The sequence below is a fragment of the uncultured Aliivibrio sp. genome (assembly GCF_946479765.1).
In the GTDB taxonomy this organism is placed as follows: Bacteria; Pseudomonadota; Gammaproteobacteria; order Enterobacterales; family Vibrionaceae; genus Aliivibrio.
Genome location: NZ_CAMLHO010000004.1, coordinates 1 through 57,671, shown reverse-complemented (window position 1 = coordinate 57,671; position 57,671 = coordinate 1). Strand labels below are relative to the sequence as shown.

General features: G+C 39.7%; 56 protein-coding genes and 1 tRNA gene (1 of these 57 running past the window's edge). 28 read left to right on the top strand and 29 right to left on the bottom strand.

The features are described 5' to 3' along the window. From fkpB to murJ, 5 genes are all read right to left on the bottom strand, one after another. Positions 1-158, bottom strand: the 5' portion of a protein-coding gene (gene fkpB, locus Q1K78_RS03470) for an FKBP-type peptidyl-prolyl cis-trans isomerase (protein ID WP_300174486.1). It extends 274 nt beyond the left edge of the window; 158 of the gene's 432 nt are visible here — the first part of the coding sequence; the start codon lies at positions 156-158; its stop codon lies beyond the left edge, outside the window. 92 nt (positions 159-250) lie between these two features. After that, positions 251-766: a signal peptidase II gene (lspA, locus tag Q1K78_RS03465; protein ID WP_300174484.1), complete on the bottom strand. Its 516-nt coding sequence runs from the start codon at positions 764-766 to the stop codon at positions 251-253. Beyond that, positions 766-3,630: an isoleucine--tRNA ligase gene (gene ileS, locus Q1K78_RS03460; RefSeq protein ID WP_300174482.1), complete on the bottom strand. Its 2,865-nt coding sequence runs from the start codon at positions 3,628-3,630 to the stop codon at positions 766-768. The genes lspA and ileS overlap by 1 nt, the downstream gene beginning before the upstream one ends. 36 nt (positions 3,631-3,666) lie before the next feature. Continuing rightward, a complete protein-coding gene (ribF, locus tag Q1K78_RS03455; protein ID WP_300174480.1) occupies positions 3,667-4,599 on the bottom strand; it encodes a bifunctional riboflavin kinase/FAD synthetase in 933 nt (310 codons plus the stop codon). Positions 4,600-4,688: 89 nt separating this feature from the next. Next, positions 4,689-6,248 carry a murein biosynthesis integral membrane protein MurJ gene (gene murJ / locus Q1K78_RS03450; protein ID WP_300174478.1) on the bottom strand — a complete coding sequence of 520 codons (1,560 nt, stop codon included), beginning with the start codon at positions 6,246-6,248 and terminating at the stop codon, positions 4,689-4,691. Positions 6,249-6,469: 221 nt separating this feature from the next. Here murJ and rpsT point away from each other — a divergent pair, with 221 nt between their 5' ends. Beyond that, entirely contained in the window at positions 6,470-6,730 is a 261-nt protein-coding gene (gene rpsT, locus Q1K78_RS03445; protein WP_065594268.1) for a 30S ribosomal protein S20, read from the top strand. A 110-nt stretch (positions 6,731-6,840) separates the two neighbouring features. On the opposite strand, the gene Q1K78_RS03440 is transcribed toward rpsT, so the two are convergent. Next, on the bottom strand, positions 6,841-7,137 hold the full coding sequence (locus tag Q1K78_RS03440) for a metalloregulator ArsR/SmtB family transcription factor (protein WP_300174474.1): 297 nt from the start codon (positions 7,135-7,137) through the stop codon (positions 6,841-6,843). A gap of 48 nt (positions 7,138-7,185) precedes the next feature. Further along, positions 7,186-8,085 (bottom strand): transcriptional activator NhaR, encoded by a 900-nt coding sequence (gene nhaR / locus Q1K78_RS03435; protein WP_300174472.1) that lies wholly within the window; start codon positions 8,083-8,085, stop codon positions 7,186-7,188. Positions 8,086-8,499: 414 nt separating this feature from the next. On the opposite strand from nhaR, the gene Q1K78_RS03430 reads away from it, so the two are divergent. Continuing rightward, positions 8,500-9,645 carry a Na/Pi symporter gene (locus Q1K78_RS03430; RefSeq protein WP_300174470.1) on the top strand — a complete coding sequence of 382 codons (1,146 nt, stop codon included), beginning with the start codon at positions 8,500-8,502 and terminating at the stop codon, positions 9,643-9,645. Positions 9,646-9,914: 269 nt separating this feature from the next. Here the strand turns inward: Q1K78_RS03430 and Q1K78_RS03425 are convergent, their stop codons facing one another. Together Q1K78_RS03425 and Q1K78_RS03420 are read right to left on the bottom strand one after the other, a co-directional pair. Beyond that, complete coding sequence (locus tag Q1K78_RS03425; protein WP_300174468.1) at positions 9,915-10,931, bottom strand: curlin associated precursor, CsgA like protein; 1,017 nt, start codon at positions 10,929-10,931, stop codon at positions 9,915-9,917. 22 nt (positions 10,932-10,953) lie between these two features. After that, entirely contained in the window at positions 10,954-11,523 is a 570-nt protein-coding gene (locus Q1K78_RS03420; RefSeq protein WP_300174466.1) for a curlin subunit CsgB, read from the bottom strand. Positions 11,524-11,785: 262 nt separating this feature from the next. Between Q1K78_RS03420 and Q1K78_RS03415 the strand changes: the two genes are divergently transcribed. From Q1K78_RS03415 to Q1K78_RS03400, 4 genes are read left to right on the top strand one after another with little or no spacing between them, the layout of a single operon-like run. After that, positions 11,786-12,430, top strand: a complete 645-nt coding sequence (locus Q1K78_RS03415; RefSeq protein ID WP_300174464.1) for a LuxR C-terminal-related transcriptional regulator — start codon at positions 11,786-11,788, stop codon at positions 12,428-12,430. Beyond that, the gene (locus Q1K78_RS03410) at positions 12,427-12,888 is read left to right on the top strand and encodes a curli production assembly/transport protein CsgE (protein ID WP_300174462.1); all 462 of its coding nucleotides are present in this window, start codon (positions 12,427-12,429) and stop codon (positions 12,886-12,888) included. The genes Q1K78_RS03415 and Q1K78_RS03410 overlap by 4 nt, the downstream gene beginning before the upstream one ends. A gap of 9 nt (positions 12,889-12,897) precedes the next feature. Continuing rightward, positions 12,898-13,299 carry a curli assembly protein CsgF gene (locus Q1K78_RS03405; protein WP_300174460.1) on the top strand — a complete coding sequence of 134 codons (402 nt, stop codon included), beginning with the start codon at positions 12,898-12,900 and terminating at the stop codon, positions 13,297-13,299. A gap of 22 nt (positions 13,300-13,321) precedes the next feature. Then, entirely contained in the window at positions 13,322-14,158 is an 837-nt protein-coding gene (locus Q1K78_RS03400; protein ID WP_300174458.1) for a CsgG/HfaB family protein, read from the top strand. A gap of 213 nt (positions 14,159-14,371) precedes the next feature. Here Q1K78_RS03400 and Q1K78_RS03395 read toward each other — a convergent pair whose 3' ends face one another. The 5 genes from Q1K78_RS03395 to rppH all read right to left on the bottom strand — a co-directional run bounded on the left by Q1K78_RS03395 (position 14,372) and on the right by rppH (position 19,801). Further along, positions 14,372-15,223: a thymidylate synthase gene (locus Q1K78_RS03395; RefSeq protein ID WP_300174456.1), complete on the bottom strand. Its 852-nt coding sequence runs from the start codon at positions 15,221-15,223 to the stop codon at positions 14,372-14,374. Between the two features lie 101 nt (positions 15,224-15,324). After that, positions 15,325-16,176 carry a prolipoprotein diacylglyceryl transferase gene (lgt, locus tag Q1K78_RS03390; protein WP_300174454.1) on the bottom strand — a complete coding sequence of 284 codons (852 nt, stop codon included), beginning with the start codon at positions 16,174-16,176 and terminating at the stop codon, positions 15,325-15,327. Between the two features lie 10 nt (positions 16,177-16,186). Continuing rightward, the gene (locus Q1K78_RS03385) at positions 16,187-16,990 is read right to left on the bottom strand and encodes a sulfite exporter TauE/SafE family protein (protein ID WP_300174452.1); all 804 of its coding nucleotides are present in this window, start codon (positions 16,988-16,990) and stop codon (positions 16,187-16,189) included. Next, positions 16,991-19,252: a phosphoenolpyruvate--protein phosphotransferase gene (gene ptsP / locus Q1K78_RS03380; RefSeq protein WP_300174450.1), complete on the bottom strand. Its 2,262-nt coding sequence runs from the start codon at positions 19,250-19,252 to the stop codon at positions 16,991-16,993. A 36-nt stretch (positions 19,253-19,288) separates the two neighbouring features. Beyond that, positions 19,289-19,801 (bottom strand): RNA pyrophosphohydrolase, encoded by a 513-nt coding sequence (gene rppH / locus Q1K78_RS03375; protein ID WP_005417607.1) that lies wholly within the window; start codon positions 19,799-19,801, stop codon positions 19,289-19,291. A 597-nt stretch (positions 19,802-20,398) separates the two neighbouring features. Between rppH and mutH the strand changes: the two genes are divergently transcribed. Next, positions 20,399-21,067 (top strand): DNA mismatch repair endonuclease MutH, encoded by a 669-nt coding sequence (mutH, locus tag Q1K78_RS03370; RefSeq protein WP_300174437.1) that lies wholly within the window; start codon positions 20,399-20,401, stop codon positions 21,065-21,067. Between the two features lie 60 nt (positions 21,068-21,127). On the opposite strand, the gene Q1K78_RS03365 is transcribed toward mutH, so the two are convergent. From Q1K78_RS03365 to xerD, 6 genes are all read right to left on the bottom strand, one after another. Next, positions 21,128-22,465 (bottom strand): sigma-54 dependent transcriptional regulator, encoded by a 1,338-nt coding sequence (locus Q1K78_RS03365; RefSeq protein WP_300174435.1) that lies wholly within the window; start codon positions 22,463-22,465, stop codon positions 21,128-21,130. A 399-nt stretch (positions 22,466-22,864) separates the two neighbouring features. Continuing rightward, on the bottom strand, positions 22,865-24,370 hold the full coding sequence (gene lysS, locus Q1K78_RS03360) for a lysine--tRNA ligase (RefSeq protein ID WP_300174433.1): 1,506 nt from the start codon (positions 24,368-24,370) through the stop codon (positions 22,865-22,867). Between the two features lie 13 nt (positions 24,371-24,383). Further along, positions 24,384-25,482 (bottom strand): peptide chain release factor 2 gene (gene prfB, locus Q1K78_RS03355; protein WP_300174431.1). Its coding sequence is split into 2 segments (ribosomal slippage): positions 24,384-25,406 and positions 25,408-25,482, totalling 1,098 coding nucleotides; the frame shifts between segments, so codons are not numbered across the junction. A gap of 281 nt (positions 25,483-25,763) precedes the next feature. Further along, positions 25,764-27,503, bottom strand: a complete 1,740-nt coding sequence (gene recJ, locus Q1K78_RS03350; RefSeq protein ID WP_300174429.1) for a single-stranded-DNA-specific exonuclease RecJ — start codon at positions 27,501-27,503, stop codon at positions 25,764-25,766. Between the two features lie 99 nt (positions 27,504-27,602). Beyond that, the gene (dsbC, locus tag Q1K78_RS03345; protein WP_300174427.1) at positions 27,603-28,379 is read right to left on the bottom strand and encodes a bifunctional protein-disulfide isomerase/oxidoreductase DsbC; all 777 of its coding nucleotides are present in this window, start codon (positions 28,377-28,379) and stop codon (positions 27,603-27,605) included. A gap of 76 nt (positions 28,380-28,455) precedes the next feature. Further along, positions 28,456-29,364 (bottom strand): site-specific tyrosine recombinase XerD, encoded by a 909-nt coding sequence (xerD, locus tag Q1K78_RS03340; protein ID WP_300174425.1) that lies wholly within the window; start codon positions 29,362-29,364, stop codon positions 28,456-28,458. A gap of 130 nt (positions 29,365-29,494) precedes the next feature. Between xerD and fldB the strand changes: the two genes are divergently transcribed. After that, a complete protein-coding gene (fldB, locus tag Q1K78_RS03335; protein ID WP_300174423.1) occupies positions 29,495-30,013 on the top strand; it encodes a flavodoxin FldB in 519 nt (172 codons plus the stop codon). A 108-nt stretch (positions 30,014-30,121) separates the two neighbouring features. Here fldB and brnQ read toward each other — a convergent pair whose 3' ends face one another. Beyond that, a complete protein-coding gene (gene brnQ / locus Q1K78_RS03330) occupies positions 30,122-31,435 on the bottom strand; it encodes a branched-chain amino acid transport system II carrier protein (RefSeq protein WP_300174421.1) in 1,314 nt (437 codons plus the stop codon). Positions 31,436-31,722: 287 nt separating this feature from the next. Between brnQ and Q1K78_RS03325 the strand changes: the two genes are divergently transcribed. After that, positions 31,723-32,427 carry a methyltransferase gene (locus Q1K78_RS03325; RefSeq protein WP_300174419.1) on the top strand — a complete coding sequence of 235 codons (705 nt, stop codon included), beginning with the start codon at positions 31,723-31,725 and terminating at the stop codon, positions 32,425-32,427. Positions 32,428-32,515: 88 nt separating this feature from the next. Beyond that, entirely contained in the window at positions 32,516-33,763 is a 1,248-nt protein-coding gene (gene srmB, locus Q1K78_RS03320; protein WP_300174417.1) for an ATP-dependent RNA helicase SrmB, read from the top strand. 207 nt (positions 33,764-33,970) lie between these two features. On the opposite strand, the gene fbaA is transcribed toward srmB, so the two are convergent. From fbaA to tkt, 4 genes are all read right to left on the bottom strand, one after another. Next, positions 33,971-35,047: a class II fructose-bisphosphate aldolase gene (gene fbaA, locus Q1K78_RS03315; RefSeq protein WP_300174415.1), complete on the bottom strand. Its 1,077-nt coding sequence runs from the start codon at positions 35,045-35,047 to the stop codon at positions 33,971-33,973. A 153-nt stretch (positions 35,048-35,200) separates the two neighbouring features. Next, complete coding sequence (locus tag Q1K78_RS03310) at positions 35,201-36,364, bottom strand: phosphoglycerate kinase (RefSeq protein WP_300174413.1); 1,164 nt, start codon at positions 36,362-36,364, stop codon at positions 35,201-35,203. Positions 36,365-36,529: 165 nt separating this feature from the next. Then, a complete protein-coding gene (gene epd, locus Q1K78_RS03305; RefSeq protein WP_300174411.1) occupies positions 36,530-37,549 on the bottom strand; it encodes an erythrose-4-phosphate dehydrogenase in 1,020 nt (339 codons plus the stop codon). 140 nt (positions 37,550-37,689) lie between these two features. Then, positions 37,690-39,684 (bottom strand): transketolase, encoded by a 1,995-nt coding sequence (tkt, locus tag Q1K78_RS03300; RefSeq protein ID WP_300174410.1) that lies wholly within the window; start codon positions 39,682-39,684, stop codon positions 37,690-37,692. Positions 39,685-40,081: 397 nt separating this feature from the next. Here tkt and metK point away from each other — a divergent pair, with 397 nt between their 5' ends. The 7 genes from metK (at position 40,082) to ruvX (ending at position 45,502) form a co-directional block, all read left to right on the top strand. After that, complete coding sequence (gene metK / locus Q1K78_RS03295; protein ID WP_300174408.1) at positions 40,082-41,236, top strand: methionine adenosyltransferase; 1,155 nt, start codon at positions 40,082-40,084, stop codon at positions 41,234-41,236. Positions 41,237-41,348: 112 nt separating this feature from the next. Next, positions 41,349-41,843: a SprT family zinc-dependent metalloprotease gene (locus Q1K78_RS03290; RefSeq protein WP_300174406.1), complete on the top strand. Its 495-nt coding sequence runs from the start codon at positions 41,349-41,351 to the stop codon at positions 41,841-41,843. A 131-nt stretch (positions 41,844-41,974) separates the two neighbouring features. Next, on the top strand, positions 41,975-42,679 hold the full coding sequence (endA, locus tag Q1K78_RS03285; RefSeq protein ID WP_300174404.1) for a deoxyribonuclease I: 705 nt from the start codon (positions 41,975-41,977) through the stop codon (positions 42,677-42,679). Positions 42,680-42,757: 78 nt separating this feature from the next. Further along, a complete protein-coding gene (gene rsmE, locus Q1K78_RS03280; RefSeq protein ID WP_300174402.1) occupies positions 42,758-43,489 on the top strand; it encodes a 16S rRNA (uracil(1498)-N(3))-methyltransferase in 732 nt (243 codons plus the stop codon). Between the two features lie 13 nt (positions 43,490-43,502). After that, complete coding sequence (gene gshB, locus Q1K78_RS03275; RefSeq protein WP_300174400.1) at positions 43,503-44,450, top strand: glutathione synthase; 948 nt, start codon at positions 43,503-43,505, stop codon at positions 44,448-44,450. Between the two features lie 66 nt (positions 44,451-44,516). After that, the gene (locus tag Q1K78_RS03270; RefSeq protein ID WP_300174398.1) at positions 44,517-45,080 is read left to right on the top strand and encodes a YqgE/AlgH family protein; all 564 of its coding nucleotides are present in this window, start codon (positions 44,517-44,519) and stop codon (positions 45,078-45,080) included. Next, on the top strand, positions 45,077-45,502 hold the full coding sequence (ruvX, locus tag Q1K78_RS03265) for a Holliday junction resolvase RuvX (protein ID WP_300174396.1): 426 nt from the start codon (positions 45,077-45,079) through the stop codon (positions 45,500-45,502). The genes Q1K78_RS03270 and ruvX overlap by 4 nt, the downstream gene beginning before the upstream one ends. A gap of 90 nt (positions 45,503-45,592) precedes the next feature. On the opposite strand, the gene Q1K78_RS03260 is transcribed toward ruvX, so the two are convergent. Continuing rightward, positions 45,593-46,699 (bottom strand): PilT/PilU family type 4a pilus ATPase, encoded by a 1,107-nt coding sequence (locus tag Q1K78_RS03260; RefSeq protein WP_300174394.1) that lies wholly within the window; start codon positions 46,697-46,699, stop codon positions 45,593-45,595. Between the two features lie 2 nt (positions 46,700-46,701). Beyond that, entirely contained in the window at positions 46,702-47,739 is a 1,038-nt protein-coding gene (locus Q1K78_RS03255; RefSeq protein WP_300174392.1) for a type IV pilus twitching motility protein PilT, read from the bottom strand. A 23-nt stretch (positions 47,740-47,762) separates the two neighbouring features. Here Q1K78_RS03255 and Q1K78_RS03250 point away from each other — a divergent pair, with 23 nt between their 5' ends. From Q1K78_RS03250 to hemW, 7 genes are all read left to right on the top strand, one after another. Next, positions 47,763-48,458, top strand: a complete 696-nt coding sequence (locus Q1K78_RS03250; RefSeq protein ID WP_300174390.1) for a YggS family pyridoxal phosphate-dependent enzyme — start codon at positions 47,763-47,765, stop codon at positions 48,456-48,458. A 97-nt stretch (positions 48,459-48,555) separates the two neighbouring features. Beyond that, positions 48,556-49,374 carry a pyrroline-5-carboxylate reductase gene (proC, locus tag Q1K78_RS03245; RefSeq protein ID WP_300174388.1) on the top strand — a complete coding sequence of 273 codons (819 nt, stop codon included), beginning with the start codon at positions 48,556-48,558 and terminating at the stop codon, positions 49,372-49,374. A 65-nt stretch (positions 49,375-49,439) separates the two neighbouring features. Then, on the top strand, positions 49,440-49,994 hold the full coding sequence (locus tag Q1K78_RS03240; RefSeq protein WP_300174386.1) for a YggT family protein: 555 nt from the start codon (positions 49,440-49,442) through the stop codon (positions 49,992-49,994). 7 nt (positions 49,995-50,001) lie between these two features. Further along, positions 50,002-50,292: a DUF167 family protein YggU gene (gene yggU, locus Q1K78_RS03235; protein ID WP_300174559.1), complete on the top strand. Its 291-nt coding sequence runs from the start codon at positions 50,002-50,004 to the stop codon at positions 50,290-50,292. A 62-nt stretch (positions 50,293-50,354) separates the two neighbouring features. Then, a complete protein-coding gene (locus Q1K78_RS03230; protein WP_300174384.1) occupies positions 50,355-50,786 on the top strand; it encodes a DUF4426 domain-containing protein in 432 nt (143 codons plus the stop codon). A 10-nt stretch (positions 50,787-50,796) separates the two neighbouring features. Next, complete coding sequence (locus Q1K78_RS03225) at positions 50,797-51,393, top strand: XTP/dITP diphosphatase (protein ID WP_300174382.1); 597 nt, start codon at positions 50,797-50,799, stop codon at positions 51,391-51,393. 3 nt (positions 51,394-51,396) lie between these two features. Continuing rightward, complete coding sequence (gene hemW / locus Q1K78_RS03220) at positions 51,397-52,557, top strand: radical SAM family heme chaperone HemW (RefSeq protein WP_300174380.1); 1,161 nt, start codon at positions 51,397-51,399, stop codon at positions 52,555-52,557. 297 nt (positions 52,558-52,854) lie between these two features. On the opposite strand, the gene glsB is transcribed toward hemW, so the two are convergent. Together glsB and trmB are read right to left on the bottom strand one after the other, a co-directional pair. Further along, complete coding sequence (gene glsB, locus Q1K78_RS03215; protein WP_300174378.1) at positions 52,855-53,775, bottom strand: glutaminase B; 921 nt, start codon at positions 53,773-53,775, stop codon at positions 52,855-52,857. An 86-nt stretch (positions 53,776-53,861) separates the two neighbouring features. Continuing rightward, positions 53,862-54,578, bottom strand: coding sequence for a tRNA (guanosine(46)-N7)-methyltransferase TrmB (gene trmB, locus Q1K78_RS03210; RefSeq protein WP_300174376.1), 717 nt, complete (start codon positions 54,576-54,578; stop codon positions 53,862-53,864). A gap of 220 nt (positions 54,579-54,798) precedes the next feature. Here trmB and mutY point away from each other — a divergent pair, with 220 nt between their 5' ends. The 4 genes from mutY to Q1K78_RS03190 all read left to right on the top strand — a co-directional run bounded on the left by mutY (position 54,799) and on the right by Q1K78_RS03190 (position 57,547). Beyond that, a complete protein-coding gene (gene mutY / locus Q1K78_RS03205; protein WP_300174374.1) occupies positions 54,799-55,851 on the top strand; it encodes an A/G-specific adenine glycosylase in 1,053 nt (350 codons plus the stop codon). 2 nt (positions 55,852-55,853) lie between these two features. After that, positions 55,854-56,126, top strand: coding sequence for an oxidative damage protection protein (locus Q1K78_RS03200; protein ID WP_300174372.1), 273 nt, complete (start codon positions 55,854-55,856; stop codon positions 56,124-56,126). Positions 56,127-56,225: 99 nt separating this feature from the next. Further along, complete coding sequence (gene mltC / locus Q1K78_RS03195; RefSeq protein ID WP_300174370.1) at positions 56,226-57,362, top strand: membrane-bound lytic murein transglycosylase MltC; 1,137 nt, start codon at positions 56,226-56,228, stop codon at positions 57,360-57,362. A gap of 109 nt (positions 57,363-57,471) precedes the next feature. Then, positions 57,472-57,547, top strand: a tRNA-Phe gene (locus Q1K78_RS03190). Positions 57,548-57,671 lie beyond the last annotated feature (124 nt).

Genomic DNA, 57,671 nt, shown 5'->3' with positions numbered 1-57,671 from the left:
CCCAATAAACATTTTTCAAAGTTTTCACTAAGGCTGCCATCACCCATAGTAAATTTTGCTGCTTTACCCGAACTATGAGTGCTATCAGCAACCGAACCATCTTTTAACTTAATGGTGAAATGTAAGGTTACTTCACTGTTATTTTCGATTTTAGACATCTTCTTCCCTTAGATAATACTAATTTTAAAATATCGAATTAAAAAAAACGCCACCTCGAATTCACGGGCAGCGCTAATTTACTTTCTTTTGCTTATTGTTCTTTTTTATTAGTACGGAAACCATCTAAGATGATAAGTCCCGCACCAATACAGATTGCAGCATCCGCCAAATTGAAAGCGGGCCAGTGGTAATTACCCCAATAAAAATCAAGATAATCCACGACAAATCCATGAACTATACGATCAAACACATTACCAATTGCACCACCAATGATCAGTGCATAAGCCATGTTGTTTAGTTTGTCAGTTTGTGGGGCTTTACGCATCCAATATCCTAACAAACCACACACAGCGATAGCAATACTGGTAAAGAACCAGCGCTGCCAACCTGCTTGATCACTTAAAAAACTAAATGCAGCACCATAGTTGTGAACATAAAGAAAGTTAAAGAATGGCAATACCTCAATGCGGTTTGCCCAACCATAACTCATCTCTTTCATCACAAATAACTTGATGCTAATGTCTGCCATAAAGATGATCCCCGCTAGCCATAGCCAGCGGAGTCCTGATTCTTTAAGCAGCGGTAATGTCTTATTATCGCTAGTCATTATGCAAATTTACGCTCTTCGCCTTCGCCATCAATGTTAGATACACAACGACCACATACTTCTTCGTGACCTTCGATAGTACCGACATCAGCAACATGGTGCCAACAACGCTCACACTTCGCTGCTTCAGAAGCGGCAACATCAACAAATAGACCAGCAAGTTCTGTTGCTTTTGCTGACTCTGATTTTTCGCTTAGTGGTTTCACTGTTGCGCTTGATGTTAGAAGAACAAAACGTAATTCATCTTCAAGTTTATTGATTTTTGCAGCAAGTGCATCATCAGCGTATAACGTCACTTCAGCTTGAAGCGAACCACCGATAACCTTCTCACCACGAGCGGTTTCTAACAGTTTATTTACTGACGCACGAACTGACTGAATTTCAGTCCAGAAATCGTTATTCAGTTCTTCATCTTCTGCAAGGTCAAACAGACCTTCATACCACTCACCAGTAAACACGAATTTCTCACGCTCACCTGGCATTTCATTCCAGATTTCATCGGCAGTGAATGACATGATTGGCGCCATCCAACGAACTAATGCTTCTACAATGTAATAAAGTGCAGTTTGACAGCTACGTTGAGCGTGGCCACTTTGCTTCGCTGTATATTGGCGATCTTTAATTACGTCTAGGTAGAAAGAACCCATTTCAATTGAACAGAAGTGCATTAAACGTTGAGTCACTTCATGTAGGTTATATTCATCGTAAGACTTGATGATTTCTTCTTGTGCAGCAAATGCACGACCAACAGCCCAGCGATCCAGAGCAACCATTTCTTCAGCAGGAACGATGTCTGTTTCTGGATTAAAGCCGTTTAAGTTAGCTAGGAAGAAACGTGCCGTGTTACGAATACGACGGTATGCATCAGCTGAACGTTTTAGGATTTCATCAGAAACCGCAACTTCGTTAGTGTAATCCGTAGAAGCAACCCACAGGCGAAGAATATCTGCACCCAGCTTGTTAGTTACGTCTTTTGGTGCAACAACATTACCTACAGATTTAGACATCTTACGACCATTACCATCTACCACGAAACCGTGAGTTAGTACTTGTCGGTAAGGTGCTTTACCTTTCATTGCAACAGAAGATATCAATGATGATTGGAACCAACCACGGTGTTGATCTGAACCTTCTAAGTAAAGGTCAGCACTGTGTGTTCTTTCTTCTTTTTCTTCTGGGAAGTCATACTCTTCACGTGAATCAACAACAGAGAAGTGAGTAACACCTGAGTCGAACCATACGTCTAATGTATCTAATACTTTTTCGTATCTAGTCGCATCTTCTTCACCCATAAGCTCGGCGATATCAAGATCCCACCACGCTTGAATGCCTTTTTCTTCAACTAGCTTAGCTACTTTTTCAATTAGCTCTAATGAATCAGGGTGCAATTCAGACGTTTCTTTGTGAACGAATAGAGCGATTGGCACACCCCAAGTACGTTGACGAGAGATACACCACTCAGGACGACCTTCGATCATACCTTCAATACGGTTTTGGCCCCATTCAGGCATCCACTCAACACTCTTCACTTCTTCTAATGCTTTAGCACGAAGACCCGCTTGATCCATTGAGATGAACCATTGTGGTGTTGCACGGAAAATGATCGGCGTTTTGTGTCTCCAGCAATGTGGGTAGCTGTGCTCAAACGCGTGATGATGCAGTAATGCACCTTTCTCTTTTAATACATCAATAACCGAATCGTTCGCTTTAAATACGTGTTGACCAGCAAACAATTCAGTATCAGGAAGGTATACACCATTTGAACCTACTGGGTTTGCGATTTCTAAATCGTATTTTTTACCAACAACGAAATCTTCTTGACCGTGGCCAGGTGCCGTATGAACGATACCTGTTCCCGAATCAACCGTTACGTGTTCACCTAAAATAGCAGGAACAGTAAAACCATAGAATGGGTGGTTAAATTGAAGAAGTTCTAGATCTGAACCTTTTGCAAAACCTAAATTATGGAAATGCTCGATACCAGCACGATCCATCACCGATTTTGCTAGTTCAGACGCAAGAATTAAACGTTCTGCTTTTTGCTCGCCGTGTGCTTCAACTTGAACTAATACGTATTCAAGATCAGCGTGTAATGCTACTGCACGGTTTGCAGGTAATGTCCAAGGTGTCGTTGTCCAGATAACAACAGATACTTCACCTTCACCTTGATGACCTTCAGGCGTGCTGAATTTTGCTAATGTTGCCGCTTCGTCTGCTGCAATAAAACGCACATCAATAGATGGAGATACTTTATCTTGGTATTCAACTTCTGCTTCAGCCAATGCTGAACCACAATCTGTACACCAATGAACAGGTTTAAACCCTTTAAGTAGGTGACCTTGATCAGCAATTTTACCCAACGAACGGATGATATTTGCTTCAGTACCAAAATCCATAGTGCGGTATGGTTTATCCCACTCGCCCATGATACCTAAACGCTTAAAGCTTTCTTTTTGGCCTTCAACTTGAACTGCCGCGTATTTACGGCATTCTTCACGGAACTCAGCCGCTGAGATTTTTTGACCTGGCTTACCTTTTTTCTTCTCTACCATTAATTCAATTGGTAGACCATGACAATCCCAACCTGGAATGTACGGTGCATCAAAGCCAGAAAGTGTTTTTGACTTAATAATAATGTCTTTAAGAATCTTATTCAGTGCATGACCAATATGGATGTCACCATTTGCATACGGAGGGCCGTCATGCAATATAAACGATTTTTTACCTTTTTTCGCTTTACGGATCTCGCCGTAAAGATCTTCATCATACCAATGCTTAAGCATTACTGGCTCACGATTAGCCAAATTACCGCGCATTGGGAATCCTGTTTCAGGCAGGTTCAAGGTTTCTTTATAGTCACTCATCGATTCTTAATTCCGTTACTTGGGCGAAATGAAATGTTATTTGTTTTCAGACAGCCACACCCGCGCCGCCTGAGAATCTAATTCTATTTGTTGTTTTAGAGCGTCAAATGACTCAAATTTATGCTCATCACGCAACTTACAAAGTAGCTCCACATCCAATTGTTGACCGTATAAATTGCCTTTATAGTCAAAGAAGTGAACTTCAAGTTGCTGACGAACGCCATCTACCGTTGGGCGATGACCAATATTGGCCACACCACCTAACTGCTTACCACTGCGGTCTTTGGCTTGAACAACATAAACGCCAGACACAGGAGAAACACAACGCTTCAATGGAATGTTAGCTGTAGGAAAACCAATCGTTCTCCCCAGCTTTCGGCCATGGGATACACGGCCTGTAATACTGTAATTACGCCCTAACATAGTGGCGACATCTTTTAATCTATCTTCAGCAAGTGAGTTACGAATAGCAGTGCTACTGACTCGCTGTTTTTGAAGGCAAAAACTTTTGGTATTAACTACTTCAAAGCCGTATTTTTCACCTGCTTTTTGTAACATTTCAAAGTTGCCTTGGCGATGTTGTCCAAAACAAAAATCATCACCGACCACTAGAAACTTAACACCCAACAGCTTAACCAACAAGTGTTCAACAAATTCATCGGCTGTTTGCTGTGCAAATTTATAATTAAAATTAATACAAAGCAGACGTTCTATATTTAATTTATTAAGTTGTACAAACTTATCTCTTAAACGAGTTAATCGAGCAGGCGCTTTCTCTTTAGCAAAAAATTCCATTGGTTGTGGATCAAATGTCATTACTACAGATGGTAAACCTAATTGCTTAGCTTTAGCCTTAACCTGTTGTAATACTTGTTGATGTCCTAAATGAACACCGTCAAAATTACCAATAGTCATTACGCAACCATGATGGTTTGGCGTAATATTATGAATGCCTCGGATTAATTCCATTATCTCAATATCAAGTTATTTGATTAAAAAAACTGACGAATTATATACTAATCTTACTAGCCAAACCACTCACTCAGTGAATAACAAGATTATGCACCGACTCGTAAGTGACGTGGACGCAATCCCAATATAATAGCGGGGATTAAGTAACTGACCACCCCTAAAGTAATAAAGCCTAACAACATGGTCATTCGTTTTAATAAATCCCATTCAAGCCAGACACTCATCGCTGGCATAAACCACAATAAAACACTGACCATGATACCGCCAGATAATACTAGCTTTAGAATATAAGCAATGGTTTCTTTTGATAGTTTATAGACATTTGCTAAATGAAGGCCACGGTAAAGTAGTGCCATATTGACTAAAGCAGATAACGCCGTTGCCATTGCTAATCCAACATAACCGTAAAAATAAGCAAAGATAGCATTAAAGAACATATTGGTTATCATCGCAATAATACCGTAACGAACCGGTGTTTTAGTATCTTGTCGTGCGTAATATCCAGGAGCTAATACTTTTATTAGCATGAAGCTTAATAAACCCGATGCATAAGCAAGTAAAGATAGCGAGGCATTGTGTACATCATTAGGTGAAAACTCACCACGCATGAACAATACCATTAGCATAGGTTTAGCTAACACCATTAAACCTAACATGGCAGGGATCCCAAGTAATATCACCATTCTTACGCCCCAATCCATCGTATTAGAGAAACCAGCACCTTTGGAGCCCACATGTTGACGCGAAAGCGCTGGTAAAATCACCGTTGCGATAGCAATACCAAATAAACCTAATGGAAACTCTAACAAACGATCTGAGTAATATAGCCAACTGATAGAGCCTGTTGCTAAGAAACTGGCAATAAAAGTATCAAGCAGCAAATTAATTTGACTGACTGATACTCCAAATAATGCAGGGATCATTAAGGTTCTAATTTTTACCACACCAGGATCATTCCATCCCCACTGCGGACGAACCAACATTTTTGCTTTATAAAGAAAGGGGATCTGGAATAGAAACTGAATGAGTCCACCAAGAAATACACCAATTGCCAAACCTATCTCAGGTTGTTCTAAATTTGGAGAGATAAAATAAGCACAAGCAATAATGGCTACATTTAAAAAGACAGGGGTAAAAGACGAAACAGCAAATTTACCGAGTGTATTTAAGATAGCACCAGATAATGCAACAAAAGTAATAAACCAGAGATAAGGAAACGTAATTTTTAATAAGAAGCTAGCCAATTCAAATTTAGGGGCATTAGGACCATCATTAAGCCAATCCATAAACCAACCAGCCCCAAACAACGCAGTGACTACACCAGAACCTAAAATACCGAAAAAGGTAACAATCGTAACAAGAACACCAAGGGTTCCTGAGGCTTTTGCTATTAACTCTCGTGTTTTATTATCATCGCCACTGGCGTGATATTCAGTTAATACAGGGACAAACGCTTGTGAAAAAGCCCCCTCGGCAAATAAGCGGCGTAGGAAGTTAGGTATCTTATTCGCGAAGAAGAAAACATCGGCGGATGCACCTGCTCCCATTAAATTTGCTACTACTACATCACGGACTAAACCGAGTACTCTAGACACTAAAGTCATGATACTGACGATTAAGCCAGAACGTAAAAGTCGTTTACTCACAAAAAAACCTCACAAAGATGCCGTTGATGGCGATAAAGAGCTTACTAACTGGAAAAAATGCTGTTAGAATGCACGCCATCTTAACCGTGTTTTGCCATTCTCATCAAACTTTTGTTTGAGACAGTCTGGTTTTTACACAAATCATTTGACATTTTGGTTCAATGGGTTCATATTTCCGAACCTTAAATTGTCACCGAACTACGTTTTTGGGAGTTAGACCCTTGGCAAATAGTAAATCTGCTAAGAAGCGCGCAACTCAAGCTGAAAGACGTCGCCAGCACAACGCTAGCCGTCGTTCAATGATGCGCACTTACATGAAAAAAACTATCGCAGCTATTGAAGCTGGTGATAAAGAAGCTGCAGCTGCTGCACTAGCAATTGCAACTCCACTTCTAGACCGCATGGCGACTAAAGGCCTTATTCATAAGAATAAAGCTGCACGTCATAAAGCGCGTTTCACTGCAGCAATCAAAGCTCTTTAATAGAAATTTGATTCTCAGTTAGAAATAAGAAAAAACCGACCTTGGTCGGTTTTTTTATGCCTGTTATTCAGAGATTGTAAAAAATCATCTCTTTTCTCTATCGCTAACGTTTATTTCTGGCAATATAAATCGTGTAATAATTGAATAACTGATTTAACTTCCGTGCTATTCAATGAATAAAACACAGTTTGAGACTCTTTTCTTGTCGAAACCAGTTCGTCTTTACGTAACCAACCAAGATGTTGCGACAATGCTGATTGACTTAATTCTAACTTTTCTGCGATTTGACCTACGGACAACTCACCTTCAAGCAATAAACATAAAATAAATAAGCGGCGTTCATTCGCCATCGCTTTTAGTAATGTCACCGCTTGAGGTGCATTTTCTTCCATCATTTTTAAATTCATAAAACAACCTCTAATTTAGCTAGTGCTAATTTAGTATATTGTGCCCCACTATTGCAACTGTAAATCAAATAAATGCGAAAAATCAGCCGCACAGATACTCTTTACTGCTGGATGCTGGATCATACGTTCAGCAAAAATAACGTAGTATTCTTCTTTTAAATCTTTTACATCAGCAATTCGATGCAAAGAAAGGTCAGAGCCCGCTTCATTCATATAAACCGTTGGCGCTAAAAAAACCGAGTCATTTTCACGAGCAAAGGCTTTCATTAAAGCGACATCATCAAACTCACCTAAAATATTAGGCGTAATACCTTGTTGATCGCACCATTGGATCACCTTTCGTCCCATTGATGTTCGGGTACCAGGAATTAAGACTTTTTTTCTTTCTAATACTTCAGGGAATTGAATATCTGTCATTTCTTTAGAGCAAAAAAAACTCATTTCACATTCACCCAACTTTTTACTAAACAGACCTGAATTCTGGCCTGAATCAACCGGGCAATCAGACAAAATCATATCAAGTTTATGTTGTGATAACTGCTCAAGTAGTAACTCATGCGTTGACTCAAAACAACGAAGATGGATAGATGCATCATCAGGAACCGTTGTTGATAGTACTTTACTGACTAGACGCTTAGAGAGCGAATCAGCAACACCAACATCCAAAAGAACATTTGATTGTTGGCTATAATTTATTATATCCAACATTTCATAACTCAAGCCAAACATACGATCGGCGTACTTATAAATTAATTGGCCTAATTCCGTGGGTTCAATATTACGACCATTACGCTTTGTAAGTTTTCCATCGACACGTTCTTCTAAGGCTTTAATTTGCCCGGTTACCGTTTGAGGAGTAAGAAAGAGCGCCTCTGCCGCCTTGGTTACTGAACCTTGCTTGCATACCATCCAAAAATAGTACAAATGGTTATAATTTAAGTGAGACATGCTGGAACCTTATGATTTATAACTCAATGCATTCATCAATGGCATTAAGGAGGATGACGATAGATAAAGATACGTTATTTATGACAACAATAGCAAACACTTCGTAAAAACCAATCATTTAGCACTTATACCTCGCTTTTTCCGCATCCATATTCTTGAAAATGTCATTAACTCGCAACATAGAACAAAAAAGTTTTAAAAAAAAATTTATATTCCATTTTAAAATAAAGAATAAAAAACACTAATTATCAATCTGTTACAGTAACAAAAGTAAGAGTTTATAACATCAAAACCAAATATGACGTAAATATTACAGTTTCCCCTCTGACTGTAATATTTCTGAAATATTCCTTATTTACTATCGCTTCAGATTAAATAAACCGACAACATACTATTTCGGTACGGAGCTTTACTATGAATACCCAATCAATTTCTGCAGCAACAATGAGTAATACCTCGCGCATGCTGCGTTGGGCAAACTTAGCATTTATGCTTTACCTTCTTCTTTTAGCGGTAGCTATGGTCGGAACAGGCTTTAAATGGTCTGTAGGCGAAGAAGCAAAGGTTTTATTTGAATTCGCTTCTCATCCAGTTGCAGGCCTAATGATCGGCCTAGTTGCGACTGCATTGATTCAATCATCTTCAACTGTAACCTCTATCATTGTAGGTTTAGTTGCTGGTGGCTTACCTGTTGAAACCGCTATCCCTATGGTGATGGGGGCAAACATTGGTACTACAGTTACAAATACCCTAGTTAGTTTAGGTCACGCTCGCTGTAAGACTGAATTTAGACGTGCATTTGCATGCGCTACTGTCCATGATTTCTTTAACTTACTTGCGGTTGCTATCTTCTTACCATTAGAAATGATGTTTGGTATCTTTCAAAAACTATCAGCATGGTTAGTATCACCACTGTTAAACGCGGGTGATATGAGCATTAAAGGTTTTGATTTTATCAAGCCAATTACAAAACCTGTAATTAGCGCAATCAAAGAGCCATTGTCTAGCTTTGGAAGCATGACTGGTGGTTTAGTTATGATTGGTCTTGGTATTGCTATTCTTATCATCGCGATTACCTTAATGGGTAAATTGATGAAGAGCTTAATGGTTGGCCGTGCTAAAGATATTCTAAAGAGTGCCATTGGCCGCGGTCCTTTGCATGGTATTGCTTCTGGTACTGTTGTAACGGTATTAGTTCAATCTTCATCGACAACAACAAGTTTAATGGTCCCACTGGTTGGTACTGGCGTTCTTAATATTCGTGATGTTTATCCGTTTACTTTAGGCGCTAATATTGGTACTTGTGTAACCGCATTACTAGCCGCGACGGCAGTATCTGGTGAATATGCTATCTTTGCTCTGCAAATTGCGTTGGTTCACTTATGCTTCAACGTTATTGCGACATTGGTTATTTATGGCACACCTTTCCTACGTGAATTACCACTAAAAGGCGCTGAATGGATTGCTGAAATGGCAAACCGCAACAAAGCAGTCGTTGCCGGTTACTTGAGTTTTGTCTTCATCATCCTACCTGGTAGCGTATTGGCTCTAACTGTTTAACGTCTAGCAAAGGGAGGTCATCAAGACCTCCCCCTCCTCTTTATCAATTTACGCTTATCAAGAGCTAGATGAACTCTCGAAAGTCGACGTCCTGAACGCTCACATATATTTAGCAATAGCCTACATATAAACAGAATTCATACCTTATTCTTTCCCATACTCAAGCACTAAAAAATCCCTACCAAAATGCTGGTAGGGATTTTTATGTAACTAATAAATAAATAAATAAACTAAAATGAATCACATAGATAATTACACCTAATCTTCAGTTAGAATTGAGTAATAAATATACCGTTGCCACTACTATTGTCTGCCATAACCGTTGCTGAATCATTGTTAGTTTGGTTTACCATAATAAAGTTACTGTTAGAGTCATTAACTAGATTAATGGTTGTATCTGAATCACTACCCCATTGAGTAACCATTGCAAAGTTGTCATGGCTGGCATCAACAAGTACGTCGACCTCATTATTACTTCCGCCAACAACAACAGCATTGACTGTATTTTCTAACGCACCATTTTCTAATAGAATACTAGTGTCATTATCTGATGCACCAAAATAAAAGGCAGTATAAGTGTCGTTATCATGACCATCGATATCAGTTAAGGCTGTATTACCTGAACCTCCATAAACACTAATCGTTGAATCATTACGACGACCATCTTGTACAATGGCAAGTGAATCATTATTAGAACCACCATAAATACCAATGGTTGCATCATTTCGGCGACCGTCTTGAACGATTGTATTACTCGCATTATTATCAGCACCATCTAGGTAGATAGCCGCATCATTACGGCGACCGTCTTGTTCAATAGTATTAACCATATTGCCATCAGAGTAATCCATATCAACAAGAGCATCATTATGACGTCCATCTTGGTCGATAAGTGCCATATTATCATCACTATCGTAAGCTACAATTTTACCAAAATTACGACGACCTTGTTGTTCAATAGCAAGGTTGTTGTCATCACTATGACGACGAGCTTTTATTACAGCATCGTTGTGTCGACCTTGTTGTCCAACAAATAAAGTATTGTCATCACTGTTATTACGAGCTTTAACGGTAGCTTCGTTATGGCGACCCATTTGATAAATATCAACGTTATTATCATCAGAATTTCGGATTAGAACATCAGCATCATTACCTATTGCAGGTGATAATTGAAAGATATTGACGCTATTATCATTGGCGTTGTATAGGTCTACATCAGCGGTATTTCCCGCATATACAGCACCAGAAAGTAAAATGGTTGAGATTGCGATTGCTAAATTTTTCATAATAAACTTCCTTGAAATGATTTTAATTTATGATGGATATGAATCTATCCATTCCATTGACTAAGATAATTCCTTGATTGCCAGTTTGATTAATGGAAAAACCAGATCCATTATTTTTGTTTACAGCAGCTGCAATATTTGAATCACCCGTCTGATTTATAACATTTTGTTGAGTATTACCCGTTTGCTTTAAATGAGCGATATTATTATTACCATCCTGTAAAATAGCACCTTCGTGGTTTACTCCCCACTGCTCAAGAGAAGCGCTATTGTTTATTCCATTTTGAGCAATTAGGCCTATATTATTACCCCCAATTTGTATTATGTTAGCTTTATTATCATAACCAGTTTGTTGTACTTTAGCTTTATTACTTCCTACTCCATTCACGTTATGCTGTAAAATAACAACTCGAGAATTTGTCGAATTTATAAGCTCTACAATTGCATTGTTATCATGACTAGTATTTAATTCAGACAATGCTGTTAATTCATCAGGAGAACTAAATTCATTAATTCCTAGGTCACCATTTGCATAGGTATAGCTACTTACAGCGAGTAATAAATATAGATAACTTACTGATAATTTTTTCATATCAGTGTCCCTCTTTCTTTTTGTCATAACATTTTTTGCTACTTAAAAAGTATGGATTTTATAGAGGAAACCACCATGAACTTTTTTATGATATTTTTATTAGATAGAAATAAACTAAAGCATGAGAAGTGCCATTTTTACTACCATTAAAAAACTCTCAATATTGAGAATGCAACGAAAATATCCATTAGTTTACTACTTATTTCTGGATATACTTATGTATTGAACTAGTTTTAAATAATGTGAATTGAGGAGGTTGGATATGACCATTTATTACTTATCATCATGCCAAACGCTATATTCATCATTACTTATTGATTTATTGGAAAAATCAACTTGTATCAATGTTGTATCTCTTAGTTTCGATGAATTAAGTAGTATGAATGAGTCAGAGGAAGATGTTTTTATTATTTTAGATTTAAAACATCAAACAGATGAAAGATATAAAGAATATTTATTCATTATCACTCAGAGGGGGTTACAGTTTAAAGAAATACTATTTAATATAACAACTTGCAATGCAGTTAACGATATTATTAAGTATCCAAATGTTGTTGGCGTTTTTTATGAGAATGATGATACCAACATTATATCTCTAGGAATAAGAAAGATAATATCTGGGGAAATTTGGCTTAGTAGAGAAATAACAAAAGAGATTATATTTTCCTATAGAGAAAAGCAAAGTGGAATATTAACAACATCAGTATCGTTAACGGAAAGAGAAAAAGAAATACTAAAGCTATTATCATTAGGTTTATCAAATATAGATATCGCAAATACACTTTTTGTCAGTGAAAATACAGTTAAAACACACCTTTATAATATATTCAAAAAACTTAATGTGAAAAATCGATTGCAAGCAATGATGTGGGCCAAAGGGTATGACCTTAAAGAGGGTGTCTCATGAGAGTTTACTCTATATTTTTACTCGTTTTGGCGTTATTTATTCCGCTGCTTACTTATGCATCGAGCACTCAAGATACTTTGGAGTCGAAAACACCGTTAGAGACTAATAAAGTGGATGAGGCGGATGACTTACTTGAAATTGAAGGATTAATTATTGACCGAACCTTAACTCGGCTAGGAAGGGATTTTTATTTTGCTTTTTCGATGAAAATGAACAGTAAATATGACGATATAGATGTGAATTTAACGGTTAAAGAAAGGCCAACAGCCTTATCTGGAAGCATTATAGGAGTTTATCATTTTGACAAGGTTATTTACAGAGGAGCGCTTTCTCCAGGGCAAAGACAAGCAGATGAAAAAGCGGCTCAAGCGATAGAGGCTGTAAATCAATACATCATTAAATGGCAAACAGAGAAATTATTTAGAGACACATATGATCTCGAACTTCCTGAGATCTAAGGAGTTAGTATGACTATACGGATTATATTTTTTATCATAATAGCTAGCTTTATACCATTAAGCCAGGCGAGTGAATTAGTATATACGCCAGTGAATCCTAATTTTGGGGGTAACCCATTAAACACATCACATCTTTTTGCTGGTGCTAATGCAATTAATGATTATAAAGGACCGAAAGATGATTCATTGTTTGAGCAAGAATCCGCGCTAGATCGACTTACTTCTAGTTTGGAGTCTCGATTAATAAGTCAACTATTAGCGGATGTAGGTAATGGTAATACAGGGCAGCTTATTACCGATGATTTTATATTAAATATTGTTGATGATTCAGGAGCCTTACTGATTCAAATTGTAGACAAAGAAACGGGTGAAACCTCAGAAATTCAAGTGAGTGGTCTTACTCCAGATTAATTTCTAAGCTAAGGAATCAGCAATGAAATATTCAATATTATTTTTATTACTTTTTATTATTTCCGGTTGTTCTAATTCGATTGATGTGCCTGAAATTTCAGAATCACCAACATTAATGCAGCGTGGTGCGAGTTATGTAGATCTCATTTCTTTGCCTAAACCAAGAGGGAAAATATTTGTTTCTGTATATGATTTTAGAGACCAAACGGGTCAGTATAAACCTCAACCAAACAGTAATTTCTCAACAGCTGTACCTCAAGGGGGGACTGCTCTTTTAACGATGGCATTACTGGATTCAGAATGGTTTCATCCTCTAGAACGTCAAGGGTTACAAAACTTATTGACGGAAAGAAAAATTATTAGAGCAGCGCAAAAAAAGCAAGAATCTATTTCTAATCATGGCTCTACGCTTCCATCTTTGTTGTCTGCAAATGTAATGATTGAGGGTGGAATCGTAGCTTATGATTCAAATATTAAAACAGGCGGTGCAGGGGCTAGATATTTAGGTATTGGTGGTTCAGGGCAGTACCGAGCGGATCAAGTGACTGTCAATATTCGAGCTGTTGATGTTCGTAGCGGTAAGATCCTGACGAGTGTGACAACCAGTAAAACGATACTTTCTTATGAAGTGTCAGCGGGAGCTTTTCGATTTGTGGATTATAAAGAGCTCTTGGAGGTTGAGTTAGGCTACACCAATAACGAGCCAGTAAATATTGCCTTAATGTCAGCAATTGATTCTGCTGTTATTCATTTGATAGTGAAAGGGGTTGAGGAAGGGTTATGGCGTCCAGAGAACAAGGATAGTAAAGATAACCCAATTTTCCAAAAGTATGCTTCAGAAAGACATCAGATATTATAATAACAGATTTATTACAAATAATTAGAGCAGAGACATCATCATGTTCAATTATTATTGATAAATAATCACTTGGGATAAACGGACCTATTTACATTATAGTTTCACGTTTATCATTACGTAACCAGACATAAAATTATCTCTTATTTAATATCATATAGAGCCTTATCATTTAATATTAAGGCCCTATCATTATAAACAGTAAACTAACTCTAGCTATACCGAAAAAGGATACTTAATCGCTTCATGGCTTTCATAGCCAATCACTTCAAAATCATCCATTGTGACCCAGGTTTCCAAATCTTCTAATGATTTAATCTTAGGGTTTATTTTAAAGAGTGGGGCTTTCAATGGCTCACGCTTTAGCTGAACTTCTTTCATCAACTCAAGTTGGTCTTCATAGATATGACCATTAACAATCTTGTGATACGCCTTACCTGCCTTATGGCCTGTAATTTGAGCCACAATAGCCAGCAGAAAATAGACTTGAACCATGTTGAAATTAAGGCCTAGCGGGACATCACACGAACGTTGAGTGCTATTTAAGTACAGAGTGTCACCTAATAGCGAAAAGTGGTGTGAGTACATGCACGGACGTAAACAGCCCATATCAAACTCACCTGGGTTATAGAAATTTAAAATCTCACCCCGGTCATCAATACCATTGCTTAAATCATCAATAATCTTTTTCAACTGATCGACAAACTCGCCATTCGGTTTTGCCCATGAGCGACCTTGAACGCCGTACACTCGTCCCATGTCATCTTCACCTTTACGGTGAGAGTTATTGAGCCAAACGTCGTTTAGATTCGCATTCGCATCCCATGTTTTAGTGCCTATTTTACGGAAATCTTCTGCGTTATCATAACCGCGAATATAACCAATCATTTCAGCAACGGCTGATTTCCAGAAACTCTTACGTGTCGTTACTAATGGAAACTCACCATTGGCAACATCGTAGGTTAAATCAGCATTAATCACCGTCAAACAGCGCTTTCCTGTGCGCTCGTTTTCAATCCAGTGACCTTCATCAACGATGCGTTGGCATAAATCTAAATACTGTTTCACGGTCATGCTCTCTAAAATTGGCTTAAAAAAATGGCCTCAAACGAGAGGCCATTACTATAAATCGTCATTAACGCTATTCTAGCGTATTTTTATGAGTTTGTTTATTTTGCTTTTGATTTCGATTTCTCTGGCTTCGTACCATTATTCTGCAAATCAGTCGCAAAAAGATTACGTTTAAACGCCCAAAGCATCATCAATAAACCACCAATCACCATTGGCAATGATAAGATTTGTCCCATTGAAATCCAATCACCAAACAAACCTAATTGAGCATCAGGCTGACGAACGTATTCAACTAAGAAGCGGAATGTACCGTAACCAAATAGGAATAAGCCAGAGACTGCGCCTAATGGACGAGGTTTACGAATAAACCAATTTAGAATTAAGAATAAAACAACACCTTCAAGTGCAAATTCATACAGCTGCGATGGATGACGAGGGAAAGGTCCGCCTGTTGGGAATACCATCGCCCACGGCACGTCAGTAACACGGCCCCATAGTTCACCATTCATGAAGTTACCAAGGCGACCAGCACCTAATCCAAATGGCACTAATGGCGCAACAAAATCAGCAATGGTAAAGAAGCTACGGTTATTTTTATAGCCATACCAAAGAATTGCACTAATTACACCTAATAGGCCACCGTGGAAAGACATTCCACCAGTCCATACTTCAAATAAGTACAATGGGTTCTCTAAGAAATACCCAAAGTTATAAAACAGTACGTAGCCAACTCGCCCACCAATGACGACACCCAAAAAGCCTGCAAAAAGAAGATCGCTGACTTGATCACGAGTCCAACCACTGTTTGGTTTATCTGCGCGTTTATTTGCTAGCCATAAGGCAAACATAAAACCAAACAAGTACATTAACCCATACCAACGTACTGCTAGTGGACCAATTTCAAATAATATCGGATCGATATGTGGGAAGTTTAAATACCCCTGACTCATGACTACTCTCTTATCCTAAGAACATTTTGCTGCCGATAAATACGAGAAATACGGCAAAGATTTTTTTTAATGTTGATGTTGGTAAATGTGACGCTAACTTAGCCCCTATTCTAGTGGTTAAAATAGACGTTAAACTAATGCCGCATAATGCAGGTAAATACACATACCCTAAGCTCATTGGCGGTAAGTTAACCACATTAACCCCATGCATAACAAAGCCTATCATGCCTGCTATCGCGATTAATGTGCCACATAATGAAGAACTGCCAATCGCTTTCCTCATTTCAACACCATGAAAACTTAAATAAGGCACAGTAAGTGAGCCACCACCAATGCCTGCTAAACTAGAAATAACACCGATTATCCCACCTGAAGTTGCTATTTTTAGAGGGGATGGCATTGTTCTTGTTGCGGTAAACTTAAGCGCTAACAACATTTGTAATGCTAATAAAAGCACGATAATACCAAACACTTTAGGTAAATATTGTATTGGAATTAATTCAGTAAGATAACTGCCAATAAAACCACCAAGTATAACCCCTGGTGCTAAGCTTTTAATTAACCCCACTTCGACATTACCTAAACGCAAATGGTTCAATGCCGATGAGCTTGATGTAAATATAATTGTCGCCAAAGACGTACCAAGAGCCATTTGCATTGCTATACTCGAATCAATGCCAGCCAAAGGCAATAACCACAACAGAGCCGGAACAACCAGTAATCCACCACCAATCCCTAATAGACCAGCCATTACACCAACGACACTACCAAGTAAAAGATACAGCGCAAAAATAGACCAAAAATCTACTGACATTTATTTACCTGCTCGAATAAATCCTGAAAGATCTTTCTGTTCCAAAAAAGCCATCATATCAGCTAAAATTTTCTCAGCATCATCATGGTGTAAAAGAATCTCTGTCATGCTTTCAATTTCAGCCAAGGTGACTTGTCTAATTATGTACTTTATCTTGGCAACATTGGACGTGTTCATACTTAAATTACGATAACCCAGACCAATTAAAAGGAGACAACCAATAGGATCCCCGGCTAATTCACCACATACACTGACAGGTAAATTATGTTGATTTGCCGTTTCTATAATCTGCTTTAACGCCAGCAACACGGCAGGATGGTAAGACTCATAAACATGAGATACACGAGAGTTATTTCTATCTACTGCTAATAAATATTGAGTTAAATCGTTGGTCCCAACAGAAATGAAATCAACAAGCCCAGCAACTCTTGGTAATAAATAAAGCATCGAAGGCACTTCAACCATCATACCTATACGAGGTTTAGAAAAATCAATTTCCGATTCACTGAGCACTTCGTTATACGCTTGATTAATCAAGACTCTCGCTTGTTTCAATTCAGGAATACCCGAGATCATTGGTAGCATAATAGATAAATTATCATTACCAATATTCGCTCTTATCATCGCTTTTAGCTGTGATAGAAAAATATCAGGGTGATCCAATGTAAATCGAATTCCTCGCCAACCTAAAAACGGATTATCTTCTTCGATAGGCAGGTAAGGTAAAGGCTTATCACCACCAATATCAAGCGTTCGCATAATGACAGGCTTTTGAGGGTACGTTTCTAAAATTTCCTTATATTGTAGATACTGCTCTTCTTCCGATGGAAAACGTTGATGCAATAGAAAAGGGATTTCAGTTCGGTATAAACCAACACCATCAACCCCTTGATTTACCGCAATGCTTGAATCTGCACTCAATCCTGCGTTTAGATAAATCTTCATAAGGTGATTATCAAGTGTTAGCGTTGGCTTATCGAGATCTTGTGTTATCAACTCTGATAAAGCGATCTCTTCATTTTGTAATTCAAGATATTCTTGAGTTAACGCATCTGTCGGTTTGATGTAAAGTAAACCACTATACCCATCAACAATGGCTAACGATTTATGGTAATGAGTAGGATTAAACTCTACCCCCATAATCGCCGGAATACCTAACGCTCTCGATAAAATCGCAGCATGAGAGTTCGCTGCGCCTTCAAGCGATATCACCCCTTTTAGCTTATCTTGTGGAATACTGGCGAGCATTGATGCGGTTAGTTGAGTGGTTACCAAAATAACAGGATGAGACAGCTCAATATCTAGATTATCTTCGTAATTAATAAAATAAAGTAACCTCTGCCCAAGCTCTCTAACGTCATTTGCTCTCTGACTTAAGTACGAGTCACTCATTCTCCCAAAACGCGCAGCATAAGACTCTATGACTTGACGTAGAGCCCACTCGGCAGAATCCCCTAGCGTGATCTGTTTTTTCAGATCTGCTTTCAACATAGGATCATTCAATAAGTGTGTAAAGAGATCAAAAATAGCCAGTGTTTCTGTATTCAACTCTTGTTCAAAACGCTTTTTAGAGCGTCTAAAATCCTTTAAGGCCAATTCAATCGCAGTGCCTAAACGATCTTTCTCTAATTCAATATTAAGGCACGAACTCGGTAAAATCGCTTCAATTTTAGGTTGAGCATCATCAAACCATAATGGCGCAATCCCAACCCCATTAGACGCTGAAATACCTTTAAATTGCTTTTGTGATGTAGACGAAGTTTGTAAATGAGTAGACCAACTTTCATGCGCTTTTGCATGCGCTAATACCACCGCGAGTTGAGCGGAAAGAGTGACGAGAAATGATTCTTCAACTTCAGTAAATTGGCGTTTCTCTTTTTGTTGAACGACTAACACACCCAAATTTTGGCGGCGATATATAATTGGAGTAGCTAAAAAAGAATTAAACTTATATTCCGCAATACTGGGAATGTATTTATATGAGGGGTGTATCGATGCATTAGCGAGATTAAGCGGTTCACAACTGCGAGCCACAAGACCAACTAAACCTTCATCAATGCCTAATGAGACCGTATTTGGCTTGGCTTTCAAACCTTCAGTCGCCATTAATTCTAAACGAAGATTATCATTACTCATCAAATAGACTGAGCAACACTCTGTCTGCATTGAATTTCGTGTATTTTTCACTAATAGCGCTAAAGCATCATCTAATGATTCAGCTTTAGCGACGTGATCAACTATATCCCTGAGTTGAGTAAGCATAAGAGGTAATCCTTAAGGCTATAAGGCATCGACCGCTTACCCTTTTTTACCTTTCCTTTTAAATTTTCGTTCCTTAAACGGCATAGCAATTACCGCGAACTCTTTCAATGCTCGGCGATAAACATCACGCTTAAATGAAACCACTTGTCGAACCGGGTACCAATAACTTACCCATCGCCACCCATCAAATTCTGGTGAACGATCTCTTTGCATATTCACCTTGGATTCATCACATTCCAAGCGTAACAAAAACCACTTCTGTTTTTGTCCAATACAGACAGGCTTTGAATCCCATCTAACTAAACGTTTTGGTAATTTATATCGCAACCAATGACGGCTACTCGCTAAAATACGTACGTCATTTTTAGTCAAACCTACTTCTTCGTACAATTCCCGGTACATAGCTTGTTCAGGAGTCTCACCATCATCAATGCCACCTTGTGGAAACTGCCAAGAATGTTGTCCGTATCGTTTCGCCCAGAATACTTGACCATGGCTATTGCATATCACTATCCCGACGTTCGGGCGGAAACCATCGCCATCTATCACTGGATGACCTCATCTTAAACTTATATTACCTTTGATTTTTTCACAGATCGTCTCTTTGAGCAAACAGGATCACACTTTCTTGTCACGTTTTACTAAAATAAGCACTTTTGTAGAATAACTTTTAATCAAAAGAAGAGTTATCAACATTGCAATGAGAGCTACCCCACATTTATTCACCTTTTCTGTGCATAACTTTGTGAAGAAGATAAAAACGAACCAAATTACACAATAAAAACCAGTTTCGTTATAGAGTAGGATAAAAAACAAGAAATAAATAAAAATCTTATTAAACATAATGTTAAGCTCAAGATCTTTAACTTGATCTTTTTTAACCTACACGCCACGAATAATAAAAACACAGATCGATTAAAGAACGACCAACTTGATGGTTACCCACAATTACAAGCTCTATTCTGAGGTATACCTTAAAAAGTCAATCACTTATTCGTAAATATAATACTGTATATAGATCCATAGAAAGAGATAAGGTATAGAAAATAATCATGAATGTGGATAACTTAATTAGATCCAATCAAGCTCGTGAAATCAAAGAATAATGTGCTAATCTTATCCCATTAATACCATTACAGAGCGGTTATGAAGCAATTGCCACCAACAAGTACCAATGAGCTCTTAGCAAAAGCTGAAAGCATCGCAGGCTATACCCTGTCTGAACTTGCCGCACAAGCAGGTATCCCTGTTCCTGAAAATTTGAAGCGTGATAAAGGCTGGGTTGGACAGTTATTAGAGTGGCATCTAGGCGCATCAGCAGGCAGTAAACCTTTACCTGATTTTATAGATCTTGGGATTGAATTAAAAACCATTCCGATCAGCCATAATGGAAAACCTCTTGAAACCACCTTTGTTTCTGTCGCACCGTTAACTGGTGTTCATGGCTTAAAATGGGAAGAGTCACATGTTCGTCATAAATTAGCGCACGTTTTATGGATCCCTGTTGAAGGAGAAAGAGAGATCCCTGTAGGTGACCGTCACGTAGGTTACCCCGTTTTATGGCGACCTTCTATAGAAGAAGAACAGCAACTAAAACAAGATTGGGAAGAGTTAATGGATTTAATTGTCTTAGGCAAAGTGGCGTTCATTACAGCAAAACATGGCGAGGTATTACAGCTCAGGCCAAAAGCGGCAAACAGTCAAGCCCTTACCGAAGCGTATGGTGAGAATGGTCAACCAATCAAAACGTTACCAAGAGGCTTCTATTTAAAAACTCATTTTACTCACAAGATCCTTACGTCATTTTTTAATTAAAAAAGGCTTACCCCTGAAAGATAAGCCTTCTATATATTTAATTATTACAGATCAAAGTTCCTAACTATAGGTCCTTGGTTCTGAAATTAAATTATGTTTATTCAATAAGCGGTACATGGTTGCTCGTGATACACCCAGTTCTTTGGCAGCTGAAGATACTTGACCATCATGAGATTCTAATACCAATAATAATGCATCACGTTCTGAATCTTCACGGATCACTCGTAAACTGCGTTTTGTATCATTACGTAGAGGAAGATCTAAATGTTCAAGATCAATCGTCATACTATCTGCAAGAAGTACTGCTCGTTTTACTTGGTTTACTAGTTCACGAACATTACCTGGCCATTGATAATGAAGCATTGTTTGCATTGCATCTTCAGAAAAAGTGCGAGCTTGCGTATTGTATTCTTTTGCATAGCGTTGAAGGAAATGATCCGCTAAAATCGAAATATCAGAAGTTCTCTCTTTTAGAGGAGGGACATGAATACGAAGTACATTTAAGCGGTAATACAGCTCTTCTTTAAAGCAACCTTCCTCTATTGCTTTTTCAATATCTACGTGGCTAGCGACAATCACACGCACATCAATATCAATAAAGCCTTCTGCTGTTTCAATATTACCTTCTTGTAAAAAACGTAATAAATGCTGTTGTTGAGTAACGGGTAAGTCATTAATGTCATTTAAAAATAGAGTGCCGCCACTTGCTTGAAATAATTTAGATTCTTGATATTCAGAAAGATGAAGACCAAATAATTCCTGCTCGATTTTAGTTTCAGATAACGAACCGCAATTTAGAGATATAAACGGACCTTTATTACGCCCTGATGAATCATGTACCGCTTTTGCGACCGTGTCTTTACCAACACCGCTTTCACCAGAAATTAAAATCGAAACATCTGTTGGTGCTACACGCCGAATTTGATCGCGTAAACGCTTAACGGTAGGTGCTTCACCTAGGATCCCTAAATCCGATTTCTTGCCCATGTTAGGCCATACTTTACGTTCTAGCTTCAGCATTCCTAACTGATGCCCAATCGTACTTAAAAGCTGTGTATCAGGGATCGGAGCGGTGAAAAAATCAATACAGAAATTCACAATGAATTGGCAAATAGTATCTGAGCTTAGTTGCGATTCACGAATAAACGCCATCCAACGAACTTGTTTATTATTATTAACTAACGTTGCTATACCATTAAGGCTGAAATCATCTTGGCTTAAATCAACAATACCAATGCACGGGCCAATTTCGTCAAACAGTGCTTGTGCAGCGCGGAGATCATAGCAACGATGACAACGCCAGCCCACTTGTTCTAATACTGCTAACCAAGGTTCATAGCTTCCACCAACTACTACCAATGAACCTGGAACAGAATCCATACGAAACTGAGTACCCATAAGCCTTACCTCTATATTCTAAATATTAAATCAACTGAAAATCGTTATAAAGCAACTATACAGGTTTTAAGACGACAACTGGTCTCACAAATGAGAGGGTCGTCGTAGTTTTAACAAAAACAACACAATCGAGTCGTTGGTTACAAATGATAGTTAACATATTAGATAAGTTTATGCTTTAACTTTGAGAATTAACATTATTTTAAGTATAAAAAATGAAATTTTAATAACATTTTAAGGCGTGACTGGGATTAAAAGAGAATTGTAAAGATTCGGTCAATTGATCAAAAATGTACTTAGTTTTTTGATTTTTATGCATTATGAATTATGAATAATGAATAAAAGTTAAAAAAAAGAGCGACTTATATAGCCACTCTTTCTCATTAATTTAATTCTTAATTATGCTTGAGGACGCATAGAAGGGAATAAAATCACATCACGAATTGTGTGAGTGTTAGTGAATAGCATCACTAAACGGTCGATACCAATACCTTGACCCGCAGTTGGCGGTAAACCGTGTTCAAGAGCTGTAATGTAGTCTGCATCGTAATACATTGCTTCATCATCACCAGACTCTTTAGCGTTAACTTGCGCTTTAAAACGCTCATCTTGGTCTTGTGCATCATTCAACTCAGAGAAACCATTTGCAACTTCACGACCACCAATAAAGAACTCAAAACGGTCTGTAATGAAGTCATTATTGTCGTTACGACGAGCTAGTGGTGAAATATCTGCTGGGTATTCAGTAATGAACGTTGGTTGCATAAGTTGAGGTTCAGCCGTTTCGCCAAAGATCTCTTCTAAAAGCTGACCACATGTCCAGAAGCTTTCAACTTCAACATGAACTGATTTCGCAATAGAAACCATTAAGTCACGATCTTGAACGCCTTCATATGTTAGCGCTTGGATTTCTGCGTGCTCTGGGTTGTACATTTTGATCGCGTCTAACATGCTCATACGTGCATATTTACCACCAAAATCAACCGTTGCTTCGCCGTAAGGCATTTTGTCACTGCCTAGTACAGAGATCGCTACTTGAGATAGCATCGCTTCTGTTAGGTCCATTAAATCGTTGTAATCAGCATACGCCATATAGAATTCCATCATTGTGAATTCTGGGTTATGACGAGGAGATAAACCTTCGTTACGGAAGTTACGGTTGATTTCGAATACGCGCTCAAAACCACCAACAACTAGACGCTTAAGGTAAAGCTCTGGTGCTACACGTAAGTACATGTCAACATCAAGTGCATTATGGTGAGTAACGAACGGACGAGCCGATGCGCCACCAGGGATAACGTGCATCATTGGTGTTTCAACTTCCATGAAGCCTTTATCAACCATGAAGTTACGAATTGCAGAAACCACTTTAGAGCGGATAATAAATGCAGTACGAGAATCTTCATTTACGATAAGGTCAACATAACGCTGACGGTAACGCATTTCTTGGTCAGTTAAACCGTGGAATTTTTCAGGCAATGGACGTAGTGCTTTAGTTAGCAATACGAACTCTTCCATATTCACGTAAAGATCGCCTTTACCTGATTTATGTAGAGCACCTTTAACACCGATGATGTCACCGATATCTAAGCCTTGATATTTTTCTTTAAGCTCTTTTTGCACATCTTTTGATGCGTAAGCTTGGATCTTACCAGACACTTCTTGGATCAATAAGAAAGGACCGCGCTTCGCCATTACACGGCCAGCAATTGCTACAATGTGGTTTAATTCTTCTAGCTCTTCTTTGGTCTTTTCACCAAATTCTGATTGAAGATCCGCAGCAAGACTGTCACGACGGAAGTCATTCGGGTGGCCATTAGCCTTACATGCTTGACGGATATGGTCTAATTTACCACGACGTTCTGCAATCAGTTTGTTTTCATCTAGTTGTACTTGGTCAGTCATAATGAACCCTTTCTTATAATCCAGATTTTAAGCTGGCTTCGATAAATTTATCTAAATCACCGTCTAATACGGCCTGCGTATTACGATTTTCAATGCCGGTACGCAAATCTTTAATGCGCGAATCATCCAATACGTATGAGCGGATCTGACTGCCCCACCCAATGTCGGATTTAGAATCTTCGTTTACTTGTTTCTCTGCGTTTTGTTTCTGAAGCTCAAGTTCAAACAGCTTTGCTTTCAACTGCTTCATCGCTTGTGCTTTGTTTTTATGCTGAGAACGATCATTTTGACATTGCACAACTGTATTTGTCGGAACGTGAGTAATACGAACCGCAGATTCAGTGGTGTTTACGTGTTGACCACCCGCGCCAGAAGCTCGGTATACATCAATACGTAAATCAGCAGGGTTGATATCCACTTCAATGTTGTCATCTATCTCAGGATAGATAAACGCTGAAGCAAATGAGGTATGTCGGCGACCACTTGAATCAAATGGAGACTTACGAACTAAACGGTGTACACCAGTTTCTGTACGTAACCAACCATAAGCATATTCACCAGAGATACGAACTGTTGCGCCTTTAAGGCCGGCAACATCGCCACCAGAGACTTCGATAACTTCCGTTTTAAATCCTTTGGCTTCCGCCCAACGCAAATACATACGCAACATCATAGATGTCCAATCTTGCGCTTCTGTACCGCCAGAGCCTGATTGTAAATCAATATAACAATCTGATGAATCATGAGCCCCTGAGAACATGCGACGGAATTCTAGTGTCGCTAACTTTGCTTCTAGTTCAGCAAGTTCAGGTTCAATCTCATCAAAGGTTTCTTGATCTTGTTCTTCAACTGCCAATTCAAGTAGTCCTTCAACGTCTTCGCCGCCGAGGTCTAATTGATCAATAGTTTCTACAATCGCTTCCAGAGAGGCACGTTCTTTACCTAACGCTTGTGCGCGTTCAGGCTCATTCCATACTTCTGGTTGTTCTAACTCTGCATTGACTTCTTCTAGACGCTCTTTTCTCGCATCATAGTCAAAGGTACCCCCTCAGGATATTTGTGCGATCAGACACATCCTGTAGGCGGTTTTTAATAGGATTAATTTCGAACATGGTGTTTATCATCGCCGAATAAAAAATAACCGAGTGATTTTAACCAAAAGTGTGATAGAAATCGAGGTATTTCACCCTTTGAAAGCAAGAACAATAAGTATTGAGAAAATGGTGTAAATTTAATCACATCAAATTTATTTTTATTTAACCTCAGCTCGGAATACGAGTCTTTCCATTTTCATACAAAGCAAAGCATTAACATATCATTAGGTATTTCTTAACGGCAAGTTAGGTAATGATTAACCTTGCCGTTTTTATGAGAGGCTTCTTCTATTGTTTATTTATATAGGTTCGATATATTCAACCATTAACTGTAATGTTTGATTACCTCTGAATTCATTGATATCTAAACGATACGCCAGTTTTACTTTTTGCACCGATGCATCAGGCCAGCGACGAATATCAATATTAAAGGCAATTGCATCTACCATTTTATTAGTTGGAAAATCTCTATGAATTGGCTCCAACATCAGTTTAAGATGTTTCTCACCCACTAATCGTTGATTTAAAACTTTAAACTCACCATCAAAAATAGGTTCAGGGAAAGCTTGTCCCCATGGCCCACCAGCTCGAATGATTTCAGCCGTACCTAAAGTAAATTCTTCCGGCGTTAATTCACCATCAGATAAAACCACACCATTAAGCGCTTCTTCTTCTACTGATCCACGCACCACGTCATCAAAAGCTTGGCTAAATTTCTTATAATCAACTTCTTTAATGGTTAAGCCCGCTGCCATTGCATGACCACCAAATTTTAAAATCAAACCAGGATTACGAGTGTCGATTAAATCCAATGCATCACGCATGTGAAATCCTGTAATGGAACGACACGACCCTTTAATGAATCCATCACCACCATCAGCAAAGGCGATCACTGGACGATGATATTTTTCTTTAATACGAGAAGCAAGAATTCCAATCACACCCTGATGCCAATCTCGTTGGAATAACACCAAGCCAAAAGGCAATTCACTTTGTGCGCCAAATTCTAAGCGCTCACAAATCGCCATCGCTTCGTCTTTCATGCCTTGCTCTATCTCTTTACGAGTTTGATTCAAAGCATCCAGCTCAGAGGCCATTCGACGCGCAGCATGAATATTGTTAGACATGAGGAGTTCAACACCAAACGACATGTCATCCAAACGCCCTGCCGCATTAATTCTTGGACCAAGCGCAAAACCAAAATCTGAAGCAACAATTCGAGAAGGCACTTTATTAGCCACTTCAATTAGTGCCTGAATACCCGGACGACATTTACCTGCACGAATACGTTGGATACCTTGATGTACCAAAATACGGTTATTTTCATCCAGAGCCACTAAGTCAGCAACGGTTCCTAAAGCCACTAAATCCAATAGATCAGCCAGGTTTGGAATTGGAATATTTTGAGTTTCAAACCAGTTGTTTTCGCGTAAACGAGCACGGATAGCCAGCATCAAGTAGAAAGCCACACCAACGCCTGCTAGTGATTTTGATGGAAACGCACACTCTTCAAGGTTAGGGTTAACAATTGAATCAGCAATTGGCAAAGTAGATCCCGGTAAGTGGTGATCGGTTACCACTACTTGCATCCCATAGGCTTTAGCTGCGGCTACTCCTTCAATAGATGAAACACCATTATCTACCGTCATGATGATCTCTGCCCCCATAGCTTTCGCTTGGTCGACTACATCTGGGCTTAACCCGTAACCATCTTCAAAACGGTTAGGCACTAAGTAATCTACATTACTACTGCCCATTAATCGAAATGCCATGACAGATAATGCCGAACTCGTCGCCCCATCCGCATCAAAATCACCAACTATAATAATACGAGTTTGCTTAGCTATTGCTTCAACTAAAATATCAACCGCTTTAGTAATGCCATGCATCGATTGATATGACAGTAAATGCTTAGCGCCACGCTCTAATTGATCGTTTGATGTGATCCCGCGAGCCGCATAGATCCGTTGTAAGATTGAAGGAATTGAATTCGGAAGTGTTGGGATTTCAGGAATAATACGACGTTTCACTTCAATCATGATAATAGCCTAATGTTATGGTTACGAAGATAAAAAAATCCCCGCACTATACTCATCTAAATAAGTATTACGGGGATTAAAATTGGGTTGAAGAAAGAATTATTTTTCTAAGTCTTTCAATAACTCTTGTGCTGGTTTGTAACCAGGAACTAGATCACCATTAGGAAGCACAATAGCAGGAGTACCATTTACACCCATTTTACGACCTAATAAATATTGTTCTTTGATAATGTTCTTACACTCAGCGGTGGCTGGTTTTGAACCATTAATTGCACGGTTTGATTTCGCATCTTCCATTGCCTGCTGCTTGTCATCAGCACACCAAATTTGCGCCATCTTATCAGCAACAGTACCTTGATAACCTTGGCGAGGGTATGCTAAATAACGAACGGTAATACCGGCATCATTATAATCTTTCATCTCTTTGTGTAGCTTAGTACAGTAGCCACAAGTGGTATCAGTAAAGACGGTAATCACGTGTTTTTCGTTTTTCGCAGGGAACACAATCATGTTCTCGCTTTGGCTATCAACCAATTTAGAAAAACGAGCTGCTAATAAATCTTTCATGTTACCTTTTTCATCAAACTCGAAAATACGACCTTGAATGAAATGTTTGCCATCACTTGATACATAAAAAATACCAAATGGGGTTTCAACCTGTTTAAAACCATCTACTTCTGAATCGTGAATAGCTTCAACAGGCAAGCCTAATGTCGTTAAACGCTGAGTAATTGCTTGTTCTGAATCAGCCTGAGATGCTTCAACAACTGACGAAGATACTGCATGCTCTTTTGCTTGATCATCAGAACAGGCAGTAAAAGAAATTACACTCAATAAAGCAATAAACATCGCGCTAGTACGGCGAATAAATGACATAAAAGATACCTATAAAAAAAATAAAAATAGAAAGTTTAAATTTTAGAGTAGTAAACCAACAAGAAGTTCCCTATTACTATGAACGAGGGTGATGCTCTTGATGGATCTGTTTTAAACGTTCCGTTGCTACGTGAGTATATATTTGTGTCGTCGAAAGGTCACTATGTCCTAGTAACATTTGTACGACTCTAAGATCTGCCCCATAATTTAATAAATGTGTCGCAAAAGCATGGCGCAAAACGTGAGGTGATAATTTATCACTATCAATCCCTGCAATCACCGCATAATGTTTAATACGATGCCAAAAGGTTTGTCTTGTCATTTGTCTCGCTCGTTTACTAGGGAATACCACATCTGAGCTTTTTTCACCAAGTAACGCTGGACGCCCTTGATCTAGAAAAGTTTGGATCCAATCAACCGCATTTTCACCCATTGGCACTAAACGCTCTTTATCGCCTTTACCAGTAACGCGAACTACCCCTTGACGAAGACTTAAATTTTCCATCGTTAAACTGACTAATTCCGTAACACGTAAACCAGTCGCATAAAGCAACTCCAACATGGCACGATCGCGCAATCCTAGTGGATCTTTTACATCTGGAGCTTCTAATAGGTCATTAACCTGCTCTTCACTTAAATCTTTTGGTAAACGTTGCGGTAACTTAGGACTCATCAATAAGGCCGTTGGATCATCGCCACGAATTTTCTCTCTGTGTAGATATTGAAAAAATCGACGAAGTGCTGACAACATACGGGCTCGTGAAGTCTGCTTGTATTCTTTATCTACCAAGTATGCCTGATATTCATTTAATCCCATTGCTGAAATAGAGGCACATTTATAATGATTATCTTCTAGCCATTGCAGTAATTTCACCAAATCATTTCGATACGAAGCCAACGTATTTTCTGATAATCCACGCTCCATCCACATGGTATCTAAAAAACGCTCAATTAAAGCCATATCATTGTTCATTGCCATCACCATTTACTGAAAACCAAAAATACTGGTTAGAATTACAGTATTAAACAATTTTACGCGCTTTCAATGCAAGTTTAATTTTAATAATCATTTGCGGTACACTAGGCTTTCGTCCTCTTTAATTATGGTAGTTAGAATGAAAATTGGTCTGTTTTACGGCTCTTCCACGTGTTACACCGAAATGGCATCTGAGAAAATCAGAGCCATAATGGGCGAAGAGTTAGTTGATATCTACAATATTAAAGAGACCCCAACAGCAACAATGAACGATTATGATCTGTTGTTGCTTGGCATTTCCACTTGGGATTTTGGTGAAATTCAAGAAGATTGGTTGGCGGTATGGGAAGAGCTTAATGGCCTTTCTTTACAAGGCAAGACAATCGCCCTATTTGGGTTAGGTGATCAAGAGGGTTATGGCGAATGGTTCTTAGATGCGATGGGTTTATTGCATGACGAATTAAAAGCGACTGACGCTAAATTCATTGGTTATTGGAAAAATGAAGGCTATCAGTTTGAGGCTTCAAAAGCATTAACTGAAGATGAATCTCAATTTGTCGGTTTAGCGCTGGATGAAGACAGTCAATATGATAAGAGTGATGAGCGTATTGAGCAGTGGTGTGAACAGGTGTTAGTTGAGTATCACGACTCGCTTTAATAACTAGAAACAATACGCTTCGCTAACTAGATCGCTTCGCTCCTATAAAAGAAAAGAGCGAGTAAACTCAAATAGTATACTCGCTCTTACTGTTTCTAATTTTTTAAATTATGCGTTTTCAGTCACTAGTTCGTCTTCTTTCTTACCAACAAAACGAACAACAATCATCGATGCAAACGTTGGAATAACCCAAGCCATACCGTGATCAAACATTGGCAACATAGAGAACGCTGACATATCTGCACCAGCAACCTTCGCGGCATCTAATACTGCAAAACACGTCGCAACTAAAATCACAACTCGGTAAGCAAAACGAGGGTTTGGCATAAACTTACGTGTAAATGCTAATGCCACCAACGCAATGGCTACAGGGTAAAGTAAGAACAATACTGGTACCGACAAGGTAATTAGCTGGCTTAAACCAACATTAGCAACCACTGCACATGCAACACCAACAATTATAACCCATGCTTTATACGTCACTTTGCAAATTGAACTAAAGTAATCTGCACATGCAGAGATCAGACCAATCGCTGTCGTTAAACAAGCAATCAATACGATAATAGACAATACAATTTGACCAGAAGAACCAAATAAAGCCAGAGTGTAAGCACTTAATATAGCTCCACCATTACTCGCACCAGCAGCGACAGTACTTGACGTTGCACCTAAATAAAATAGTGAAATATAAACAAACGCCAAACCAAGAGCAGCAATGCAACCAGCTATCGTTAAGTATTTAGTTGTCGCTTTGTGTTCCGTAATGCCTTTCTTTTTCAATGCATCGATAATTAAAATACCGAACATTAGCGCACCAAAGGTATCCATGGTGTTATAGCCTTCAAAGAAACCCGTCGTTAGAGGACTATTAATATAATTTCCTGTTGCTGCAACAATCTCACCTTGTGGATTAACAAATACCGCAACCGCTAAAATGATTAAACCAATGAATAATGCAGGTGTTAAGAACTTACCTATCGTATCAATCAGTTTACCTTGAGACCATGCAAAGAACATTGCGATTGAAAAGAATGCGATTGAAAATAGAGTTAGAGAAAACGGTCCCGCATCAGAAGACATAAATGGTTTTGCAGCCATTTCATAGGCAACTAAACCTGTACGAGGGGCAGCAAAAGCAGGGCCAATGATAACGAACATTAGTATCGCCATAATCATTGCTACTTTAGGTGGTAAATCACGAGTAAGGTGTTGCCAAGAGCCACCAGAAACACCAATAGCAATAATGGTTAATAGTGGTAAGCCTACCGCTGTAATAAGAAAACCACTCATTGCACTAAAGACGTGCTCGCCAGCCATTTGGCCTGCAATTGGTGGAAAGATAATATTACCAGCACCCAAAAAGAAGGCAAAAAGCATGAAGCCAATAGCAATGATATCGGCGAGTTTTAATGACTGTTTCATAAGAAACCCTTGTATAATGTTGTGTGTATTTAATGTTGTGTTTTATATCTTTTTTGATATTTATGTCAGAATAATGAACAAATTATCAACCATTCGCAATAGCCTAGAGAAAAACACCATAATCAAATTGATATTTACAGTAAAAGCAGTGTAATCCTCTATTAATTGCTTTTATAAAAGAGTGATCATTTATCATTAAAAGAATCAACAAAATATCAAAAATAGAACGTCAAACCAATTAACATTAAAAGCGCAATATTAACAACTATTGTCATTTTAGGAGAGTTATGAATAAAAGCTTCACTTTCAAGCAGTTCCACATCGATATTGGCGAATGCGGCATGCCAGTGAGTACTGATGGTGTTTTGTTGGGTGCATGGGCAAATATTATAAATAGCTTATCTATCATTGATATTGGCTGTGGTACGGGGCTGCTAAGCTTAATGTGCGCCCAAAGAGAACCATTAAGTAAAATTGATGCAGTAGAATTAATGCCTACTGCTGTAGAAGTCGCTCAAGTAAACTTCCTCAATAGCAAATGGGCTGAACGGATAGAACTATTTCATCAAGATATCCTCACCTTTATCCCAAATAAGACCTATGATGCAATTATTTGCAACCCTCCCTATTTCAATAACGGTGAGCAATCACAAAAAGGAGATCGCTCAGTTGCTCGTCATACTGACTCTTTATCATTTAGTGATCTCTTATTGCAGAGTAAAAAATTACTTTCACCAAAAGGACGCGCAAGTTTCATTCTTCCACTCGTTGAAGGAGAACAGTTTATTGAAATGGCTAAAAAAACAGGTTTTAGCTTAACCAAACTAACAAAAGTAAAAACAACTGAAAAAAAAGATGCTTCTAGATTATTGATTGAGCTATCTCTTTTTTCTTATTATTATCAAGAGAATACGTTAGTCATTCATAATAAAAATGGCTACAGTAATGACTTTATTCAGTTAACTAGACTCTTTTATCTCAATATGGATTAAAAGATCGGTGATCAGTCTCTAATAAATCACTATAATAACTGGCTAATATCATATTTCTACTCTTTAGACCTGAACGGAGAATTTCACCTTGATCAAAACGTTTGCTGATCTCGATCTATCCCCTAACCTACTGCGCGCTCTTGAGGAGATTGGTTATCAACGTCCAACTCAAGTTCAGGCTATGGCTATCCCTGAAGCATTAGAAGGAAAAGACATCCTTGCTTCTGCTCCAACTGGTACTGGTAAATCAGCGGCTTTCTTGTTGCCTGCTTTACAGCATCTTGACGATTTCCCTCGTCGCGACCCTGGTCCTGCGCGTGTGCTAATTTTGACACCAACTCGTGAGCTTGCAATCCAAGTTGCCGAAGAAGCTCGTCAGTTAGCACAATACACTCACCATAAAATATTCACGATTACTGGCGGCATCAGCTACCAAGATCACGCAGATATCCTTGCAAAAACTCAAGATATCGTTGTTGCTACGCCTGGTCGTTTGATGGAATACATTGAAGCTGAGCGTTTTGACTGTCGTGCGATTGAAACATTGATCCTTGATGAAGCTGACCGCATGCTAGACATGGGCTTTGGTCCTGTTGTAGATCGTCTTTCAAAAGAATGTCGCTGGCGTAAACAAACCTTCTTGTTCTCTGCAACACTAGAAGGTCGTGGCGTAGACGGTTTTGCTGCGGATCTACTGAATGAACCAGCAAAAATAACTGCTGAGCCACCTCGTCGTGAACGTAAAAAAATCACTCAGTGGTATCACCGTGCAGATAGCTTGCCACATAAAATAGAATTACTGAAAAGTATCCTAAAGAACCAGGCTGAACGCGCTATTGTATTTGTAAAAACTCGTGAGCGTCTTGCTGAACTTCGTGGCCATTTAGAAACCGCTAAGATCTCATGTGCATGGCTACAAGGCGACATGCCACAAGAAAGCCGTAATAATGCTATCGCACGTTTTCGTGATGGCAGAGTAAATGTCCTTATTGCGACAGATATTGCTGCTCGCGGTATTGATTTACCTAATGTTAGCCATGTAATTAACTTTGATATGCCTCGTACTGCTGATGTGTATTTACACCGCATTGGTCGTACTGCTCGTGCTGGTAAAAAAGGTAGCGCGGTTTCGTTAATCGAAGCGCATGATCAGAAGATGATGGAACGCGTTGGTCGTTACGTTAAAGAAGAAGATGAAATCATTAAAGAGCGCTTTATTGAAGGGTTGAAACCAACTCATAAAAAAGCGGTATTTAAGAATAAACGTAAGAAGAACGCGAAGAAAAAAGCAGCTATAGCGAAGAAACTTGCACCAAAGAAGAAAAAGAAAAAATAATGTTTATACGCTTCGCTAACTAGAACGCTACGCTCTAGAAACGATAAAAGCAGTCTGTATTTACAGGCTGCTTTTTTATTAGAAGTAACTTAGGAGCTAGAGCTAAATCCTCGTCCCTTCCCCCTGTATTTCCCTTTCTTCAGGCATAAAAAAACCCGCAATCAGCGGGTTTTTGATTAACTCAATTAGAGCGTACTATAATAAAAATTATAGTACGTTAACTGCGTTAAGGTCAGCAAATGCTTTTTCAAGACGCGTAACCATAGAAGCTTGACCTGCACGTAACCAAACGCGTGGATCGTAGTACTTCTTGTTTGGCGCAGATTCGCCAGTTGGGTTACCGATTTGACCTTGTAGGAAATCACGGTTTTCAGCTTCGTATGTACGTACGCCATCCCATGAAGCCCACTGTGTATCAGTATCGATGTTCATTTTGATAACGCCGTAACCGATAGACTCTTGGATTTCTGCTTCAGAAGAACCAGAACCACCGTGGAATACAAAGTTAAGAGCATCAGAAGCGATACCAAACTTCTCAGCACAGTAAGCTTGAGAATCACGTAGGATAGTTGGAGTAAGAACAACGTTACCCGCTTGGTAAACACCGTGTACGTTACCGAAAGAAGCAGCGATAGTGAAACGTGGGCTTACAGCCGTTAGTTTCTCGTATGCGTATGCAACATCTTCAGGTGAAGTGTAAAGCTCAGATGCGTCCATATCAGAGTTATCAACGCCGTCTTCTTCGCCACCAGTACAACCAAGTTCAATCTCGATTGTCATGTTCATTTTAGCCATGCGCTCTAGGTACTTAGCACAAGTTTCGATGTTCTCTTCTAGAGACTCTTCAGAAAGGTCTAGCATGTGTGAAGAGAATAAAGGCTTACCAGTTTCAGCGAAGAATACTTCACCAGCGTCTAGTAGACCGTCGATCCAAGGAAGAAGTTTCTTAGCAGCGTGGTCAGTATGAAGAATAACTGGAACACCGTAAGATTCAGCTACTGCGTGAACGTATTTTGCACCAGCAACAGCACCAAGAATTTGTGCGCCTTGACCTTCAAGTTGAACGCCTTTACCAGCGAAGAAACCTGCACCGCCGTTAGAGAACTGAACAACAACTGGTGCTTTAGCTTTAGAAGCAGCTTCAAGAACAGCATTGATAGTATCAGTGTTGATTACGTTTACTGCAGGAAGAGCAAATTTGTTTTCTTTTGCTACTGCAAATACTTTCTGTACGTCGTCGCCAGAAATAACACCAGGTTTTACAAAATCGAAGATCTTAGACATGGAAGTAGTCCTATTTATTCTATCGTTTTAAAATTAAAAAACTTACGTTCAAATTTTTGCAAACGTTTGCTCACAACTTTTTCTATTGTATCAATAAACATTGTCATCAACAAACGTAAAAGCGGGAATGTTTACATTCCCGCCTTCAAATAATTATGCTTTAGCACGCTCTTCAAGCATAGCTACTGCAGGAAGTACTTTACCTTCAACGAACTCAAGGAATGCACCACCACCAGTAGAGATGTAAGAAACGTCAGCTTTAATACCGAACTTATCGATAGCTGCTAGCGTATCACCACCACCGGCTACAGAGAAACCTTCAGAATCAGCGATTGCTTTAGAAATACCCGCAGTACCTGCTTCAAAGTTTTTGAATTCAAATACGCCAACTGGGCCATTCCAAAGAATTGTTTTTGCATTCTTAATGATGTCAGCAAGAACCGCTGTTGAATCTGGACCAAGGTCGAAGATCATGTCGTCATCTTGAACGTCTGCAACGTTTTTGATTTCAGCTTCAGCGTTTTCATCAAATGCTTTTGCACATGCAACATCAGTAGCAACAGGAATTGCACAATCTACCATCAGTTTTTTAGCCGTTTCAACTAGGTCAGCTTCGTATAAAGACTTACCTACGTTGTGACCTTGAGCTGCGATGAATGTGTTCGCGATACCACCACCAACAACAAGTTGGTCAGCAATTTTAGATAGCGACTCAAGAACAGTTAGCTTAGTTGATACTTTAGAACCACCAACGATAGCAACAAGTGGACGAGCAGGATTGTCCATTGCTTTACCTAGTGCTTCAAGTTCAGCAGCTAGAAGAGGACCAGCACACGCAATAGGAGCGTTCATGCCAACACCGTGAGTTGACGCTTGAGCACGGTGAGCTGTACCAAATGCGTCCATCACGAAGATGTCACATAGTGCTGCGTACTTCTTAGAAAGTTCTTCTTCGTTCTTCTTCTCGCCTTTGTTAAAGCGAACGTTTTCAAGAACAACTAACTCACCAGCGTTTAGTTCAAGACCATCTAGGTAATCTTTAGCTAGTTTAACGTCACAATCTAGCGCGTCATTTAAGTAGTTAACTACAGGAGCTAGAGAGAACTCTTCGTTGTATTCGCCTTCTGTTGGACGACCTAAGTGAGAAGTAACCATTACTTTTGCGCCAGCTTCTAAGCAAAGCTTAATCGTTGGTAGAGATGCAAGGATACGAGCATCAGAAGTTACTTTACCATCTTTTACTGGTACGTTCAGGTCAGCACGGATAAATACGCGTTTACCTGCAAGTTCCAGGTCAGTCATCTTGATTACAGACATGTTGTGTCCTCTCAATTAAATAATAAAAAGCTTTCAAGCCCGGCATCATTGCCAAGCCGATTAAATTCTTACTGCATTATTCAATAAATAGGGATGGAGTTCACTTTTTTCAAGGTGAAAATTAATCTTTTTTCTCTTTCCATCACAAATTTTTGAATGATGCTTTTATTTTTTCATTACTAATGCGGTATCTAGCATCCGATTAGCGAAGCCCCATTCGTTATCACACCAAACCAGCATTTTTACTAAACGCCCGTTACTTACTCTTGTTTGTGACCCATCGACAATCGCGCTATGGGGATCGTGATTAAAGTCGATAGAAACAAGTGGCGCTTCAGTATAGTCAACAATGTTATGTAATGTACACCGAGATGCGTTCACAATGGTTTGATTTATGTCATTAACTTTCACATTTGTATTAATTGTTACACTTAAATCCATCGCCGTGACGTTTACCGTCGGCACTCGTACAGAAATAGCTTCAAATTTGTTGGAAAATTTCGGAAAGATTCGTTCGATACCTTTATGCAGTTTTGTATCGACTGGAATGATAGACTGGCTTGCGGCTCGGGTTCGACGTAAATCGGTATGGTAAGCATCTATCACTGGCTGATCATTCATTGAAGAATGAATAGTGGTAATCGTACCCGAATCAATCCCAAACGCATCATCAATCGCCTTAATCACCGGGATAATACAGTTAGTAGTACAAGACCCATTAGAGACAACTTTATGCTCTGGAAGCAACGAGTCATGATTAACACCATAAATAATAGTGTTATCTAAATCTGAACTGCCTGGATGTGAAAATAGAACCTTTTTCGCGCCTGCTGCAATGTGCTTTTCACCATCGGCTTTTGATCCATAAACGCCAGTACAATCGAGTACGAGATCAACGTTTAATGAGCTCCATGGTAAAAGAGAAATGTCCGCTTGATGTACAATACGAATTCGATCTTGAGAGCCATTAGGTAAATCGATATAAAGATATTCTTGATCATGAGTGACTTTATGCTGAAAACGTCCATGAGTTGAATCGTATTGAAGTAGATGTGCCATCCCTTCTGGTTGTGATAATTCATTAACTGCCACTATTTCTATTTGGTCACGTTTTCCACTTTCATACAAGGCTCGTAATACACTACGACCTATTCGGCCAAATCCATTTATCGCCACTCTCAACATGATATTTTATTCTCTTAAATCCATTTCCGACTATTGTACTCCTTTCACTTTTTTCTTAAAGGATCAAAAAAGCGAAGCCACCTTTCGATAACTTCGCTTTTTATTCAGTTACTCACTTGGATTAAGCGAATGACTCTTGATTAAACTAAAAGCTCTTTTGCTGTTTTTACTGCATTTTCAGTAGTAAAACCAAACATTTTGAATAGCTCTTCAGCAGGCGCTGATTCACCAAACGTTGTCATACCGATGATCTTGCCACCGAAACCAACGTACTTATACCAAAAGTCAGCAATACCGGCTTCAATAGCAACACGTTTTGTTACTGCTGATGGAAGTACTGATTCACGGTAGGCTTCATCTTGCTTATCAAATGCATCTGTTGCTGGCATTGATACAACACGTATCGCTTTACCTTCAGCAGTAAGTTGAGCCGCAGCTTCAACCGCAAGTTCAACTTCTGAACCTGTTGCAATAAAGATAAGCTCAGGTTGACCTTCACAATCTTTAAGAATGTAGCCACCTTTAGCGATGTTAGCTAATTGCTCTGCATCACGATCTTGTTGTGCAAGATTTTGACGAGAGAAGATCAGAGCCGTAGGACCATCACGACGTTCAATCGCAAGTTTCCAAGCAACCGCAGATTCAACTTGGTCACATGGACGCCATGTGCTCATGTTCGGTGTTAAACGTAGTGAAGCGATTTGCTCAACCGGTTGGTGAGTTGGACCATCTTCACCTAGACCGATTGAATCGTGTGTGTACACTTGGATATTCTGAATTTTCATCAGTGCAGCCATACGCATTGCGTTGCGCGCGTATTCCATGAACATTAGGAACGTTGCGCCGTAGGGTACGAAACCACCGTGCAGAGCAATACCATTCATGATTGCTGTCATAGCAAATTCACGCACACCGTAGTGAATGTAGTTACCAGAGAAATCATCAGCGGTTAGTGATTTAGAGCCAGACCACATCGTCAAGTTAGACGGTGCAAGGTCAGCAGAGCCGCCCATGAATTCAGGTAACATTGCACCAAATGCTTCTAGTGCATTTTGCGATGCTTTACGTGATGCAATGTTAGCAGGATTAGCTTGAAGATCAGCAATGATTGCCGATGTTTTTTCTTCCCACTCAGCAGGTAAACCACCGTTTACACGACGCTTATATTCAGCAGCTAGTTCAGGGTGTGCAGCAGCGTAGGCATCAAATTTAGCATTCCAAGACGCTTCTTTTGCTTTGCCTGCTTCTTTTGCATTCCACTCAGCATATACATCAGTAGGAATTTCAAAAGGACCAAACTCCCAACCAAGTTTCGCTTTAGTAGCAACTATCTCATCAGCACCTAGTGGAGCACCGTGACAGTCGTGCGTACCTTCTTTGTTTGGAGAGCCAAAACCGATGATAGTTTTAGTACAAATCAAAGTAGGACGAGGATCTGCTTTTGCTGCAATGATTGCAGCATTAATTGCGTCAGCATCGTGACCATCAACCGCAGGAATTACATGCCAGCCGTACGCTTCAAAACGCTTAGGGGTATCGTCAGAGAACCAACCTTCCACTTCACCATCGATAGAAATACCGTTGTCATCCCAGAAAGCAACTAGCTTACCAAGACCTAATGTACCCGCTAAAGAACATGCTTCGTGAGAGATACCTTCCATTAAGCAACCATCACCCATGAACACGTATGTGTTGTGGTCAACGATCTCATGACCTTCACGGTTAAACTGTGCAGCTAATGCTTTTTCAGCCATCGCCATACCAACACCGTTAGTGATGCCTTGGCCTAATGGACCCGTTGTTGTTTCGATGCCAGGTGCATAGCCGTACTCAGGATGGCCAGGAGTTTTAGAATGCAATTGACGGAAGTTCTTTAAGTCTTCGATAGACAGGTTATAACCTGAAAGATGAAGCAGAGAATAAATCAGCATAGAGCCGTGACCGTTAGAAAGAATGAAACGGTCGCGATCTGCCCACTCTGGATTCTGTGGGTTGTGATTTAGGTGACTACGCCATAATACTTCAGCGATGTCTGCCATGCCCATTGGTGCACCTGGGTGACCAGAATTTGCTTGTTGTACACCATCCATACTTAACGCGCGGATTGCATTTGCTAAATGTTTACGTGAAGACATGCCTGCTCCTGAAAATTCGAAGGACTATATATTTATTGAGCTTGTTAACTCTTGATTAGTTACCCATATACATGGATTAACTTAAATTTGCAGCGCCATATTGTCGCAAAGCCTTATAACGACTGCAAACGTTTACTTAATAAATAAAGCCCTTTTTTTCACGATTTTGATAAAAAATTGATAAAAAATAGGTTTCAATTCATAAAGGCTAACTCAGAACGCAAACGATTGGTTATCTCTTATATTTATTTCCTTTCCAAAAATGAGTTGTAATTAATCAATTTACCTCTATTATGGACGTCTAGACGGAAAAACACCCGCACGTATAAACGTATAGACATTAAATATAATGTGGGTATTTTTAGAACTTATTCTTTATAAGAAGTGGAGCGCCCTTATGGCTAAGCACCTATTTACCTCTGAGTCAGTATCAGAAGGTCATCCAGATAAAATTGCCGATCAAATTTCAGATGCCGTACTTGATGCGATCTTAGAACAAGATCCAAAAGCACGTGTTGCTTGTGAAACGTACGTAAAAACAGGCATGGTCATGGTCGGTGGTGAAGTAACTACTTCTGCATGGGTTGATATCGAAGAAATCACTCGTGAAACTGTTCGTGATATTGGCTATGTTCATTCAGACATGGGTTTTGATGCTAACTCTTGTGCCGTACTAAACACAATTGGTAAGCAGTCTCCAGACATCAACCAAGGCGTAGATAAAGAAGATCCAAGAGACCAAGGCGCTGGCGACCAGGGTATCATGTTTGGTTACGCAACAAACGAAACGCCTATTTTAATGCCTGCACCAATTACTTATGCGCACCTTCTTGTTAAGCAACAAGCCGAAGTACGTAAAAGCGGTAAACTAGATTTCCTACGTCCAGATGCAAAATCTCAAGTTACTTTCCAATACGACCAAGGTAAAATTGTTGGTATTGATGCCGTTGTACTTTCAACTCAACACAGCGATTCAGTAACAACGGCGGATCTTCGTGAAGCGGTAATGGAAGAGATCATCAAGCCAGTACTTCCTCAAGAATGGTTAAATAAAGAAACTAAATTCTTTATTAACCCAACAGGTCGTTTTGTTATTGGTGGCCCAATGGGTGACTGTGGCCTTACTGGTCGTAAAATCATCGTAGATACTTACGGCGGCGCAGCTCGTCATGGTGGTGGTGCATTCTCTGGTAAAGATCCATCAAAAGTTGACCGTTCAGCTGCATACGCAGCACGTTACGTAGCGAAAAATATCGTTGCAGCTGGCATGGCTGATCGTTGTGAAATCCAACTTTCATACGCTATCGGTGTTGCCGATCCAACATCAATCATGATTGAAACGTTCGGTACTGAAAAAGTAGCTCACGACATCATCATCGAATCGGTTCGTCAGCACTTTGACTTACGTCCATATGGCCTACAAGAAATGCTTAACCTTCTTCAACCAATCTATAAGAAGACGGCTGCATACGGTCATTTTGGTCGTGAAGAGTTTCCTTGGGAAGCAACAGATAAAGCAGAAATCCTTCGTGATTTCGCTGGTATTAAGTAATTTACTACTTAAACTGATACTAAAAGGAAGCTTCTGCTTCCTTTTTGTTTTTTACCCCCATATACTTTTTATATTTATGATTCAATATCGACCTTCAAAATAAAGAGATTCAATGACCCCACTTCAACAAGCCTCCATCGCTAAAGCTCAACAATGTATTCAACAAGCATCTGCCTTTTTTAATCGCCCTTTTTCTCTGCCAGAGATTAACTTTACTCAACGCGGAAAAATTGCCGGTATCGCTCGCTTACAAGGCTGGGAAGTACGAATTAACCCTATCCTGCTAGAAGAAAATGAACACACCTTTATCAATGAAGTGATCCCTCATGAAATTGCCCATCTGATCGCATTCAAATTATATGGCCGAGTACGACCTCATGGTAAGGAATGGCAGGGAATAATGAATCAAGTCTTCAATCTACCAGCACGCACAACACACAGTTTTAATATTGACTCAGTAAAAGGAAAAACCTTTCCATATCGCTGTAAATGCTCACAACATGATCTAACTGTGCGTCGTCACAACCGAGTTCAGCGCAAAGAAACACAATACCTTTGTAAAGCATGTCAATCACCATTAAAGCTCTCTAAGCGCACTGTAAAATAATCATCCCTCTTTTTTACTAACCTAAATCAGTAAATACTTTCAATTTCCTGCCCTAGTAATCAATTTATCTATAATGCGAATTAACAATAAGCTACCCTTGCGGCACTAATACAATAATCAGTAGACTTATCATGAAATTAATTCGCTTAGTTATCAGTATCATTGCTGTCAGCTTCAGCTTTAACGTACTTTCTGCTCCTCCTTCTTCATTTTCTAAAGCTAAAAAATTAGCCGTAAAAATTTATCTTGATCACCCCACTTCATTTTATTGTGGCTGTGACATTACCTGGAAAAATAAGAAAAAAGGCATTCCCGATTTAGAAAGCTGCGGTTATGACGTACGTAAACAAGAAAAACGAGCAAGCCGAATTGAGTGGGAGCACGTGGTTCCCGCTTGGCAATTTGGACACCAACGTCAATGTTGGCAAAATGGCGGACGTAAAAACTGCACCAAAAACGACAAACAGTTCAAATCAATGGAGGCTGACTTACACAATTTAGTGCCTGCCATTGGTGAAGTGAATGGCGACCGTTCTAACTTTCGTTTTTCGCAATGGAATGGGAGCAAAGGTGCTAATTATGGACAATGCGCCTTTAAAGTGGATTTTAAAAACAGAGTCGCTGAACCACCAGCCCAATCAAGAGGGGCGATTGCACGAACCTATTTATACATGAATAATGAATATCGTTTTAATTTGTCCAAAGCACAACGCCAACTAATGGAAGCATGGAATAAGCAATACCCAGTATCAGCATGGGAGTGCGAGCGAGATAAACGTATTGCAAAAATCCAAGGCAACAACAATCAATTTGTCTATAAAGCCTGTATTAAATAACTTAGACTAATTTAGAGGTTGAAAAAGCACATTTTAACCTCCATCCTTAAATGTAAGATAGTTAAAGAAAAGTAGACCATGAGAATACCTAGAATCCATCATCCAGAGCTTCTTCCTTCGCAAGGAAAAGTGAATTTAAGTGATGATGCAGCCAACCATGTTGGTCGCGTTATGCGAATGAAAGAAGGCGAAGCCGTGTTACTATTTGATGGTAGCGGTGCTGAGTTCCCTGCTGTAATCACGTCTTCTTCAAAGAAAAGTGTAGAAGTTGAAATCAATGAACGTATTGAGCGCAGCAGTGAATCCCCATTAAACTTACATTTAGGCCAAGTGGTTTCTCGTGGTGATAAAATGGAATTCACCATTCAAAAATCAGTTGAGTTAGGCGTAAATATTATTACCCCTTTGATTTCAGAGCGTTGTGGTGTCAAATTAAACAAAGAACGTTTTGAAAAGAAACTCGACCAATGGCAAAAAATCGCAATTGCAGCGTGTGAACAATCTGGACGTAATACTGTTCCTGAAATTCGCCCTATTATGTCATTAGAAGAGTGGTGTGCTGAAGAGTATGACGGTTTAAAACTGAACCTTCATCCAAGAGCAAAATACTCAATCAACACACTGCCAGAACCAGTCACTAATATTCGCTTATTAATTGGTCCTGAAGGCGGTTTATCGTCTGATGAGATCAACATGACTGAACAGTATCAATTTGAAGAAACGCTGCTTGGTCCTCGTGTTCTTAGAACCGAAACCGCAGCGCTTACCGCAATTACAGCCTTACAAGTTCGTTTTGGCGATCTTGGCTAACTGGAGAAACACAATGATCAAACTCGGTATCGTAATGGACCCAATCTCGTCCATTAACATCAAGAAAGACTCTAGCTTTGCCATGATGCTTGAAGCTCAAAAACGTGGTTGGGAAATCCATTACATGGAAATGGCTGACCTACATCTAGAACAAGGTAAAGCAGTTGCTGATACCAAGGTTGTCACACTGAAAGAAGACCCAACAAGTTGGTATGAATTCACATCAGAGCAAACCATCGACCTTGCCGATCTTGATGCCGTATTAATGCGTAAAGATCCTCCATTTGATACAGAGTACATCTACGCAACCTACATTCTTGAGCGTGCTGAAATCCAAGGGGCGTTAATTGTAAACAAGCCACAAAGCTTACGTGATTGTAATGAAAAACTGTTTACCGCTTGGTTCCCAGAGCTAACACCAACGACATTAGTCACTCGTAAAGCAGAAAAAATCAAAGCGTTCCGCGAAGAGCACGGTGACATCATTCTTAAACCACTTGATGGCATGGGTGGCGCATCAATCTTCCGTGTAAAAGCAGGTGATCCAAATGTATCGGTCATCATAGAAACCCTGACTAATCACGAGCAAACCTACTGCATGGCGCAAACTTTTGTTCCTGATATTAGTAATGGTGATAAACGTATCCTTGTTGTTGATGGTGAACCAATGCCTTATTGCCTAGCGCGTATCCCTGCAAAAGGTGAAACACGTGGTAACTTAGCCGCTGGTGGTACTGGTGAAGCTCGCCCATTAAGCGAAACAGATTGGGCTATTGCCAATGCGGTAGCGCCAACACTAAAAGAAAAAGGCTTAATCTTTGTTGGTCTTGATGTAATTGGTGACAAACTGACTGAAATCAACGTAACTAGTCCAACTTGTATCAAAGAGATCGAAGCCGCATTTGATATTTCAATCACAGGTAAACTAATGGATGCTATTGAGCGAAAAATTAACGCTTAATAAATCCAAATAATATGAAGGGGGGCTTGTCTCCCTTCAATTTAACTGAGTTATTTAGGAGGCTCTGTGGATTTAAAAAACCATTTTTTAGTCGCAATGCCTAGTATGAAAGATCCTTTCTTTCAGCGAAGCGTCATCTACATTTGTGAGCATGATTCAGAAGGAACCATGGGCTTACGTATTAATGAGACCGTTCCAATTTCATTAAAAGGTATGCTAGAGCAAATTGAACTAGATAATCCATCTCCAATTATATTTCCACAGACTTTAACTCAACCTGTACTTAATGGCGGGCCGGTTTCTGATGACCGCGGTTTTGTCCTTCATTCAGAAAAAGATACCTATACCTCAAGTATACAAGTCACTAATGAGCTGTATGTTACGACATCAAAAGATATTCTTGCCACTTTAGGCACAGAATCTCAGCCTCAGAAGTATTTAGTTGCTCTTGGTTATTCTGGGTGGGATGCAGGTCAATTAGAAAAAGAATTATCTGAAAATACATGGTTAACCCTAGAAGCGGATCCCTCAGTTATTTTTGATACCCCTATTCCTGAGCGTTGGCGAAAAGCGATTGAAATATTAGGCATTAGCCCGGCAAATTTATCCAGCGAGGTTGGACACGCATGAGTTCACGTACCATCATGGCATTTGATTTTGGCACCAAAAGTATTGGCTCAGCCATTGGCCAAGAGATCACAGGTACAGCAAGCCCATTAAAAGCCTTTAAAGCACAAGATGGCACCCCTAATTGGGATGATATTGAAAAGCAAATTAAAGAATGGCAACCTAATTTGATCGTTGTTGGCCTACCAACCGATCTTCATGGTAAAGAGCTAGAAACCATCACACCTAAAGCAAAGAAATTTGCTAATCGTCTGCATGGCCGTTTTGGCTACCAAGTTGAATTACACGATGAACGCCTATCAACGGTAGAAGCTCGCGCTGATTTATTTGAGTTCGGTGGTTATAAAGCGCTATCGAAAGGAAATATTGATTGTCAATCAGCGGTGGTTATTTTAGAAAGCTGGTTTGAGAGTCAGTGGAGCTAGGGACTAGAAACTAGAACGCTTCGCTCCTATAAGATCAAAAGCAGATATTAAGAGCAGTAATAATTTTACGTATTACTGCTCTTATGGTTTCTAATCTAGCGAAATCGACACATTATCAAACTTCGACGAGCTAAATGAATCGCCACGCTTCATCTTCAACATCAACCTCAAGTCATTCGCAGAATCCGCACTGTGTAATGCCTCATCTTCCGAAATCTTATCTGCCACCACCAAATCAAATAAACATTGATCAAACGTCTGCATTCCTGATTCTCGTGATTTTGTCATGGTCGCTTTTAATTCATGTAAGTCACCACGACGGATAAGATCTGAGATCCGAGGGGTATTTAATAACACCTCATAGACGCCATGACGCCCATTTCCATTTACATCAGGAACCAATTGCTGAGCAATAATTCCTTTCAAATTCATAGAAAGATCAAACAAAAACTGCTCTTTATGATCTTTTGGCACTAAATGAAGAATACGCTCTAACGCTTGATTGGCATTATTCGCATGAAGCGTCGCCATACAAAGATGACCCGTTTCAGCAAAGGTCATTGCGTATTCCATCGTCTCTCTACTTCGGATCTCTCCAATCAAAATCATATCCGGAGCTTGTCGCAACGAGTTTTTCAACGCGATTTCATAGCTTTCAGTATCTAACCCAACTTCACGTTGAGTGACAATGCACTTATTGTGAGGGTGAACAAATTCAATCGGGTCTTCCACCGTTAAAATATGACCACTACGATTGGCGTTACGATATCCGGTCATTGCTGCCATCGTGGTTGATTTACCCGAACCAGTCGCACCAACAACAAGAACTAAACCTCGTTTAGCCACCGCCAATTCTTTCATTACCTCAGGTAAATTCAGTGACTCCATTGATGGTATTGTGGTTTCAATACGACGGAGCACAGCCCCTGGTTGCTCACGTTGCCAAAATGCACTAACACGAAAACGACCACATTCTTTTACGATGGCAAAGTTCGCTTCAAGCGTTTGATTGAACTCTTTTTGACGCTCATCATCCATCATTTCAGCCATTAATGCTGAAATCGAATCAACCGTTTGTTTTGGTCCTACCGCCTGAAGTTCTCCATGCACACGCAATAGACAAGGAGCATCAACTGTTAAATAAATATCCGACGCTTTTTTCTGCACCATTTGATGCAATAATTCATCCAAACTCACCGTTAAAAACCCATGCTTGTTATTTCAATTTTCTTTGCGACTTCATCAGGTTCTACCAAACCTTGAGCAATGATCTTTTTCGCATTTTGCTCCATCGTCTGCATCCCAAAAGACGACCCAGTCTGTATGATGGAGTACATTTGAGCTACCTTGTCTTCACGGATTAAGTTACGAATTGCTGGCGTTGCAATCATAATTTCATGACAAGCGACACGCCCACCACCAGTACGTTTTAGTAACGTTTGAGCAATTACCGCCCTTAACGATTCAGACAACATAGATCGAACCATGGATTTATCACTACCAGGGAACACATCAATAATACGGTCAATGGTTTTAGCAGCTGAGCTAGTATGCAAAGTACCAAACACCAAGTGACCCGTTTCTGCGGCTGTTAATGCCAAACTAATGGTTTCTTGATCTCGAAGCTCTCCAACCAAAATAACATCGGGATCTTCACGCAGTGCTGAACGTAAAGCGGCTTTAAAACTGTGCGTATCACGATGAACTTCACGTTGGTTAATCAAACATTTTTTATTTTTGTGTACGAACTCAATCGGATCTTCAATGGTTAAAATATGTTTATTCTCGTGCTCATTAATATAATCAACTATCGCCGCTAATGTGGTTGATTTACCCGAACCTGTAGGCCCTGTAATTAACACTAATCCCTTTTGGTATTTTGCAATATCGGTAAAAATATCAGGAGCGGCTAATTTCTCTAATGATGGGATCTCAACTGGGATAGTTCGAAATACTGCTGCACAGCCTCGTGCTTGATTAAACGCATTCACTCGAAAACGGCCAACATTTGGCAGTTCAAATGAGAAGTCGACTTCTAGCTTTTCTTCAAACTCACTCCGTTGAGCATCATTCATGATATCAGTCACTAAACGATGCACTTCTGCGTGTGTAAAATCAGGTAATGTTAGTTTACGCACTTCACCATCAACACGTACCATAGGAGGAACTCCTGCAGATAGGTGTAGATCTGATGCGTTTTGTTTTACACTAAAGTCCAGTAATTCTGTGATGTTCATAATTTTCCTCGGTAATCGTTTCTATGACTAGTATTAAGCAAAATATCAATCAAATCACCATTCAGATAGAGAATAGCGTTCAAAAATGTGGTCGACGCCCTGATTCAGTGCAATTATTGGCGGTAAGTAAAACTAAACCTATCGCGTTACTTGAACAAGCAATAACTGTTGGTCAACGAGCGTTTGGTGAAAATTACGTTCAAGAAGGTGTTGAAAAAGTTCAATATTTCAAAAAAAATCATTCTGAAACATCATTAGAATGGCATTTTATTGGTCCAATTCAATCAAATAAAACTCGCCCGATAGCAGAGCACTTTGATTGGGTTCATTCTGTTGAACGCCTTAAAATAGCACAACGTTTAAATGAACAACGCCCAGTAGAACTTGGCGAACTAAATGTACTTATTCAGGTCAATATTAGTTCAGAACAAAGTAAATCAGGCACCACAAGTGATGAAGTCATGGAGCTAGCAGCTGCAATCAATGATATGCCAAACTTAACGTTACGTGGGCTAATGTCTATACCGGCTAATGTCTCTAATTACGACGAGCAACTGGCTGCATTTACACAACTTGCTTCCATTCAAAACCAATTACGCGCACAATATCCTCAAGTCGATACCCTATCAATGGGGATGAGTGGCGATATGGATGCCGCCATTGAAGCGGGCTCAACAATGGTTCGAATTGGCACTGCTATTTTTGGTGCCAGAGACTAATTTTTTAGTGTCAGAAACTATAAAAATAAAGAATAACCTCAACTCGAATGATACCAATCTAGATACTGTATCGGTTGGCATGACGCAAGGAATACGAATGGAACATCGCAATATTGTTTTTATTGGTGCGGGCAACATGACTCGCTCTATTATTGCAGGTTTGATTAGCAGTGGTTACCCGAAAGAAAAAATCACCGCGACAAATCCAAGTACTGGCAAGCTTGAACATTTAGAAAAATGTTACGGAATTAATACCTCTACTGATAATATTTCTGCGGCTAAAAATGCAGATGTTATCGTTCTAGCGGTAAAGCCACAGATGATGGCAACGGCGGCTGAGCCACTGCAATACATCGACTTTTCTACTAAGCTAGTGATTTCTATTGCGGCTGGTATTTCTGCCAAACGTTTGAATGAGATGTTTGCTACTGAATTAAATTTAGTTCGTGTAATGCCAAATACACCCGCATTAGTCGGTAAAGGCATGAGCGGCCTGTTTGCGGTAGAGCATATATCTGAACAAGATAAGACCTACGCAAGTGACTTAATGTCAGCCGTTGGTGAAGTGTGTTGGGTGGAAAAAGAATCTGGCATTAACTCAATCATTGCCGCCGCAGGAAGCGCGCCTGCGTATTTCTTCTTATTTATGGAAGCGATGCAAGCTGAGGCGATTAAACAAGGGTTTAGTGAAGAGACTGCTCGTCTATTAGTGCAACAATCTGCACTTGGCGCGGCTGAAATGGTGGTTGCTAACCCAGAGACACCATTATCAACACTGCGCGAACAAGTGACCTCAAAAGGCGGTACAACCGCGGAAGCTCTACGCACATTTAATGAACATCAATTGCAAGAGATTGTAGCCAAAGCAATGCAAGCAGCAGTCTCTCGTGCAGAAGAAATGGAATCTTTATTTTAAAATAAGTAATTCTATTTTCAGAACCGTTTTATTTTCAAACCAATGATTTTTAAGGTTAACTAACTATGAATGCAATGAGCTTTTTAATCTCGACCGTTTTTGATTTATACATCATGGTCGTGATCCTACGAATTTGGTTACAAGTCGCACGTGCTGATTTTTATAACCCATTCTCTCAATTTATCGTAAAAGCAACTCAACCTGTGGTTTCTCCATTACGTCGTATTATTCCATCAATTGGCAGCCTAGACTTAGCAACTGTATTATTTGCTTACGTTCTATGTGTCGTTAAATTTGTGGTGCTTCAAATGGTTGTAGCTGGTGGCATTACATTTGGCCCTGAGTTCTTACTTATTGGTTTAATTGCGCTTGCAAAAGCCGCTGGTGGTTTACTGTTCTGGATCCTATTAGTACGTGCAATCCTAAGCTGGGTTAGCCAAGGCCGTAGCCCAATTGAATATGTAATGAACCAATTAACTGAACCAATGCTTACTCCTATTCGTAAGATCCTTCCTCAAATGGGTGGGTTAGATTTAAGCGTATTAGTGCTGTTCATCGTTCTACAATTTGCTAACTTCTTAATGGGTGATTTACTTGGCCCAATTTGGTATAGCTTGTAGTCTGGTTATGCCAATTAAATACGATAACGACGATTTGATCTTAAGGCTCTACCTTCAACCGAAGGCCAGCCGAGATCAGATCGTTGGTATACATGGAGAAGAACTCAAAATAGCGATAACGGCCCCTCCTGTCGATGGAAAAGCCAACGCACATTTGATTAAATACTTCTCCAAACTGTTTAAGGTCGCTAAAGGGAAAATCACGGTAGAGAAAGGAGAACTTAATCGTCACAAACAAGTTCGAATTCATTCGCCGGAAATTATTCCAGAAGCGATTCAACAATTACTATCAAAATAACTATTAATGCCGAGTTAACCCTCGGCTTTTTTATATGGAGACCTTTGTGTATGAAGATCGTTATGAAAAAAATAACCTTACTCTTGTCCCTATTCCTTTTTAGCTTACCCACGTTTGCAGGGCAATTTGTACAGATTAAAAACGTAGAGGTACATTACTCTGCGTTTAACTCAACATTTCTAACGCCTAAAGTGGCTCGTGCGTATCAATTAAAGCGATCTGGTTACAATGCATTAATTAATATCAGTGTATTAGACACCTCTCAAGCAGGAAAACCAGCTGTCGCTGCGAAAATAACAGGAACAGCTAAAAATTTACTTGGCCAAATGAAAACGTTAAGCTTCCGTGAAATTAAGGAACAAAACGCTATTTATTACATTGCTGAGTTGCCAATCACTAACGAAGAAACCTTCCGTTTTGATATTGATGTATCCGCTGATACCAAAGGCGCTGGCAAATTAAAATTCAATCAAAAGTTCTACGTAGAAGAGTAAGAGAATCATTATGAGCAAAATCGTATTAGCAACAGGCAACCAAGGTAAAGTTCGTGAAATGGCAGATGTTTTGTCTGACTTTGGATTTGATGTTGTGGCACAAAGTGAGTTCAACGTCTCTGACGTAGCAGAAACAGGCACAACCTTTATTGAGAATGCCATTATTAAAGCCCGTCATGCGGCTAAAGAAACAGGATTACCTGCGATTGCTGATGACTCCGGTTTAGAAGTCGACGCATTACATGGCGCACCAGGTGTTTACTCTGCACGCTACTCAGGTGAAGGCGCAACAGATCAGAAGAACATCGATAAAATGCTAGCGGCAATGGAAGGTATTCCTACTGAAAAACGTACTGCGCGCTTCCATTGTGTTTTAGTCTTAATGAAGCATGAGAGCGATCCTACGCCATTGATTTGTCACGGTTCATGGGAAGGCCACATTACCACGGAGCAACAAGGTGAGAATGGCTTTGGTTACGATCCTATTTTCTGGGTAAGTGAAGATAACTGCTCTTCCGCAGAACTTGAGCCTGCACGTAAAAAGCAACTGTCTCATCGTGGTCAAGCACTGAAAAAGCTGTTCTCTGCATTAAAAGAAGGTCAATAATTGATGCTAGTTCCACCACCACTTAGCTTATACATTCATATTCCATGGTGTATCCAAAAATGCCCATATTGCGATTTCAACTCTCACGCCTTGAAAACGACAATCCCTGAAGCACAATACATTTCAGCGTTAATTGACGATCTTGATACCGATCTTGCTCGTTATAATATGGAAAATGACCCACGTAAGCTGCACTCTATTTTTATTGGTGGTGGTACGCCAAGCTTAATTACGGCTCCAGAGATTAAGCGTTTACTGATCGAGGTTGAAAAACGCTTACCATTTGCTGATGACATTGAAATCACCATGGAAGCGAATCCTGGGACGGTAGAAGCAGGTCGATTCATTGAGTACCGCGAAGCCGGTGTCAATCGCATCTCTATTGGCGCGCAAAGCTTCCAGCAAGAAAAACTAGAAAAACTAGGGCGAATTCATGGTAAAGATGAAGCCCTTCGCGCCGCTCGCCTTGCTCATGAAGCAGGGTTAAACAGCTTTAATCTTGATTTAATGCATGGCCTACCGAACCAAAGTATTGATGATGCGTTATCTGATTTAAAACAAGCGATAGAGCTTAGCCCTCCACATTTATCGTGGTATCAGCTGACTATTGAGCCAAATACGGTGTTTTACTATAAGCCACCAACGTTGCCTGATGATGATGATTTATGGGACATTTTTGAACAAGGCCATCAAATTATTTCTGATGCAGGCTATGTTCAATATGAGATTTCAGGCTACAGTAAAATCGGTTATCAATGTCGCCATAACTTAAATTATTGGCGCTTTGGCGACTATTTAGGGATTGGTTGTGGTGCTCATGGCAAGCTGAGTTTTGCTGATGGTCGCATTGTTCGAACCACTAAGATTAAGCATCCTCGCGGCTTCTTAGATTTGATGAAACCTTACTTAATTGACGAACAAGAGGTTGCTGATCATGACAGACCTTTTGAATTCTTTATGAATCGTTTCCGTCTATTAGAAGCGTGCCCAAAGCAAGATTTCATTGATAAAACAGGGTTAGGTTTAGAGTCGATTCAAGAAACAATGGATTGGGCGAAAGAGAAGAAGTATTTAGAAGAAACAGAAACGCATTGGCAGATCACTGAGCATGGAAAATTGTTCTTGAATGATTTGTTGGAAGCGTTTGTGAGTGATGAGGACTAGGAACAAATAATCGAAACTCTAAATTAAACAACTAGCAACCCCTCCTAGCCTCCCCTTATATCAATACTAATTACCAAGTAACATCGGTAAACAAGGGGAGGAACGGTATTATGATCGTTGAAATACCAGCATCAAAGAAGGTTCTCCCCCTTTATCGACCAACCATTGAGATCGATGATGTTAATAGAAGGGGGAGTTAGAGGGGGTTGTTAGTGATAAAATCGAATATTTCACTACACAGCTTTTCCTGAAACCTTCAGGGAGCTTGCGACCGCCCTTAAACCTGCTCTTCCTGCTTTAAAATATCGAACGCCCAATACGCTCTGAAAGCAATTCTAACGCTTGTGTTCCTGCCAAAGAGTTACCTGATGGGTCTAATTCTGGAGACCATACGGCAATAGTCATCTCACCTGGTACAATGGCAATAATCCCACCACCAACACCGGATTTCCCTGGCATACCAACACGATAAGCAAACTCTCCGGCACCATCATATAAACCACACGTCGCCATTAATGCATTAATTTGTTTACTCTGCATTGGCGTAATGATGAATTCATTTGTCTCTGGTTGTACGCCTTTGTTCGCTAAATAACCAAACGTTCTCGCTAAATCAACACAGCTCATACTCAAGGCGCAGGCATGAAAATAATTTTTTAATACCGGCATCACTTCATTATCGAAGTTACCAAATGCTCGCATCAAATAAGCAATCGAAGCATTTCGATCACTATGATCCATTTCCGAATTAGCGACAACACGGTCATACATAATACGTTCATTGCCAGAGAGCTTACGTACAAATTCTAATAGACGATGTTTCGGAGCAGAAAAGCGACTAAACAGCATATCAGTAACCACAATCGCACCCGCATTGATGAACGGATTACGAGGAACACCCTGCTCCATCTCAAGTTGGATCAACGAGTTAAATGCCTGCCCAGAAGGTTCTTTTCCTACTCGCTGCCATAATTCTTCAGGCTGATATAATTCCATAGCAAGAGTTAAACTCAACGCTTTAGATATAGATTGAATAGAGAATCGTTCGTTTGCATCGCCCGATGTGATCATTTCACCATCATTGGTATAAACCGCGATCCCCAACTTATCACTCGAGACAGAAGCAAGTGCCGGAATATAATCCGCAACTTTTCCTTGTCCAATAAGAGGACGCACTTCATTCAAAATATCATCTAATATCTGTTTTGTTGGCTTCATTATTTCGACTTCCTGTTGAGCGCAAGGACAAAAAAGCCAACACAGAGGTTGGCTTTAGTTCTTATTTAGCATGATAAATCAGCTAATTATGCATTACGACGGAATTTAATATCCCATACGCCATGGCCCAAACGGTGGCCACGAGCTTCAAATTTTGTTAATGGACGCTCATCTGGACGAGGAATGTAATCGCCATCAGTTGCGATATTCTCGTAACCTGGTGCCGCGTGCATTACTTCGATCATGTGTTCTGCGTAGTTTTCCCAATCAGTTGCCATATGGAAAACACCACCAGCATTTAGCTTAGGACGGATCATCTCAGCAAATTCAGCCTTAACGATACGACGCTTATGGTGACGTGCTTTATGCCATGGGTCAGGGAAGAACAGTTGCAGTGTATTTACAGATGAATCAGGGATCATTGATTCAAACACTTCAACCGCATCGTGACACATTACACGTAAGTTAGTTACGCCTGCTTCTTTTGCAGCTGAAAGACATGCACCAACACCTGGGCGATGAACCTCTATGCCAAGGAAATTAAGTTCTGGTGCTTTTTGCGCCATCTCAACCAAAGATGCACCCATACCAAAACCGATTTCTAAAACGACAGGGTTGTTATTACCAAACACCTCATTCCAATCAAGCATTTGCTCAACAAAATCGATACCCATGGTAGACCAGCACTCAGTAATAGCGCCTTCTTGGCCTTTCGTTAAACGTCCTTCGCGGCGTACAAAGCTGCGAATTTTACGAACGATTTTACCTTCTTCGGTAAAGTCGTTTTTAGTCACTTCAGTCATGATTGGATAACCTGGTTATTCTCTGAACAAGGATTGTGGATCCGGCATTATCCAAAGTTTAGCTCAGTGTTCAAGTATTATCTTTGGTTTTCTCTATAAACAAGCTTAATTAAGCTAAATTATATACCTGAACTAATAACCCTATTTTCTATCGGGTGTACAAAACCATCACAGTATGATGTGATCCATTCTTAATTATAAAAATGTAATCGAGCATGTCATGACTTCTTTCTCTCACGCCATTTTAAAGTGGTACGATAATTACGGCCGTAAGACGTTACCTTGGCAATTAGAAAAAACACCTTATAAAGTATGGTTATCAGAGATCATGCTACAACAAACCCAAGTAACCACGGTGATCCCCTATTTTGAGCGTTTCATGGCTCGCTTTCCAACCGTTGTTGATTTAGCCAATGCTGAGCAAGATGAAGTGCTGCATTTATGGACCGGACTTGGTTACTACGCTCGAGCTCGAAATTTACATAAAACAGCACAAATCATCGCTGAGCAATATAATGGTAAATTCCCTGAAACAATTGAAGAAGTCATTGCTCTTCCGGGAATTGGCCGAACTACTGCGGGGGCTGTGCTGTCACTGTCTCTCAAGCAACGCCACCCTATTTTAGATGGCAATGTGAAACGCACTCTTTCTCGTTGCTTTGCCATTGAAGGATGGCCTGGTAAAAAATCGGTTGAAAATTCCATGTGGGCGGTTGCAGAAGAGCACACACCTGAACTTGGAGTTGAGAGATATAATCAAGCCATGATGGACATGGGTGCAATGGTATGTACTCGTTCTAAGCCTAAGTGTGAAATTTGCCCAGTGAATGATCTTTGCCAAGCCAAAGCGCAAGATCGTCAATTAGACTTCCCAACTAAAAAACCCAAAAAAGACAAGCCAACTAAAGAGGCATGGTTTGCGATCTATTATCACGATGGTGAAGTATTGTTAGAGCAACGACCACAAACGGGAATTTGGGGAGGTTTATATTGCTTTCCTGAACAACCAGAAAATACCTTAGATGATTTATCTGATCGTTATGATATGGACGTAAAATCAAGCCAACAATTAATTGCTTTTCGCCATACTTTTAGCCACTACCACTTAGATATCACTCCTGTACTTATCACTCTGACCAAGAAACCGAATATGGTAATGGAAGGAACGCGCGGAGTTTGGTATAACTTATCTCAACCAATGACGGTAGGATTAGCCGCCCCAGTTCAAAAACTGTTGGACTCCCTTCCGTACGAAATTTCTAATGGAGAATAACCATGAGTCGCACTGTATTTTGTGTTCTTTTAAATAAAGACGCCGATGGCCTAGATTTTCAACTTTACCCAGGAGAACTAGGTAAGCGTATTTTTGACAACATCTCCAAAGAAGCATGGGGCCAATGGCAACATAAGCAAACCATGCTTATCAATGAAAAGAAACTGAACATGATGGATCCAGAGCACCGCAAATTACTGGAAACAGAAATGGAAGGTTTTCTATTTGATGGCAAAGAAGTCATCATTGATGGTTACACTCCGCCAAGCGAATAAGTAATTGTAAATAAAGCAGTCTAATGGCTGCTTTATTTTTTAGTTCAAGGGCATTCTGCCGTTAACATTAATATCGAATTCTTACCCTATATTGTCTTTATGAAAAAATTTATCCTGATTGCCTCTGCTTGTCTTTTTCTCACTAGCTGTAGCCGAGAATCAATAGAGTCTACTTTTGGTATTAATTACGATACGACTAACCGCTTTGCTAAAAACCTAGCGCCTCTTCCTGGCCAATTTACTAAAGACATTAAAGCACTAGACTCTTTGATCAACAGTTTTAATGGCAACATTGAAAAACGCTGGGGTAAAGAGAATCTCGTCATCGCAAGTAAACAAGCTTATGTAAAGTACACTGATGGCTATTTAAGCCGATCTCAAGTTGATTTTTCTACCGGTCGAGTTACGGTAGAAACCGTCGCAGGAACCGATCCAAAAGCCCATTTACGTCAAGCCATCATAACGACATTATTGACGCCTGATGATCCTGCTGGTGTCGATCTTTACTCTGATGCAGATGTTACTCTTGGTGGCAAACCTTTCTTATACCAACAAGTCGTAGATCAAGATAAAAAGCCGATTGAATGGTCATGGCGTGCAAGTCGTTATGCTGACTATTTAATTGCTAATCACTTAAAAACAAAAGATATCGATTATAAAAAAGCTTTTTATGTCGATATTCCGATGGTAAAAAATCACACTCAACTGCGTGAATATCAATACGCTGACATTGTTCGTAAAGCATCACAACGTTACGATATCCCAGAAGATCTGATTTATTCCATTATTAGAACAGAGAGTAGCTTTAACCCATACGCGGTAAGTTGGGCTAATGCTTATGGATTAATGCAGGTGGTTCCGAAAACAGCAGGCCGCGATGTATTTAAGTTAGTGAAAAAAAAGTCAGGAGAGCCTACTCCTGAATACTTATTTAACCCACACAACAATATTGATACGGGTACTGCTTACTTTTATATTTTAAAAACACGTTACTTAAAAGACATTCGTAACCCAGTATCTAAGCAGTACAGCATGATTTCAGCCTATAATGGTGGTGCGGGGGGAGTATTAACTACCTTCAACAGCAATCGTAGCCGAGCAATCAATGACATTAACAACTTAAATCCTAACCAAGTGTACTGGGCTTTAACCAAAAAACACAAAAATGCTGAAGCTCGTCGCTATTTAGAAAAGGTAACCACCTTCAAAAAAGAGTTTAATTCAGGGAAGATTTAGCGATAAATTCGCCTATTCGATGAATTATCAATCAAACAATCAAAAAAACAGCCTATTTTGAAAAAAAAAGTTGACGGTGAGGGCAAAAATCCGTTTAATAGCGCTCGTTGCCCGGATAGCTCAGTCGGTAGAGCAGAGGATTGAAAATCCTCGTGTCGGTGGTTCGATTCCGCCTCCGGGCACCATACAATAAGATTGTTGGTGTAGTTCTAGATTTATTTATTAAATGCTAGATCACGAATAGTCAAAAGAATTTAGTGTGCCGACTTAGCTCAGTAGGTAGAGCAACTGACTTGTAATCAGTAGGTC

Bases quoted from the DNA above. Each gene is read 5' to 3' on its own strand.
- proC (WP_300174388.1), top strand. From the start codon at position 48,556: ATGGAACATCGCAATATTGTTTTTATTGGTGCGGGCAACATGACTCGC.
- dsbC (WP_300174427.1), bottom strand. From the start codon at position 28,379: ATGTCATTTATTCGCCGTACTAGCGCGATGTTTATTGCTTTATTGAGT.
- glsB (WP_300174378.1), bottom strand. From the start codon at position 53,775: ATGAAGCCAACAAAACAGATATTAGATGATATTTTGAATGAAGTGCGT.
- Q1K78_RS03290 (WP_300174406.1), top strand. From the start codon at position 41,349: ATGACCCCACTTCAACAAGCCTCCATCGCTAAAGCTCAACAATGTATT.
- brnQ (WP_300174421.1), bottom strand. From the start codon at position 31,435: ATGAAACAGTCATTAAAACTCGCCGATATCATTGCTATTGGCTTCATG.
- recJ (WP_300174429.1), bottom strand. From the start codon at position 27,503: ATGATTGAAGTGAAACGTCGTATTATTCCTGAAATCCCAACACTTCCG.
- Q1K78_RS03420 (WP_300174466.1), bottom strand. From the start codon at position 11,523: ATGAAAAAATTATCAGTAAGTTATCTATATTTATTACTCGCTGTAAGT.
- Q1K78_RS03200 (WP_300174372.1), top strand. From the start codon at position 55,854: ATGAGTCGCACTGTATTTTGTGTTCTTTTAAATAAAGACGCCGATGGC.
- Q1K78_RS03230 (WP_300174384.1), top strand. From the start codon at position 50,355: ATGAAAAAAATAACCTTACTCTTGTCCCTATTCCTTTTTAGCTTACCC.
- Q1K78_RS03310 (WP_300174413.1), bottom strand. From the start codon at position 36,364: ATGTCTGTAATCAAGATGACTGACCTGGAACTTGCAGGTAAACGCGTA.
- Q1K78_RS03255 (WP_300174392.1), bottom strand. From the start codon at position 47,739: ATGAACATCACAGAATTACTGGACTTTAGTGTAAAACAAAACGCATCA.
- Q1K78_RS03405 (WP_300174460.1), top strand. From the start codon at position 12,898: ATGACTATACGGATTATATTTTTTATCATAATAGCTAGCTTTATACCA.
- Q1K78_RS03400 (WP_300174458.1), top strand. From the start codon at position 13,322: ATGAAATATTCAATATTATTTTTATTACTTTTTATTATTTCCGGTTGT.
- Q1K78_RS03440 (WP_300174474.1), bottom strand. From the start codon at position 7,137: ATGAATTTAAAAATGATGGAAGAAAATGCACCTCAAGCGGTGACATTA.
- Q1K78_RS03240 (WP_300174386.1), top strand. From the start codon at position 49,440: ATGAATGCAATGAGCTTTTTAATCTCGACCGTTTTTGATTTATACATC.
- endA (WP_300174404.1), top strand. From the start codon at position 41,975: ATGAAATTAATTCGCTTAGTTATCAGTATCATTGCTGTCAGCTTCAGC.
- Q1K78_RS03430 (WP_300174470.1), top strand. From the start codon at position 8,500: ATGAATACCCAATCAATTTCTGCAGCAACAATGAGTAATACCTCGCGC.
- gshB (WP_300174400.1), top strand. From the start codon at position 43,503: ATGATCAAACTCGGTATCGTAATGGACCCAATCTCGTCCATTAACATC.
- Q1K78_RS03385 (WP_300174452.1), bottom strand. From the start codon at position 16,990: ATGTCAGTAGATTTTTGGTCTATTTTTGCGCTGTATCTTTTACTTGGT.
- lysS (WP_300174433.1), bottom strand. From the start codon at position 24,370: ATGACTGACCAAGTACAACTAGATGAAAACAAACTGATTGCAGAACGT.
- epd (WP_300174411.1), bottom strand. From the start codon at position 37,549: ATGTTGAGAGTGGCGATAAATGGATTTGGCCGAATAGGTCGTAGTGTA.
- Q1K78_RS03425 (WP_300174468.1), bottom strand. From the start codon at position 10,931: ATGAAAAATTTAGCAATCGCAATCTCAACCATTTTACTTTCTGGTGCT.
- yggU (WP_300174559.1), top strand. From the start codon at position 50,002: ATGCCAATTAAATACGATAACGACGATTTGATCTTAAGGCTCTACCTT.
- fldB (WP_300174423.1), top strand. From the start codon at position 29,495: ATGAAAATTGGTCTGTTTTACGGCTCTTCCACGTGTTACACCGAAATG.
- nhaR (WP_300174472.1), bottom strand. From the start codon at position 8,085: ATGTCTCACTTAAATTATAACCATTTGTACTATTTTTGGATGGTATGC.
- ruvX (WP_300174396.1), top strand. From the start codon at position 45,077: ATGAGTTCACGTACCATCATGGCATTTGATTTTGGCACCAAAAGTATT.
- ptsP (WP_300174450.1), bottom strand. From the start codon at position 19,252: ATGCTTACTCAACTCAGGGATATAGTTGATCACGTCGCTAAAGCTGAA.
- lgt (WP_300174454.1), bottom strand. From the start codon at position 16,176: ATGAGTCAGGGGTATTTAAACTTCCCACATATCGATCCGATATTATTT.
- ribF (WP_300174480.1), bottom strand. From the start codon at position 4,599: ATGGAATTAATCCGAGGCATTCATAATATTACGCCAAACCATCATGGT.
- metK (WP_300174408.1), top strand. From the start codon at position 40,082: ATGGCTAAGCACCTATTTACCTCTGAGTCAGTATCAGAAGGTCATCCA.
- hemW (WP_300174380.1), top strand. From the start codon at position 51,397: ATGCTAGTTCCACCACCACTTAGCTTATACATTCATATTCCATGGTGT.
- Q1K78_RS03415 (WP_300174464.1), top strand. From the start codon at position 11,786: ATGACCATTTATTACTTATCATCATGCCAAACGCTATATTCATCATTA.
- lspA (WP_300174484.1), bottom strand. From the start codon at position 766: ATGACTAGCGATAATAAGACATTACCGCTGCTTAAAGAATCAGGACTC.
- rsmE (WP_300174402.1), top strand. From the start codon at position 42,758: ATGAGAATACCTAGAATCCATCATCCAGAGCTTCTTCCTTCGCAAGGA.
- Q1K78_RS03225 (WP_300174382.1), top strand. From the start codon at position 50,797: ATGAGCAAAATCGTATTAGCAACAGGCAACCAAGGTAAAGTTCGTGAA.
- Q1K78_RS03365 (WP_300174435.1), bottom strand. From the start codon at position 22,465: ATGGGTACTCAGTTTCGTATGGATTCTGTTCCAGGTTCATTGGTAGTA.
- mltC (WP_300174370.1), top strand. From the start codon at position 56,226: ATGAAAAAATTTATCCTGATTGCCTCTGCTTGTCTTTTTCTCACTAGC.
- ileS (WP_300174482.1), bottom strand. From the start codon at position 3,630: ATGAGTGACTATAAAGAAACCTTGAACCTGCCTGAAACAGGATTCCCA.
- fbaA (WP_300174415.1), bottom strand. From the start codon at position 35,047: ATGTCTAAGATCTTCGATTTTGTAAAACCTGGTGTTATTTCTGGCGAC.
- mutY (WP_300174374.1), top strand. From the start codon at position 54,799: ATGACTTCTTTCTCTCACGCCATTTTAAAGTGGTACGATAATTACGGC.
- tkt (WP_300174410.1), bottom strand. From the start codon at position 39,684: ATGTCTTCACGTAAACATTTAGCAAATGCAATCCGCGCGTTAAGTATG.
- xerD (WP_300174425.1), bottom strand. From the start codon at position 29,364: ATGGTGATGGCAATGAACAATGATATGGCTTTAATTGAGCGTTTTTTA.
- Q1K78_RS03410 (WP_300174462.1), top strand. From the start codon at position 12,427: ATGAGAGTTTACTCTATATTTTTACTCGTTTTGGCGTTATTTATTCCG.
- Q1K78_RS03325 (WP_300174419.1), top strand. From the start codon at position 31,723: ATGAATAAAAGCTTCACTTTCAAGCAGTTCCACATCGATATTGGCGAA.
- Q1K78_RS03250 (WP_300174390.1), top strand. From the start codon at position 47,763: ATGACTAGTATTAAGCAAAATATCAATCAAATCACCATTCAGATAGAG.
- mutH (WP_300174437.1), top strand. From the start codon at position 20,399: ATGAAGCAATTGCCACCAACAAGTACCAATGAGCTCTTAGCAAAAGCT.
- trmB (WP_300174376.1), bottom strand. From the start codon at position 54,578: ATGACTGAAGTGACTAAAAACGACTTTACCGAAGAAGGTAAAATCGTT.